The organism is uncultured Campylobacter sp., assembly GCF_937981295.1.
GTDB lineage: Bacteria > Campylobacterota > Campylobacteria > Campylobacterales > Campylobacteraceae > Campylobacter_B.
Genome location: NZ_CALJPC010000060.1, coordinates 1 through 40627, shown reverse-complemented (window position 1 = coordinate 40627; position 40627 = coordinate 1). Strand labels below are relative to the sequence as shown.

At 46.5% G+C, this 40627-nt stretch carries 35 protein-coding genes, 1 tRNA gene and 1 pseudogene; 20 read left to right on the top strand and 17 right to left on the bottom strand.

The window, feature by feature from the left end; genetic code table 11:
- Positions 1-389, top strand: a pseudogene (locus Q0135_RS05050) (thiol peroxidase); the annotation flags it as partial.
- 267 nt (positions 390-656) lie between these two features.
- Here Q0135_RS05050 and Q0135_RS05045 read toward each other — a convergent pair.
- Positions 657-1466 carry a DUF234 domain-containing protein gene (locus Q0135_RS05045; RefSeq protein WP_297988816.1) on the bottom strand — a complete coding sequence of 270 codons (810 nt, stop codon included), beginning with the start codon at positions 1464-1466 and terminating at the stop codon, positions 657-659.
- 125 nt (positions 1467-1591) lie between these two features.
- On the opposite strand from Q0135_RS05045, the gene Q0135_RS05040 reads away from it, so the two are divergent.
- Entirely contained in the window at positions 1592-2908 is a 1317-nt protein-coding gene (locus Q0135_RS05040; RefSeq protein WP_297988812.1) for an aminotransferase class V-fold PLP-dependent enzyme, read from the top strand.
- Positions 2909-3392: 484 nt separating this feature from the next.
- On the opposite strand, the gene Q0135_RS05035 is transcribed toward Q0135_RS05040, so the two are convergent.
- Genes Q0135_RS05035 through Q0135_RS05005 form a run of 7 tightly spaced genes read right to left on the bottom strand, consistent with a single transcriptional unit; the run spans position 3393 to position 9386 of the window.
- Positions 3393-5216, bottom strand: a complete 1824-nt coding sequence (locus Q0135_RS05035) for a sulfatase-like hydrolase/transferase (protein ID WP_297988809.1) — start codon at positions 5214-5216, stop codon at positions 3393-3395.
- Positions 5217-5238: 22 nt separating this feature from the next.
- On the bottom strand, positions 5239-6015 hold the full coding sequence (locus Q0135_RS05030) for an undecaprenyl-diphosphate phosphatase (RefSeq protein WP_297988807.1): 777 nt from the start codon (positions 6013-6015) through the stop codon (positions 5239-5241).
- Positions 6002-6616 carry a thiamine phosphate synthase gene (thiE, locus tag Q0135_RS05025; protein ID WP_297988805.1) on the bottom strand — a complete coding sequence of 205 codons (615 nt, stop codon included), beginning with the start codon at positions 6614-6616 and terminating at the stop codon, positions 6002-6004. The genes Q0135_RS05030 and thiE overlap by 14 nt, the downstream gene beginning before the upstream one ends.
- Positions 6613-7146, bottom strand: coding sequence for a hypothetical protein (locus Q0135_RS05020; protein WP_297988801.1), 534 nt, complete (start codon positions 7144-7146; stop codon positions 6613-6615). Before Q0135_RS05020 ends, thiE begins: the two co-directional genes overlap by 4 nt.
- A 59-nt stretch (positions 7147-7205) precedes the next feature.
- Positions 7206-7946, bottom strand: a complete 741-nt coding sequence (locus tag Q0135_RS05015; RefSeq protein WP_297988798.1) for a basic amino acid ABC transporter substrate-binding protein — start codon at positions 7944-7946, stop codon at positions 7206-7208.
- Between the two features lie 11 nt (positions 7947-7957).
- Positions 7958-8686 (bottom strand): amino acid ABC transporter ATP-binding protein, encoded by a 729-nt coding sequence (locus Q0135_RS05010; protein WP_297988795.1) that lies wholly within the window; start codon positions 8684-8686, stop codon positions 7958-7960.
- Complete coding sequence (locus Q0135_RS05005; RefSeq protein WP_297988792.1) at positions 8679-9386, bottom strand: amino acid ABC transporter permease; 708 nt, start codon at positions 9384-9386, stop codon at positions 8679-8681. The genes Q0135_RS05010 and Q0135_RS05005 overlap by 8 nt, the downstream gene beginning before the upstream one ends.
- Before the next feature lie 126 nt (positions 9387-9512).
- Between Q0135_RS05005 and putP the strand changes: the two genes are divergently transcribed.
- The 7 genes from putP (at position 9513) to dnaE (ending at position 20892) form a co-directional block, all read left to right on the top strand.
- Positions 9513-11021 carry a sodium/proline symporter PutP gene (gene putP / locus Q0135_RS05000; protein ID WP_297988789.1) on the top strand — a complete coding sequence of 503 codons (1509 nt, stop codon included), beginning with the start codon at positions 9513-9515 and terminating at the stop codon, positions 11019-11021.
- Complete coding sequence (locus tag Q0135_RS04995; protein ID WP_297988786.1) at positions 11014-12357, top strand: DUF2130 domain-containing protein; 1344 nt, start codon at positions 11014-11016, stop codon at positions 12355-12357. The genes putP and Q0135_RS04995 overlap by 8 nt, the downstream gene beginning before the upstream one ends.
- Positions 12358-13159: 802 nt before the next feature.
- Positions 13160-13819 (top strand): YccF domain-containing protein, encoded by a 660-nt coding sequence (locus tag Q0135_RS04990; protein ID WP_297988783.1) that lies wholly within the window; start codon positions 13160-13162, stop codon positions 13817-13819.
- A 257-nt stretch (positions 13820-14076) separates the two neighbouring features.
- Positions 14077-14153, top strand: a tRNA-Ile gene (locus Q0135_RS04985).
- A 250-nt stretch (positions 14154-14403) separates the two neighbouring features.
- Positions 14404-15714, top strand: a complete 1311-nt coding sequence (locus Q0135_RS04980) for a dicarboxylate/amino acid:cation symporter (protein WP_297901296.1) — start codon at positions 14404-14406, stop codon at positions 15712-15714.
- A 28-nt stretch (positions 15715-15742) separates the two neighbouring features.
- Positions 15743-16423 carry an aspartate/glutamate racemase family protein gene (locus tag Q0135_RS04975; protein ID WP_297924247.1) on the top strand — a complete coding sequence of 227 codons (681 nt, stop codon included), beginning with the start codon at positions 15743-15745 and terminating at the stop codon, positions 16421-16423.
- Between the two features lie 323 nt (positions 16424-16746).
- Positions 16747-20892, top strand: a complete 4146-nt coding sequence (dnaE, locus tag Q0135_RS04970) for a DNA polymerase III subunit alpha (RefSeq protein ID WP_297988780.1) — start codon at positions 16747-16749, stop codon at positions 20890-20892.
- A 907-nt stretch (positions 20893-21799) separates the two neighbouring features.
- Here dnaE and Q0135_RS04965 read toward each other — a convergent pair.
- The 7 genes from Q0135_RS04965 to Q0135_RS04935 all read right to left on the bottom strand — a co-directional run bounded on the left by Q0135_RS04965 (position 21800) and on the right by Q0135_RS04935 (position 25973).
- Positions 21800-22345, bottom strand: coding sequence for a hypothetical protein (locus Q0135_RS04965; RefSeq protein WP_297988778.1), 546 nt, complete (start codon positions 22343-22345; stop codon positions 21800-21802).
- 106 nt (positions 22346-22451) lie between these two features.
- Entirely contained in the window at positions 22452-22790 is a 339-nt protein-coding gene (locus Q0135_RS04960) for a hypothetical protein (RefSeq protein WP_297988777.1), read from the bottom strand.
- An 84-nt stretch (positions 22791-22874) separates the two neighbouring features.
- Complete coding sequence (gene hisG / locus Q0135_RS04955; protein WP_297988773.1) at positions 22875-23483, bottom strand: ATP phosphoribosyltransferase; 609 nt, start codon at positions 23481-23483, stop codon at positions 22875-22877.
- Positions 23480-24100 carry a type III pantothenate kinase gene (locus Q0135_RS04950; protein WP_297988771.1) on the bottom strand — a complete coding sequence of 207 codons (621 nt, stop codon included), beginning with the start codon at positions 24098-24100 and terminating at the stop codon, positions 23480-23482. The genes hisG and Q0135_RS04950 overlap by 4 nt, the downstream gene beginning before the upstream one ends.
- A complete protein-coding gene (locus Q0135_RS04945; protein ID WP_297988768.1) occupies positions 24087-24422 on the bottom strand; it encodes a hypothetical protein in 336 nt (111 codons plus the stop codon). Before Q0135_RS04945 ends, Q0135_RS04950 begins: the two co-directional genes overlap by 14 nt.
- A complete protein-coding gene (locus Q0135_RS04940) occupies positions 24409-25422 on the bottom strand; it encodes an L-seryl-tRNA selenium transferase (protein WP_297988766.1) in 1014 nt (337 codons plus the stop codon). The genes Q0135_RS04945 and Q0135_RS04940 overlap by 14 nt, the downstream gene beginning before the upstream one ends.
- Entirely contained in the window at positions 25422-25973 is a 552-nt protein-coding gene (locus Q0135_RS04935) for a hypothetical protein (protein WP_297963491.1), read from the bottom strand. Before Q0135_RS04935 ends, Q0135_RS04940 begins: the two co-directional genes overlap by 1 nt.
- A gap of 116 nt (positions 25974-26089) precedes the next feature.
- Between Q0135_RS04935 and gatC the strand changes: the two genes are divergently transcribed.
- From gatC to Q0135_RS04880, 11 genes are all read left to right on the top strand, one after another.
- A complete protein-coding gene (gatC, locus tag Q0135_RS04930) occupies positions 26090-26377 on the top strand; it encodes an Asp-tRNA(Asn)/Glu-tRNA(Gln) amidotransferase subunit GatC (protein ID WP_291939991.1) in 288 nt (95 codons plus the stop codon).
- Positions 26378-26387: 10 nt separating this feature from the next.
- The gene (locus tag Q0135_RS04925) at positions 26388-27470 is read left to right on the top strand and encodes a type IV pilus twitching motility protein PilT (protein WP_005871218.1); all 1083 of its coding nucleotides are present in this window, start codon (positions 26388-26390) and stop codon (positions 27468-27470) included.
- A complete protein-coding gene (locus tag Q0135_RS04920; RefSeq protein WP_100067315.1) occupies positions 27470-28147 on the top strand; it encodes a CvpA family protein in 678 nt (225 codons plus the stop codon). The genes Q0135_RS04925 and Q0135_RS04920 overlap by 1 nt, the downstream gene beginning before the upstream one ends.
- Positions 28144-28611: a Fur family transcriptional regulator gene (locus Q0135_RS04915; RefSeq protein WP_005871221.1), complete on the top strand. Its 468-nt coding sequence runs from the start codon at positions 28144-28146 to the stop codon at positions 28609-28611. Before Q0135_RS04920 ends, Q0135_RS04915 begins: the two co-directional genes overlap by 4 nt.
- Position 28612: 1 nt before the next feature.
- Complete coding sequence (gene lysS / locus Q0135_RS04910) at positions 28613-30109, top strand: lysine--tRNA ligase (protein ID WP_297988764.1); 1497 nt, start codon at positions 28613-28615, stop codon at positions 30107-30109.
- The gene (locus tag Q0135_RS04905; RefSeq protein ID WP_297988762.1) at positions 30109-31356 is read left to right on the top strand and encodes a serine hydroxymethyltransferase; all 1248 of its coding nucleotides are present in this window, start codon (positions 30109-30111) and stop codon (positions 31354-31356) included. The genes lysS and Q0135_RS04905 overlap by 1 nt, the downstream gene beginning before the upstream one ends.
- A gap of 94 nt (positions 31357-31450) precedes the next feature.
- Positions 31451-32482 (top strand): hypothetical protein, encoded by a 1032-nt coding sequence (locus tag Q0135_RS04900; protein ID WP_297988760.1) that lies wholly within the window; start codon positions 31451-31453, stop codon positions 32480-32482.
- A complete protein-coding gene (locus tag Q0135_RS04895; RefSeq protein ID WP_297988757.1) occupies positions 32482-33267 on the top strand; it encodes a shikimate dehydrogenase in 786 nt (261 codons plus the stop codon). The genes Q0135_RS04900 and Q0135_RS04895 overlap by 1 nt, the downstream gene beginning before the upstream one ends.
- 323 nt (positions 33268-33590) lie before the next feature.
- A complete protein-coding gene (locus tag Q0135_RS04890) occupies positions 33591-33797 on the top strand; it encodes a DUF4492 domain-containing protein (protein WP_005871229.1) in 207 nt (68 codons plus the stop codon).
- 2 nt (positions 33798-33799) lie between these two features.
- Positions 33800-35323: a cytochrome ubiquinol oxidase subunit I gene (locus tag Q0135_RS04885; protein ID WP_297988754.1), complete on the top strand. Its 1524-nt coding sequence runs from the start codon at positions 33800-33802 to the stop codon at positions 35321-35323.
- A 1-nt stretch (position 35324) separates the two neighbouring features.
- On the top strand, positions 35325-36431 hold the full coding sequence (locus Q0135_RS04880; protein ID WP_297988751.1) for a cytochrome d ubiquinol oxidase subunit II: 1107 nt from the start codon (positions 35325-35327) through the stop codon (positions 36429-36431).
- Between the two features lie 346 nt (positions 36432-36777).
- Here Q0135_RS04880 and Q0135_RS04875 read toward each other — a convergent pair whose 3' ends face one another.
- Positions 36778-37746, bottom strand: coding sequence for a putative transporter (locus Q0135_RS04875; protein ID WP_297988748.1), 969 nt, complete (start codon positions 37744-37746; stop codon positions 36778-36780).
- Positions 37746-40478: a pitrilysin family protein gene (locus Q0135_RS04870; protein WP_297988746.1), complete on the bottom strand. Its 2733-nt coding sequence runs from the start codon at positions 40476-40478 to the stop codon at positions 37746-37748. The genes Q0135_RS04875 and Q0135_RS04870 overlap by 1 nt, the downstream gene beginning before the upstream one ends.
- Positions 40479-40627: the final 149 nt, after the last annotated feature.

Here is a 40627-nt window from a genome sequence, read left to right as displayed (position 1 = left end):
CGAGATTTGCCTATATCGAGTCGTTTGATAAAAACAATCCCTTCGTGACCTATATCGTGGGCGATCCGGAGTGTCCGTATTGCGTCGAGGAGATGAAAAGGATCACGAAGCATCTTCGCAACAGCAACGTAAAATTGATCTTTGCGCCGGTGCACGGCAAAAGCGCGTTTATCAAATCGGCGCTGGTTTTAAAGCATCTAAAAGCCCTCTCGCCGAGCGATCAAAAGGGTGCGATCGACGTGATCGAGAAATACTATAACAAGGACGCACAGGTAAGCGATGCGGACATCTCAAAGGCCGAGCTTGACGCCGTGTATGCGGACACCAAGACGCTCTTTTCTAAAGGTGTGATCAAATCGGTGCCATACGTGATCAAGGTGAAAAAATAGTCTAAATTTGAGGAATTTAGGGCGCGAGGTTTGTGCGAGCAGCGCGAGCTTGCTCGCAGCAGTGCAAGTCGCGCGCAGCACAGCCACCCGCGCGAGCTGAAATTTAACAAAATTCCGTCGCTTTAAAATTTCAAGCGGCGGAATTTTATATTGATTGTAGCCCGGCAATTCTAAATTTAAAGCGATACATCTTCTAAAAGCGCGCCCAAGTGATTTGCTTGGGCTTGTAATTATATGCGCTACCATCGGGCTTTTTTAGCGCGCAATTCAAAGCAAAATTTTAAAATCCTCGAGTGAGAAGAGTAAAATTTTATCGCTTTTTAGGCTTGCTAGCTCGCCGCTAAAGCCGCTTTTGGAAAACAGCGCGAGCAGATCGGGCGCGAGGTGCGCTTTTTCGCATTTGAGTATGAGCTCGTTTAGCACGTTTTTTGAAATTTTTCGCTCCTTGTATTTGCACTCGCCCGCGACGCAAAAGCTCTCAAATTTCGCGTAGATGTCGATCTCGACCTCCTTGTTCCAAAAGCTCGAAATTTGCGAAATCTCTAAATTTAAATACTTCGCGAGTAGCTCTTTGCTTAAAATTTCAAACCCGAGCCCCGCGTAGGCGTTGAAATCTGCTTTGATTAGACTTAGCACGCGTCCTATTTCGCCGCGTCGCAGCGCGGGCAGGTTCGGCTCGATAAATCTAAACCAAAACCTCGCAAAGTTGCTGCTGAAATGGACTTTGTCCGTGATATGGTAGCGGCGCAGCGCGCGCGGGAGGCGGTCGTTTTTGCGCTCTTTTTGCGCCCTTTGCTCGCTTGATTTTTCGGTGATTAAAAACTTCGCGTTTATGAGGTCTGCAGTGATTTTTTGCGCCGTAAATCGCGGCAAGATTTTTGAAATTCCTATTTTTTTGCGGTCGCTTCTAGCGAATTTCATCAGCGCTTTTTTGATCTGCTCTTCGCACTCGCCGCCGAATTTAAAGCGCTCGCCGAGACGTTCAAAGCAGAGCAAAATTTCATTTTCGATCGCTTCGAAAACGTCCGCGTAGCCGCTTATGCAACCTATCTCGTCAAATACGAAATGAAACTGCAAAATCGCGTCGATACCAACATCGCCTAAATTTCGCGCAGTGTCTTTTAACTCGTAAATTTCGCCCTCCTTGCGGGCGTAATTTTAGCGAGTTTGGATATAATTTGCAAAAATTTTGGAGCCGCGCTTTGGATTTTGAAATGATCAAAGAAAATATTATCTTAAAAGAGGGGGTCAAATACTTCGATTGCGCCGCCTCGGGCCTTGCGTATCGTCCTATAGAAGCGGAGATCGAGCGCGTGCTTGCAACATATGCCAACGTCCACTCCGCAGGCGGAGCCAACGCCGAGATTACAAGCGATTACTACGAAAATGCAAGAGCCAAAATCAAAGAGCTTCTGGGCTGCGAGGAGCGCTACTACCTGATCTCCTGCGGTTTCGGCGCGACTGCGGCGATAAAGAAGCTCTGGGAAATTCTAGGCATCTACCTGCCGCCTGCTACGCGAGACAGGTTCGGCTTGCGGCGCGAGAGCATAAAAGAGCTGCCGCTTTTCATCATCTCGCCTTTTGAGCATCATTCCGTGGAGATCAGCCTACGGCAGGGGCTTTGCGAGATCGTGCGCGTGCCGCTGGATCCAAGCGGGCTGATGGATTTTGCGCGCTTGGGCGAAATTTTATCCGCAAACAAAGGGCGCGAAATTTACGGCGTGCTTACCGCGGCATCGAACGTGACGGGGCTTAAGCTAGATTACAAACGCGCTTATTTGATGCTTAAGGCGCACGGCGGGCGGCTGTTTGTGGACGCTAGCGCGCTCATCGCGCACGAAAACGTAGATCTCGGCTTTTGCGACGGCGTGTTTTTCGGCGCGCACAAGCTTTTGGGCGGCGTGGGCGCTAGCGGAATTTTAGCAGTGCGAAAGGAGTTTTTGCGCGGCGAGGAGCCGACATTCGCGGGAGGCGGCACGATCAAATACGCGGACGCCCTAACGCAGCGCTTTATAATCGACAAGGAGCGCTTGGAGGAAGCGGGCACGCCGGGCATCATCGCGCTGGTGCGGGCATACCTCGCTCTAAAGCTTCGCAAAAGCGCGGGGCTAGAGGCGATCAAGTCGCGCGAAGAGGCTATTTGCAGGCGCTTCATAAGTGAAATTTCAAAAATCCCCGAGATTGAAATTTACGGCAATCTCACCGCGCCGCGCGTGCCGATCTTTGCTTTTAATATGAAAGGGCTCGGTGCAGACGCGCTAGCCGGAGTGCTCGGGCAGAAATTTGAGATCCAGACCCGCGCAGGATGCGACTGTGCAGCACCTTACGGCTTTGATCTGCTCGGCTTGCAACCCGATACCGAAATGTCGCGCAAACCCGCTTGGGTACGGGCTAGCTTCTCGTTCATCCACGACGAAAGCGACGTGGATTTCTTAGCAGAGGCGCTAAGACAGATCGCTCAGATCCGCGATAAAATCACCTTCGTAGCGGGCAAATATCGCTGCGGCAGCGTAAATTGAGCTCGCGAAATTTTATAGCAATAACTGCTTTTAAATTTTAAGGTGTGGGATTTTGTGACATAAAATTTAAAAGCTTGGAATTTTAAAATTTTAAATTTGCCGACGGAATTTTATCCGTAAAATTTTGTTTTATGGAATTTTACGCTGTGAAATTTGAGCGCTAGAATTCCGTGCTGCGCGGATAAATCTCGGCGCAGCTAAATTTCAAAATTTAGCTATTCAAATAAGCTTCGCAAATTTTGTATTTCGTGAACACATGGAAAATTCTGCGCCGTGGAATTTTAGCCGCAAAATTTAAAATTCCGCAAAACCTAATTTTACTCTGTAGAATTTCACGGCGAGAAATTTTACCGCAGAGCCCGCGGCGGCGAAAATTGATGCGCTCGTCTGAAAGCTAAATTAGGGCGCAAGCCGCTTGCGATAAGGGCGCAGATTTTAAGATGCGAAATTCTGCGCCGCTAAAAGGCGCAAAATTTCACTAAATTTACTCGCCGAATTCCTTTTGCAGCCTATAAACCTTATCATAATCGACCCCCTCGATGATGCGCGGGCGCGAGGCATTGAAATCGGCATTGATCACCGAGCGAGCGGGGTCAAACTCGGGCAGCTCGGTCATCTCTAAAATTTCCGTGATCGCGTGGATGAGATCGTCGTTTAAAAACGGTCTGTCTTTGGCTGCTGCGATGCGCGCCCAAAGATCAGCGTTTTGCTCTTTGAACTTATCCGACGCCATGAAAATCAGTGGGATTTCGAGCGTGAAGCGGTTTATGCCGCCGTGGATCAGCTTGCCGCGGTATTGATAAAGGCTCTGGGCGTGGTCGCTGAAATAGACTATCAGCGTGTTGTCGCTCGCAAAAATTTTATAAATTTCGCTCACGATAAAATCGTTATAAGCCACGGTGTTTAGGTAGTGCGCGAGCTCTTTTTTCTGCCCCTCATCAAGCGGCTCGCGCGAGATATCCGCGGCGCTAAATTTAGCAAAGCTTTTTGGATAGCGAAACTCGTAGCTCGGGTGCGAGCCCATCAGATGAAGGATGAAAAATTTATCCTTTTTCTGCGTGCCATTTACCTCTGCGGCGGAGCTTGCGTCCTTGTGCGCAAGAGGTGATCTTTTCGCACCCGATTTGAAATTTTTTATACTCGGAAGCATAACTTCGTCGAGCGAGTAGGCGTATTTGTAAACCGGGATTTGATTCGTAAAGTCCGAGTGATCCGTCATTTGCGCGCTCGCGCCGCTTGCGACCGCCCACTGCCCGTAGCGCTCCTGATTGCTGATCCAAAAGGTCTCGTAGTTTGCCAGCCGCGCGAGATTTACGATGTCGAGGTTGGCGCTCCACGGGCGGTGCTTTTCGCTCTCGTAATTTCCAAAATTTAGCACGTATTTTAACACGTCGTTGGTCTTAGCTCCAGGCGATACGACATCGCTAAAGGCGATTAAATTTCCGCTTTGCTCAAGCGCTTGCAGATTCGGTGTGGTGGGCAGATAGTAGCCGTATAGGCTCATGAAATTTCGCTGCAGGCTCTCTCCGATGATGAAAACGACGTTTGAGATGCGGTTTGGCGCGGTTTTATGCGAATGTGAGGCGTAAATGCTTTGGTATCCAGCTTGCAGCTCGCGCACGCTTTTAAAATCGGCGCCGAAATAATCCTTCGTAACGAAAGCAAAGTTATAAATCGGAATTTTATTTAGCGCGATTATGACGCTAGCGCGCATTTTCGAGCTTTTGGCTACGTAGCTTTTAAACGCCGCATGCGCGATAAAAACAAGCAAGCTAAGCAAAAAGGCTAGCTTTATCGCGCGACATAGCTTCATCCGCACTCGCTCGCTCACTCTAAGCCTAAGCACAGCGATGACGAATATTAAAAGCGCTAAAAAAGCCGCGATCAGCTTGAAATTTAAAAACGCATGCGCGAACTCAAAGGCCTCCTTGGGCGTCGTTTGCACCAGCGCATCCAGCGTGCCGTGCGAGTAGATAAGCTCCAAGCTAAAGATCAAAAAAATCTGAGCGATCGCAAAGATTACGTTTATCGCCAGAAGCGCAAAGGCTAGAATTTTATATAGCCTGGCGCTGTAAAAGCTAAGCGCGTAAAGCGCGAAAAAAAGTATCGTCACGCCGCAGATCGCAGATGCCGCAAAAAACAGCGCCTGCGCAGAGAGCAGCTCGCCGCTGCGCGCGATAAGAAGCAACCCGAGCGCTAAATTTAATACCAAGACTAGCGTGTATGCGTTTAGCACCGCGCCGCCGAATACCGATAGGAGGCTGAATCTGTCTTTTAAAAATGCGCCGATATTTTTTACGAGGCTCATGAAATTCCTTTGATGATTGCGTTTAAAAAACGAAGATGAAAAATATGACGCCGATTAGAATTCTATAAATTCCAAACGGGATGAAATCGAACTTCGAGACGAAGCTTAGAAATAGCTTGATCGCCGCAAGCGCCACGACGAACGCCACTACGCCGCCTACGAGAAAGGTCGTGATATTGTCGGAGTTTTGCGCGAAGGTGTCTAAATTTTTATAGGTGTCGTAAAAAGTCGCCGCAAACATCGTAGGGATCGCGAGCAGGAAGCTAAAGCGCGCGGCTAGGTTCCTGCTTAGCCCGCACAAAAGCCCTGCGATGATGGTAGCGCCGCTGCGCGAAGTGCCCGGCACCATCGCAAAACATTGCGAAAGTCCGATGATAAAGGCCTGAACGTATGAAATTTGATCCAGATGCTCTAGCTCGCTTTCTCTCGGGCGCGCCTTGCGAAAGAGCTCGACCGCGATAAAAATAATACCCCAGCCGATCAGCGCGTAGGCGACGGTCTGCGGCGCGAATAGAGATTTGATACTTTTATAGAGCAAAAATCCGATCGCAGCGGTGGGGATGAAGCCCACGATGAGCTTGCACCAGAGCTTAAAATCGACTAAAAGCCGCTTGTAAAACATCGCGACGACCGCTAAGATCGAGCCTAGCTGTATAACGACCTCGAAGCATTTAAGGGTGTCAGTTTGCTGCAGGCCCATCAGTTTTGCAGCCAGGATCATGTGTCCGGTCGAGCTTACGGGCAGAAACTCAGTCAGCCCCTCGACGATGCCTAAAATCACGGCGTCAAATATATTCATCCATTTTTTCCTTTAAATTTGCTAAATTCTGCGTTATCGAGGCGGGTTTGTAGATCGCCTCTACCATCGCGATATAATCGGGCTTGAGGGCTAAAATTTCATTTAAATTTTCTAAATTTATACCGCCGATTACGGCGATTGGAAGGTTTAAAGATTTTCGCGCCTCTTGCACGAGCTCATCGGGGCAAAGCGGCGCATCAGGCTTTGTCTTGCCGCGTCTTAGCGAGCCGAAGGCTACGTAGCTAGCGCCCTGCGCCTCGGCCTTTTGCGCGCGAGCAAGATCAGCGTAGCAGCTAACGCCGATGAGCTTATCTACGCCTAAAAACTCACGCACCTGCGCCGTCTCGCCGTCATCCTTTCCGATATGCACACCGTGCGCGTCAAACTTTTTGGCAAGCGCCGCATCGTCGTTGATAATGAGTTTGGCGCCGTAATCTTCGCAAAGGCCGATGAGAGAGCGGATTAAGGCTTCATCCCTCACGGCGAGCTTGCTGCGATACTGCACGAGTTTTACGCCGCAGTGCAAAATTTCATCTATCTGCGAAAAGATAGTTTGCGGCGGCGTTAAGACATCGTCACTAAGCGCATAAATTTCGCTCATCTATCTTTTTTCGGCATTGGCACGCCGTTTAGAATGCAGTTGGTAACGTCCCAAAATTTTGCGCTATACATTCCGCGCTTAGCCTCTTTGGCTTCCTCGGCGGCTTTTAAAAGAAGTTCGCTATCGTCGGTTGTCGGCACGGCAAATCCCGCCGCCACTAGGTCCAATCGCAGATTGCTTTTAGGATCGCTTGCGTCGCAGACATAGGCGTCATTGCCGCGATCGATTAAATTTACGTAGTAGCGCTTGCCGGGTTTTATCACAGACTCGAGAGCTTTTTTATATTCTTTGTCGAATTTCTTCAGCTCCTTAGCATCCGTTATGCACCTAGAAGCACCCGCGGCGATTATATTTAAATTTTTTAAGTCGCAGGGGAAGAAACGATCTTTTTGAGCCTTTCTGAAGGTAAAAACTAAGCTTCTGCCGTCATTGCCAAGACCTGCAAACGCAGCGATGCCGTATCTGTCTTTTTGCTCCGCAAAGCTCTGCGTGCAGAGCAAAATCGCAAGTGCTGGAAATATCTTTTTCATAGGATTCCTCTTAGGCGGCGCAAATTCCTATTGCAGAATTTGCGCCTAAATTTTGCGGATTATTTTAAATTATACTTTTCCAAAAGCTTTTCGTAACTTCCGTCCTTTTTCATCTCTTCAAGCGCCGCGTTAAATTTAGCGAGTAGCTCGGGATACTTACCCTTATCGAATGCGATCGAAAAGCCCTCGCTGCCGTCGGATTCTTTAAAAAACGCTACGAGATCGTCATTTTTCTTAAGATACTCATAGCCCACGGATGAATCCACGCAAAGCGCGTCGATCTTTTTGTTTTTAAGCGACATGACGGCTACAAAAACGTTCTCCGTAGCGCTAACTTCGGCGCCTTTGATATCTCTGATCGCAAGCTCTTGAATGGTGCCTAGCTGCGCGGCAAGGCGCTTGCCCTGCAGATCCGCCTTAGAATTTAACGAGCTATCGTCCTTACGTTTGACATATAAATTTTCGACCTTGTAGTAAGGATTAGTAAAATCGATCGCCTTTTTACGAGCAGGCGTCGCGCTCATACCCGAGGCGATCATATCGATCTTGCCGCTTTTAATCGCAGGGATTAGCCCGTCAAAGCTCATATTTAAAATTTCGTATTTCACGCCCGCGCGTTTGGCAAGCTCGGCTACCAGATCCATATCAAAGCCGGTGACTTTGGAGTTTTCATCCACGAACTCAAACGGCGGATACTCGGCGTTCGTGCCCACGATGAGCGTATCTTTGGTGATGTCCTTAGCGACCAGCGAGCCGCAAAGCAAAGCGCCCGCAACTAGAAATCTAATAAATTTTTTCATTTCCCTCTCCTTTAGTGGTTTAAAATTTTATTTAAAAATTCTTTCAATCTCGGATTTTGCGGATTTTCAAATACGTTTTTAGGTGTATCATCCACAGCGATCTTGCCGCCCTCCATAAAAAAAATCCTATTTGCGACATTGCGTGCAAAGCCCATTTCGTGCGTTACCACAAGCATCGTGATCCCCTCTTTGGCGACCTCTTTCATGAGGCTCAAAACCTCGCCGATCATCTCGGGATCCAGCGCTGAGGTGGGCTCGTCAAACAAAATAACATCCGGGCTCATCGCCAGGCTTCTGGCGATCGCGATGCGCTGTTTCTGCCCGCCGCTAAGCTTGTGCGGATAGGCGTAAGCTTTGTCGCTAAGACCTACTTTAGCTAGCAGCTCCTCGGCTTTTTGTACCGCTTCGCTTTCGGTATAGATCCCCGCCTTTATCGGCGCTAGGGTTAAATTTTGCAATACGTTTTTATTCGCAAAAAGATTGAAATGCTGAAACACCATGCTTACCTTGCGGCGAATTTCATTGATATTCGTGCCTTTGTCGGTAATATCCTTGCCGTCTATTTTGATCGTGCCGCTAGTCGGGGTTTCGAGCAAATTTAAGCAGCGCAAAAATGTCGATTTCCCTCCGCCGCTAGGGCCGATTATCGCTACGATATCGCCTTTATTTATCGTCTTGCTGATGCCGTCTAAAACGAGCAGCTCGCCGTAGTATTTCGTTAAATTTGAGATCTCAATCATTTCTATTTAACCTTCTCTCCAGCATTTTTGCCAGAAGCGAGAAAAATTTCACGCTCGCATAGTAGATCACCGCGGCAAAAAGTATCGGTTGGACGGTATAAAGCGCCGCCTGCATACTTTTTGAAAAAAACGTAAGGTCGGTGATTGCGACCAAACCTACGACCGAGGTTTCTTTAAAAAGGCTTATAAACTCATTTGCAAGCGCGGGCAAGATGTTTTTTATCGCCTGCGGAAAGACGATCTCTTTCATCGCCGTGCCGTAGCCTAGACCCATCGCGCGCGCGGCTTCCATCTGGCCGCGATCGACGCTGTTTATACCGCTGCGCACGATCTCTGCGACGTAGGCGGAGCTGTTAAGCCCCAGCGCGAAGATCGCCGAGAGGATATTATTCGACCAGGTAGCGAATATTATAAATACGAACACCATCAGCTGGATTACGATCGGCGTGCCGCGGATGATGTCTACGTACTCGTCGATGATGAGCCTTATCGGTTTAATATCTAAAAATCTCAAAAATGCCAAAATAAAGCCCAAAACTATACCGATGGCGATACCGCCGGAGGTTAAAATGAGCGTGATGCCGTAACTTCTGAGATATGAAATTTTTTGCGCCTGAGTTAGTTCGACAGGGTAGGTGAAATAGAGCCCTGCGCAAACTACTACCAAAAAAAACGCGATTTTAAAAATTTTCTCGTTCAACACAGACGCCTTTTGGTTAAATTTAAAAGCGAAGAATACTAAAATTTCGTTAAAATCTGGCTAAATTTCAAAAGCGAAATTTTATTTGAAGTAGGGTAGAATTAGCCTTTTTAAAAGGATGACAGGATGAGCTTTTGGACCTATTGCGCAATCGCGATATATTTCGGCGCGCTTATTTTTATAGGCAGGTATTATTATGACAAGAATGCGAGCTTAAGCGAGTATCTGCTGGATAATCGCCGCCTAGGGCCATTCGTAACGGCGCTTAGCGCGGGCGCTAGCGATATGAGCGGCTGGATGCTTTTGGGAGTGCCGGGAGCGATGTTCGCGACAGGGATTTGCAATATCTGGATAGCCCTAGGGCTTTGCGTGGGCGCGTGGTGCAACTATAAATTCCTTGCCAAAAGGCTTAGAATTTACACCGAGGTAGCAAGCGACAGCGTCACGATCCCGGATTTTTTAGAAAACCGCTTCAAAGACCATACCAAGACGCTTCGCATTATCTCGGGGCTTTTGATCATCATATTTTTTACGCTCTATGTTAGCAGCGGCATCATCGCAGGCGGCAAGACCTTTGAGAGCTTTTTCGGGCTAAATTTCACCTACGGCGCGGTCGCTACGATCTTAATCGTCGTGTTTTATACCTTTTTCGGCGGATTTAAGGCCGTCGCGATCACGGACGCATTTCAGGGTGCGCTGATGTTTGCGGTGCTTATTTTGATCCCTCTGTTTTCTTACCGCGCGCTGCAGATCCCTGCGGACAGCTCCTTTTTGGCGCAGGTGCGGCTCTACGGCGCAAGCCACCTCGATCTATTTTACAATCAAAGCTTCTTGGGCGTTTTGGGCCTACTTGCTTGGGGGCTCGGATACTTCGGACAGCCGCATATTATCGTGCGCTTTATGGCGATTAGAAGCTCGCGCGAGCTTGATAGTGCGCGCCGCATCGGAATTTCGTGGATGGTGCTAGGACTAGTAGGCGCGATGCTTAGCGGCCTGATAGGCTTTGTGTATTTTTCGCAAAAAGGTCTTAGCATAGACGATCCCGAAAAAATTTTCCTAGAGCTCGGTAAAATTTTCTTTCATCCGTTCATCCTAGGTGTCATAATCTCTGCGGTGCTGGCGGCGATTATGAGCACCATCTCAAGTCAGCTTTTGGTAAGCGCGAGCGCGGTTACGAAGGATTTTATTTTCGCGTTTTATAAAAAAGAGGTAAGCGAGCGTACGCAGACGCTAAGCAGCCGTATCGCCGTCGTGATCATCGCCGCGGTCGCCGCGATCTTGGCGTTTGGCTCAAACGATACGGTGCTAAACGTCGTGGGTAACGCTTGGGCGGGATTTGGCGCGAGCTTTGGAGCGGTGCTGCTTTTCAGCCTGTATTCTAAAAAAATGAGCGCGCTCTCGGCTCTAGTGGGTATGCTAGTAGGCGGCATCACGGTCATTTGCTGGATCTTATCGGGGCTTTCGGCCCTCGTTTACGAGCTGCTGCCGGGCTTTTGCTTTTCGGCGCTTGCGATACTGCTCGTAAATCGCTACAACTCCGTGCTCGATAAGATGGCAGATGAGCCTAATGCCGCGCAAATTTCGCAGGAATTTGAAAAGATGAAAGAGCAGAGTTTAGGAAGCAAAAATGGCTAACGTAAAGTGCCCGCACTGCGGCTCGCAGATTGATATAGACGAAGCGCTGCAGCGCGATATCAAAGCTAAATTTGAAGATGAAATTTTGCAGCAGAAGCGAAAGTGGCAGCAGCAACAAAACGAAGCCACGCTTAAATTTGAAGCCGAAATCGCCGCTAAGCGCGAGGAGTACGCGAAGCATCTGGCGCAGCTGCAAGCGAAGGAAAACGCATTCGAGCAGCGCGTAAAAGCGGCGACCGATTCCGCGCTAAACAGCGAGCGGGAGAAAATTTTAGCGCTCGCAAAATCTCAGATCGAGAGCGAAAACGCGGCGAAATTTGAAATTTTACAAAAGGAGCTGCAAGAAAAATCGCAAAGAATTTCCGAGCTAAATTTAATAAAGGCCGAAATGGAAGCGCAGAAGCGTAAATTTAGCGAGCTTGAAGCCGAGAATAAAGCTAAATCCGAGATCGAGCTAACCAACCGCGTAAACCAAGAGCGCGAGCGGCTTTCGAAGCAAATTTCGCAGGAAAACGAGCTGAAATTCCGCCAAAAAGATGAGCAGATCCAAAGCCTGATCGGTCAAATAAACGAGCTCAAGCGCCGCTCTGAGGTGGGCTCGCAGCAGCTTCAGGGCGAGGTACAGGAGCTCGCGCTGCAGGAGTATCTGCGGCTAAACTTTCCTTTGGACGAGATAGATGAGGTCAAAAAGGGCGCGCGCGGCGCGGACTGCGTGCAGATGGTGCATACGAGGGAGTTTGCGGGCTGCGGTAAAATTTTATACGAGAGCAAGCGCACGAAAAGCTTCGAGCCCAAATGGATCGACAAACTCAAAGACGATATGATAGGCGAGGGCGCGCAGATCGGCGTTATCGTCACCGAGCAGATGCCGCCTCACAGCCCTAGGCTGCACCAAGCACCGAGCGATGCTAGCATCTGGATCTGTTCGTTTGAGGAATTTAAGGGGCTTTGCGCCGTCTTGCGCGAGCACGTCGTGGCGCTTGCGTTTGCCAAAAGATCGGGTCAAAATCAAGACAGCAAAACGGCGATGCTCTACGACTATCTGACCTCGCCCGAGTTTGCCAACCAGATAAAGACGATCGTCTCGGCATTCGTCGGCATGCAAGAGAGCCTAAATAAGGAGCGCAACGCGATGGAGCGCATCTGGAAACAGCGCGAAAAACAGATAGCGCGTGCGCGAGATGGAGCGATCGCGATGCACGCAAGCATCAGAAGCATCGCAGGAAGCGGCGTAGCGCAGCTGGAGGATGTCGATGAAATTTTAAGCCTCGAGGCGATCGCGGCGGAGAGCGAAGCGGACGCGCTTCAAAACCAAGACGGCGACGAGACGCCATAGCGGCGTGCGGACGGGTCGCCGTCTGAACGAAATGCGAGGCGGCCTTGCGTCATGAGGCTCAAATTTTGTAAAGTAACACGATATTTGTCCGCGGACAAGTGGTGCTAAAATTTCAAGAAATAATTGTTGTATGCTTTTGGGTTTGCGAGGTTGGAATTTTACTTGCGAATTTTATCTCGGCAGAAATATGCCGCACTGTGTAGAGTGGAAATTTCACATGTAAAATTTTAAATTCATAATTTAAGGAAGCGCTTCACGTCGAGAAAATTTGATTTGGAATTTCTATCTTGTATCCCAATTAGGAAGATTTTGCACTAAAAGCTATAGCAAAATTTTAAGAATTCACTTTGTTGTACCGTAAAAATTTTAAAATTTTGATCCGCAAATTTAATTAAATTTATGAAATTTTTTAAAATTCGGCGTCGAAATCTTAGAATTTCTAATATTTTTTAAAACAAATTTAAATTTTTTAAACACTCTTGCCGCAGTTATTTGCATACTAAAATTTTATCGATGAAAAGCGTTTGTTGCCAATCGTTAACCCCCCCCTATCATTCCGCAGTTGTTTTACATACGGGGGTTTGCACGCACAAGGCTCGTTTTGTACGCCGTAGCCGCAGGTGCAGTTGCGCCGCGTGCAGTGTGCACCTTAGCATCTCTTGGCGCTTTGCTGCGCCATAGTATTTCGGCGCATCCTTCCGCGCGAGTTGCGAAAATACTCTACAAAACGGGTGAGAGAGGCTGTGTGAGCTGTCTGAGGTAGACGGCTCGCTTGATTTGCATAATTTAAAAGAGGTAAAATATGCGTATTTTAGGCAACATTATTTGGTTTTTTCTAGGCGGTTGGATCTTGGCTATTTTAACTTATTTGTCGGGTTTAATCCTTAACTGTTTTAGTCGGACTGCTCCCGCGGGATTAGGTCTTATGGAATACGGCAAATTTCTATCTTTGCCCTTCGCCAACGATATAGTGCGCAAAAATAAAAGCTCGCTTGCCGTCGCCGCAGTGCCGCTACAAAACTGCGAATATGACGTAACGCCCCAAAAAGTATCCGTAGCGACGATAATAGCTGCGGTTTGTATCGTAGCGATTGCTTTGCCTGCAGTAGCGATTGCGGAACCGGGGCTGACTACTAGAGATGATGCGGAGATTTCTAGATTAGCGACAAATTTAAGTACCGTTAAATACGATCTAGACGCTTACTATATCTCTCAAGGCAAATTCGCATCCGATTTTTCGGTTATGACGAATGTTCCGCTAGAGCCTAACGGAGCGAATTCCGCATATCTTAAAAGCTTAAAAGGGGATAAATGCTTTCTAATCAGCGTAGACGGCGAAAAGAAAACTATCTCTATAGCAAAAGGTCCCGATGCCGAAAATAACATCTGCCGGGGAACGTATGAGCTACCCGGCGTCCCTAAAATGCTATCGGAGCCTATTAGCGTGAAAAAAAGCTATTAATTCACACGATTTAAGGGCGAATTAGATTATGGCGGCGGATTTAAGAGCCCTGAAATTTTATATAAAATTTCGTCTTAAATTTACGTCGCCTTGTGCGCGCGACTTTATCTGATTTCCGATCAGATAAAGTCGCGCGCTCTGGCGTGAAATTTAGCCACGATTTGGGCGGGTCTAAGTTCCATAAAATTACGCGGTTAGAATTTTAACGCCGTTTTAAGATTATTTTTGTAAAATCACATCTCTTTTTCACCGCTGGCGGGCTCATAGCTCAGTTGGTTAGAGCATCCGGCTCATAACCGGATGGTCCTAGGTTCAAGTCCTAGTGAGCCCACCACCACAAAATTTTAGCTTTTTACCGCATCGAAATTCGCAAAATTCTATAAAATTTTATGCGTCGTTTTTCCTTTGAAATTCCGCTTCATAACTTCAAAAGACAAAGCTTGCCGCATAATTTCAGCTTTAAAATTTGGTTAAGCTCGCGATTGAATTTTCAAATTTAACTTTCATTTGGCGACCGATTAAATTTTATTTTATGGCAAGTTGCAGTAGAATTCCGTTAAAATTCTTAGTGCAGGGAGATGTCCATGTCAGAAAATCAAACGAAAAAAGGCGGAATTTTAGCCTTTTATTTTAACTCAAGCTTGCTTTGGCGCATCATTATCGCTTTAGTGTTGGGCTCTGCGATTGGTATGTTACTACCTAAAAATATGCCGGTGGGTGATACCACGTGGGTGGCGATTTTAACGCCTTTGGGAGATCTTTTCGTGAGACTTTTAAAGATGATTATGGTGCCTATCATCATCTGCTCGCTCATCGTGGGCACGAGCAGCATCTCGCCAGCGCACCTGGGCAAAGTAGGCGTTAAGGCGATCATATTTTACGCTATAACGACGCTTTTTGCGATCGTCATCGGCCTAGCGTGTGCGTTTGTATTTTCTCCAGGTAGCGGGCTTGATCTAAGCGATGCGTCCAAGGCTGTCGAAAAGGCAGCGAACGCGCCTAGTATGAGTAAAATTTTGCTTAATATAATTCCTACGAATCCTTTTGATTCCATAGCCAAGGGCGAAATTTTGCCGATCATCGCGTTTTGCTTATTTCTTGGCGTAGGGCTTGCGTTTTGCCGCGATAGTAGTGATGCTCGTATTAAAAATTCCGCTGATACGGTTTATAATTTTTTCGACGGAATGAGCGAGATTATGTTTAAGGTCGTGCACTGGGTGATGCAATACGCACCAATTGGCGTTTTTGCGCTAATGTTTGTAGTGTTTAATAAAAGCGGTATCGAGGCTTTCAGCTCGCTATTAAATGTCACGATTACCCTATACGTAGGACTTGCGATTCAAGTATTTGCAGTTTATTGCGTTATTTGTATGCTTATCGGAGTCAGCCCGATTAAATTTCTTAAAAAAGTGCGCCCGCCGATGCTTACGGCTTTTGTTACCCGCAGCTCCAACGGCACGCTTCCGATTACGATGCAAACCGCCGAAGATATGGGCATTCCAAAGGCGATCTACGGCTTTGTTTTACCTGTGGGTGCTACGGTGAATATGAACGGCACGACCGTGTATTTGGGCGTGTGCACGCTCTTTATCGCTAATGCTTGCGGTATCGATCTAAACAGCAGCCACTACCTCACGATCATCATCACTTCGATGCTTGCGGCGATTGGAACTGCTGGAGTTCCGGGAGCCGGTGCGCTAATGCTGCTTTTAGTGCTCGAATCTATCGGCGTCAAGGTAAGTGGTAACGTAGCGATCGCTTACGGAATGATTTTGGGCATTGATGCGATTTTGGATATGGGGCGAACCTCGATGAACGTAACGGGCGATGTTGTCGCGTCGATCTACGTCGCAAAGAGCGAAAACGAAATGGATATGAGTAAGTGGGAGAATTAACCCAAGTAAAATTTAGAAAGGACGAGCTATGAAAAGAGTTGGAATTATCGGCGGAATGGGGCCTTTGGCGAGTGCGGATCTGTATATGAAGATCATAGAAGAGACTGCGGCGAGCAGCGATCAAGAAAATATTCCGCTTGTAATCGATAGCTATCCGCAGATCGAAGATCGCACGGCGTTTATCTTAGGCAAAGGTGAAAATCCGCTTCCGCGCCTAAGCGAGAGCGCTGTTAGGCTCAAAAATGCAGGCTGCAAGGCGTTTGCGATGGCGTGCAACACGGCGCATTTTTTCGCAGACGATGTAGAAGCTGCGGCGGAAATCCCGCTAATTCATATCGCTGAGGTCACCGTAAAAGCGATCCGCAAAAATTATCCAAACGCCCATAAAATCGCTGTGCTAGCCACTATCGGTACAAAAAAAGCTAAAATTTACGACGATCCGCTCAAAGAAGCGGGGCTAATCAGCGTGGAGCTTGGTGAAGAAAATCAAGCGGTTTTGATGGATTGCATCTACAAAGGCGTTAAGGCGGGCAAGACTGCCGAATACGTGGGGGCTTTTGAGAATTTGCTAGGCAAAATCGATGCTGATATTTACGTCGTTGCCTGCACCGAGCTGCCGCTATTTTTGCCGTTAATCAAAAGCGATAAAATTTTCGTTGATCCTACTAGAGAGCTTGCCAAAGCGATCGTGGAATTCTCAAGATCGTAGAGCCGCAAGGCTTTGCAAGCGGAATTCTAAACCGCAAAATTTTACGATGATTTAAGTCATAGAATTTTGCGGAATTGCGTTGGCTCAAAATTCCAGGTAAGCGGAATTTATATGATAGCAAAATTTCATCACAGCATTTTAAACTTAAAATTTTATCAAAATTTAATCCGCAAAACCCAGAATGTAAAACCTCCGAAGTAAAATTCCGTAACAAAATTTGCTCGTAAAATTTCGTGCTGAAATTTAAGCTAAAATTCCATTAAATTTGACCGTTTCTAAAGCCCGAATTTACTATAATCGCTCCAACCGAAAAAAGGATCAAAATGAGTGACTACACCCACCTGCACCTTCACACCGAGTATTCGCTGCTAGACGGCGCGAATAAAGTAAGCGAGCTCGCCGAGCTTTTGCAGAGCCGCGGCACCAAGGCATGCGCGATCACCGATCACGGCAATATGTTCGGTGCGATAGACTTTTATCAGACGATGAAAAAGCACGGCATCAAGCCGATCATCGGCATCGAGACCTACCTGCACAACCACGATGACATCGGCGATAAAAGCGACCGCCAGCGCTATCACTTGATACTGCTTGCCAAAAACGAGACGGGCTATAAAAATTTAATGTATCTTAGCTCGCGCGCGTTTTTGGACGGCTTCTACTACTACCCGAGGATCAACAAAAAAATTTTAAAAGAGCACAGCGAGGGGCTCATCTGCTCCTCGGCATGCCTAGCGGGCGAGGTGGAATTTCATCTAAACAGAAGCGAGCGAAATTTAAAGCGCGGCGCGGGCGGCTACGAAGCGGCGAAAAAAGCGGCGCTTGAGTATAAGGAAATTTTCGGCGAGGATTTTTATCTAGAGATCATGCGCCACGGCATCGGCGAGCAGTTAAACGTAGATAAGGAGCTTATCCGCCTTTCGCGCGAAATCGGCGTCAAGATCATCGCCACCAACGACGCTCACTACTCGCGCAAGGATCGCGCTAAAGCCCACGACGTCTATCAGTGCATCTCGATGGGCAAGACGATCAACGACGGCGACCGCCTAAAACACGTCGTTTCGGAATTTTACGTAAAAAGCGACGAGGAGATGAGGCGGCTTTTTGCGGACATCCCCGAAGTGATCGAAAATACCGCCGAGATCGTGCAAAAGTGCAATCTCAAATTTGCTTTCGACGAGAAGGACTACGCGCCGACGCCGCCGAATTTTAAATTTACGATCGAATACGCCGCTAGGCTCGGGCTTTCGCTGCCGCAGCCCTCGGAGCGCTATAGCTTTGCAAATGACGATTTTTTATTTGATCATCTGTGCCGCGAGGGGCTTAAAGAGCGCCTTAAATTTATCAATCCACAGAAACACGAAATTTATCGCGAGCGCCTGGAAAAGGAGCTTGCCATCATCAAAAACATGCATTTTTCGGGCTATATGGTCATCGTGCAGGATTTCATCAACTGGGCGAAGGATCACGATATCCCGGTTGGCCCAGGTCGCGGCTCTGCGGCGGGGAGCATCTGCGCGTATGCGCTTCGCATTACCGACCTCGATCCGATCCCGTATAATCTGCTTTTTGAGCGATTTTTAAATCCGTCGCGTATCTCGATGCCCGACATCGATGTGGACTTTTGCCAGGCGCGTAGGGGCGAGGTGATCGACTACGTCATCGATCAGTACGGCAAATACAACGTCGCGCAGGTTGCGACCTTCGGTAAGCTACTTGCGCGCGGCGTCATCCGCGACGTGGCTCGCGTCTGCGATATGCCGCTTTCGCAAGCCGATAAGATGGCGAAGCTGATCCCCGACAAGCTCGGCATCACGCTCAAGCAGGCTTACGACGCCGAGCCGAAGCTGAAAGAATTTATCGACGCAGATCCGATCGCACAGCAGGTTTGGGAGTTTGCGCTGGGCCTTGAAGGGCTAAATCGCAACGCGGGCATGCACGCCGCGGGAGTGGTGATCTCAAACGAGCCGCTGTGGAACAAAGCGCCGCTATTTAAGCAGGATAAGGGCGAGGATGCGCGCCTGGTCACGCAATACACCAAAAACTATCTCGAGGACGTCGATCTGATAAAATTTGACTTCCTTGGCCTTAAAAACCTCGATGTGATCGATAACGCCATCAAGCTCGTCAAGCGCCGCTATAATCGCGACATAGTTTGGGAGGAGATAGACTTTAACGATCCGCAAACTTACAAAACGATTCAAAGCGGCAACACGCTAGGGATTTTCCAAATCGAGGGCGCGGGCATGCAGGATCTGGCGATGAACCTGCGCCCCGACCGCTTCGAGGATATCATCGCGATGATCTCACTCTACCGCCCGGGACCGATGGATCTAATCCCTGATTTTATCAGGATCAAGCACGGCGAGCTAAAAGCAAGCTATATTTTTCCGCAGATAAAAGAAATTTTAGAGCCAACATATGGCATCATCGTCTATCAAGAGCAGGTCATGCAGATCGTGCAGAAGGTAGGCGGCTTTAGCTTGGGCGATGCCGATCTGGTGCGCCGCGCGATGGGTAAAAAGGATGAGAAGAAGCTTGCCCACATGCGCGAGCAGTATCTAAGTGGCGCTAAAGAGCTGGGCTTTGACGTAGCAAAAGCAGATGAGCTATTTGATCTGATTATGAAATTTGCCTCCTACGGCTTTAACAAATCCCATGCCGCGGCGTATTCGATGATCACCTTTCAAACAGCCTATCTTAAGACCTACTATCCGGCGGAGTTTATGGCGGCGCTGCTTACTTCGGAAGAGGGCAACACCGATAAAATTTCAAAATATATCGACGAGGCAAGCCGTCTAGGCATCGGGCTTTTGCCGCCGTCGATCAATCAAAGCTTAAGAGGCTTTAGCGTCGTGGACGACGAAAACTCCAAATCGGGCACCTCGATCATCTACGGCCTAGGAGCAATTAAGGGCGTGGGCGGTGCCGCGATCGAGAATATCTTAGAGCTTCAAAGCGAGGCTGAATTTCAAAGCATCAACGATTTTGCTTCGCGCGTGGATAATTTCCGCGTCAATAAAAAGGTCATCGAGTCGCTGATCTACGCAGGCGCGATGGATTGCCTGGGCAAGAGTCGCCTGGCGATGATTCAAAATATGGAAAATATCCTTGAGGTAATGAAAAAGATCACCGAGATTAAAAAGGACGCCGCAAGCTCGCTTTTTGGCGAGGATGAGGATATGACGAGCGGCATGAGCGTGAGCTTCGTCGATACCGACAAGGAATTTCCGCAGGGCGAAATTTTAAAATTTGAGCAGCAGACCGTGGGCGTGTATCTTTCGGGACATCCGCTAGATGATTATAAAGAGGAGATGGAAGGTATCGACTACACGCTATCCTCGGCGTTTAGCGAGATCGAGGGCGATAGCGCCGAGGTGCTTAGCGTGGGGCGGATCGAGGATCTATCCACGCGCATGACGAAAACGGGCAAAAAAATGGGGATTTTAAACGTGCTTGATCTGCACGGCAGCTTCGAGCTCGCGGTGTTCGATAACGCGCTAAAGGCGATCGAAAATTTAAGCCCGCAGGAGAGGGAGCGCCCGTACGCCTTTATGATTAAAATTTCAAAAAGCGCGGTCGGCGGCGCGGCGTATCAGCTGTCGTTTCTTTCGATGATGAGCCTGCAAAACGCTCGAGATGTGAGCTTCCGTCCGCACGCGGGAGTATTTTTGAGCGAGAATCCACTCAAAGCCTACGCCGCGCAGCTTGGCGCGATCGCGCATACTAAATCGAACGAATTCGACGAACTGGTGGGCGAAGAGGACGCGAGCGTTAAAATTTTGTGCGTCGGCAAGATCGAAAACGTCCACACCCGCACGACCAAATCGGGTAAGCAGATGGCAAATCTTACGGTGCTCGATCTTGCGGGCAGCTTCGAGATGAGCGCATTCGGCGATATTTGCGATGCGGTCACTGCGCTAGGGGACGTGGAGCTAGAGCGCCCGATGGCGTTTTGGGCGCGGCTTAGCAAAAACACTAGCCCTTACGGCGGGAAATTTCAAATTTATCTGGATGAAATTTTAACTCTAGATGCCGCGCAAAATATCGACGGCTACGCACCTAGCAAGGTGCGAGGCTTTGGCGGTAGGGAGCGCGGAGGCTTTAACGGCGGTAATTCCGGCTCCAGCAGAAACTTTGGTGGCGAACGAGGTGGCAGCTACGACGGCGGGAATTTTGCTGAGCGAAGGGGCGGGTTTGCTGCGGAGGATCCTGCTCTTAAGGCGCGCAAAGAGCGCGAGACGCAGCGCAAAAACGCGCAGGATTTCGAGTTTGAGCTAAATTTGGGCGAGCTTAGCCGCGAGAAAATTTATAAAATTTACCACCTCGCATTTTGCGACACGGCGCTAAAAAATACCAAGCGGCTGATCCTGCGGATCCGCAACGGCAGCGAGGTGCTCGTTTATCCGACCGAATACATCGTGAGCGATAATTTCAGCGAAAAGGTGCGCGAAATCATCGCGGCGTAGGCGCGGTGCGGCTCTCTCGCCGCGCTGGATCGGTTAATTTTATTTTTGTCTGCGCTGCACGCAAGCATTTTATGAAGCGACAGCCAGTCTCAACTGCCGATTAAATTTCATTCTAGCTAGCGCTGCATGCAAGCCACCTTAGCGCGCAGAGAGCTATAAACTTTATCGCGGTCGCGGTTATTTGGCTAGAAATTTGCCGCGTGCAAAATTTGCGGCGCGGCGCGCAAAAACCAAAACCGCACGGATCGCTCCCGATATCTAAATTTATTGCATTTATCGCGGCGAAATTTTATGTGCTATAAATTTACAAAAATACAGATCGCCTCTGCTTTATTGTGGCAAGGCTTGCAGCGTGCCGTTTATACTGCCGCAATAATCGCTCGCCGTACCTCGACTCTCCGTCGTGGTTTGCTTACGGTACAGCAGATGGTATGCGCGCTTTTAAATTAAAGCTAAAATTTTGCGAAGTTTTACTTTGGCAGAGCTCTGCGCGTAGCGTAAAATTTTACCGCACGAAATACAGAGCGGGGTTTTGGAATTTTAAACTCTGCGCCGCGGAGGTTTGTGCTTTGAAATTTTGCGAGCTGTAAATTTAGGGCTAAATTTTAAAATTTATAGCGATAGAATTTTAAAATTTTACGCTGTGCGGCTTGGCAAAATATTCCGTTTCTTGATAAATCAAATTCGCAGGATTTCTAAATTAAGCGGTGCGGTTGCTGCCAAAAAATTCTATCTGCAACGGCAGTTTTTAAACGACAGCGGCAAGGCGAACAATAATGATTTACGGAAGTGCGCTGCGCCGGTCGCAAGCACTGTGCGGCAGGCAAGCGAGCATTAAGCGATAGCGCCAGTCTTTCTTATGCTTTATCCAACTCGTTTGTTGCCTTGCCAATTCTACTTGAATTACTCATTTTTTATCCTTTTTATTAAAATTTTTTATATTTAAATATGCTAAGTTTTTTCTTATTTCGTTTTCTTGTTCAGAAGTTAAACTAAGAATTAATATTGTTGGGGAAATTTTAAATCTTCTTTTTCTAAAAATGGCCATTAATTCTGTAACTCCACAATATCCATACGAAAAAAATCTATCAATTTGTTTCGCATGTAATATAATTTTAAAACCAAAAATATCCTTATAAACCATTTTATCTTCATAAATTTCAAAATAATCAAAAAAGATTATCGAATATAAAATTTGTAAAACTATAAACGAAATATAGGCACAAAACGTATTTAAAATCAGACTAAATATGCCAATATCAAAAACAAAATTTGATATAGCAAATATTATCGGTATCCAAGCTATCAACAAATAAACAATTAAATCAAAAACCATATAAAACGGATTTCTTTTATCAAGTCTATAAAGTAGTTTTGGTTCGTTTTGATTTTCCAAATTCGTATTTTTATCTAAATTTTGATTATTTTCCGAATTTTCTTTTAGTTTTTCCAAATTTTATCCTTTTTATAAAATTTCCTAGCAAATTCAATCTCGGTCAGTATCGTTTGATACTGAATTTTATGAATTTACAAATTTAAACTCGCTATTGCTTTTAAATTCAAGCAACAAGTAAATTTAAATTTGCAAATTCTTTTAGGGCCTCAAAGCCGTTATTAGCCAAGCTTCCATCTCTTAGTAAAGTATGATTTCCAAATAGTTCGCTTCCGCTTGTTATGCTATTTGCGATTAAGGTTTTGTTGATTAAAATCCCGTCATTTTTATCTATCCAAGAGGTATTTTCTGCGAATTCGTTATTATCTAGGTCGAAGTATGTTTTACCGTTTTTTCTTGATATTGTTTTTACACCGTCACCGTTTAAATCAATCACAATGGGTGAAGTTTTGGTTGAAGCCGGAGTCATATCCAGGGAAAGTATCGTTTGGACTGTCGAGGTCATCGTCTATGATTTTTTGTAAATTCTTAGTTATCTCACTACTTTTTAGCAAATCAGACAATTAATTTACCAACTCATCAGTTAAACTCAAAGAATGCGAGCTAGTTTATCTCGCAGGTTTAAAATTTCATCGCGTTTTAACACGAAGCTGTTTTTGTTGGCGATGAGGTGCGCGGAGCTTTGCATTACGGTTTCTGCGGGCTGCAGCCCGTTTTGCTTCATCGTAGCGCCGGTCTCCACGACATCGACGATAGCGTCGGCAAGCCCTATGAGCGGGGCTAGCTCGATCGAGCCGTAGAGTTTGATGATATTTACGGCGACGGCCTTGGAGGCGAAGTATTCGCGAGTGATGTTGGGCATTTTCGTAGCGATCTTAAGGCTCGGAGCGCCGTAGTTTAGCTGAGTGCCCGCATGTACGCCCACGCAGACGCGGCATTTTCCGATTTTAAGATCAAGCAGCGTAAGCACGTCCGGGCGATGCTCCTCAAGCACGTCAAGTCCCACTACGCCGATATCCGCCGCACCTCCCATAACGTAAGTAGGGATATCTTGGTTGCGGACGTAGAGGAATTTAAAATCGCCCTCTTGCATTATGAGTTTGCGATCCTCGAAAGCAAAATCAAGCCCGAAGATGGTTTTGAAAATTTTAAGCGTATCGTCGGCTATGCGGCCTTTGGGAAGCGCTATGGTTATCATGCTAGCCCCTTTTTTGCGATTAAGCTCACCATCGATTTAAAGATCAGATCCTTTTCGTAGATCGAGTTGCGAAAATACCGCATCAGATAGGCTCCGTCGCCGCCAGTGAAGTAAATTTTATTATTTCCCGCGATATTTTCGATCGCAAGCACTATCGGCTTTAAAATCCCGTAGTTTACGGCGTTTACGGTCTTTTGCGGTAGCGGGTCCAGATCGATATTGGTTGAAAGCGTGACGTCTAGCACGGGTGCGATGCTCGCGAACGACTTTAAAAGCGTGCCGATACCAGGCATTATAAATCCGCCTAGGTGCGAGCTTTTAAACATCAAATCCACGGTGATTGCGCTGCCCGCATCGACGACGACGCCCGTCGTCACCGCCGAGCACGCCGCTATGCGGTCGATCCCAAGCCCGCGGTAGGCGGTTTTTAGCTCAAAGTGCGGCGCCAGATCGACAAACAGAGGGTTTTTCAGCTTTTTTTTCACGCTATCATTGACGCTAATGAAAAAAATTCGCTCCTTCGGCTCGTACCGCATAAACTCCGCTACGGGCATACTTTGCGTTACGCCGCCTTTATAAAATTTAACCCTGGAATTTCCTACGTCACACAAAAGCATAGAGGCTAAATCCGTTTTCTTTTAAAAATTTCGCGCTTTTAGAGCACATCTGCGAGTTGTAAAACAGCACGCGCTTTTTTACGACCTTGCCTAGGCTTGCGCTAATGTCGCTTGCGAGTGAGAGCAGAAATTCCGCGTCGCGCATTACAAAGCGAGATTTTGCGTCGCGCATAAATAAAAGGACGTTGTAGCTTTTTAGATCCACGCCGAAATACGCGCCGTATGATCGCGAGTGCGTGAAGCTAGCAATATCTAGCGTTTGGAATTTTTGAAGCAAAAGGCCTTCGCGAACGCAGAGTTTTGAAATTTTATCTAGCATCAAAATTTAAAATTTTATCGTCGTAGTAAAACGAGCTACCCGCGATAAAGGACTTATCATCGAACTCGCCATTTAGCTCGTAGATCGCTTGTCCCTCTAAATTTTCGTCCACGCGAATGACGTAGCCGTTGCGCTCGATGATATACAAATAGCCGCCGCTAAGCAGCGCGCCACTAAATTGTGCGAATGTGAATTTGCGCGATTTGATCAAATTTAGCCCGCGATCCAGTAGCTCAACTCTGCCGTCTTTTAAGAAAAGATAAATTCTATCGCCGCTAAAAATCACGTCTTTGATGTCTACGTTATGGTTTTTATTGCCCGCAGGACTTACCAGCATTAGCCTAGTGGCGGTCACAGCATAAAGGTTATCGCCCTTGTTTTCCAAGGCGATAATGTTGTTAAAAAACGGCTGGTTACTCACGACAAAATCGCGTGCCGAGCGCCCACCTACGTTTTCTGCGATGCTGACTAGTCCGTCTAGCGCAGGATAAGCGATAAGTTGGTTGATAAATAGCGGTGACGCTACGCGCGAATCGATTGCGAATGCATCGCCTACTTTATGATCGAGTACCACTGCGCCAGAGCTTAGCTTGATAAGCATGATCGAGTCATCACTCATTACTAAAGCCAAATCATCGCCGCGTATATTTGCACTGAGCGCTTGTCTGCCGAGGGCTTTTTCAAATTTTACGGCGCCTGTGCCACTAACTACTTTAAGCGTGCCATTGATATCGGTTACGACGAAATTTCCGTCATATTCGCCTAAAAATTTCTCACTTTTTAGGACTTTGAAATTTTTCACCAATCCGTTTTTAGAGATGACTTCGCCGTTTTTTAGCGTAGCGCCATCTTTACTAACCGCTACGATTTCCGACGGCAGTGAACCGTTAAATTTCATATCGCCTGTGATGTTTTCGTCGCTGGGGTCAAAATACTGGCGCTTCGTCGAGCAGCCTAAAAATAAAAACGATAGTAAAAGCGTAAATATTAGTGTTTTTTTCATTATTTATTGCCTCCATAGTGTTTCAAAGCAAGTGCGATTTGACGAACGGGTGAGTTGAGTGGAATTTTATCTAGCTCTGCGTGAGCTTGCTCGATTTTGCCCTCTTTTAGTAGGTCGTAGCCTTTGAGCAAAGAATCGTAATCGGCGAGTAGCACTCCGCCTTGTTTGCCGTTTTGTAGATTTATTATCTCTTTTAGCATAACATCGATGCCTTGGGTATTTTCTAGCGCCGCTCGCTCGTCTGCAGAGCCGTTTTGCAAAATATAAAGAGCGTATAGATTTATATCTTTTTGCTTAAGCTCGGCTAGCTTAGTGTCGTCGCGCTTGTTAAGCAGTTCGTCATAGATCGCATTAGCACTTGCTATGCGGCGATCGCTTAGAAATTCATTTGCGTAATATCCGATAAATGCTACGATCAAAACCGCAGCCAAAAATATCAGCGGCTTTTTGTATTTTTTTACGAAAATTTCACTTTTTATGACGCTTTCTAGAAACTGCTCTTCTGTGCCAATCTCTTTTTTCACGCCTTCGATGTCGTCTTTTAAAGCCAAAATTCAGTCCTTTGTTTGAGAAAATCGGCGTAATTGTAGCATAAAAAATTTTAAATACCGCCTAAGATAAAGAATTTTTATGATATAATGTCGCATTTATCAGAAAAAGGAAAGTTATGATAATAGATGACGCCTTGCTAAGTAAGCTGGAAAGGCTATCTGCTCTTAAAATTCCAGATGCTAAGCGAGAAGAATTTAAAGGTCAATTAAATAATATTGTAGATTTTGTAGAAATTCTAAATGAACTGGATTTACAAAGCGGCGAGGCGGCTATCACTACGCTAAAAGGTGGTACTCCGTTTCGCAAAGATATTCCACGCAAAAGCGACGTCGCAGAAAGCGTCTTAAAGCATGCTCCGCAGTCCGAAGGCGGCTACTTCGTAGTACCGAAAATCATAGATTGAAAGGAATTTTATGGAAGAAGTTCAAAGAAATTTAGTAGATATCGAAACCCTACTAAAAACCGTCGTTTTTAACAAAGCGAGCGACCTTCACTTAGTTTCGCGCTCGGCGCCTCAAATACGTATCGACGGAACATTGCGCCCGCTTGCCATGGATCCGCTTAAGGGCACGGATATAGAGTATATTTGCTACGCGCTCATTACCGATGCTCAAAAAAGTGCGCTCGAGGAAAATAAAGAGCTCGACTTTGCGATCGAGCTTCCTAATATAGGACGCTTCCGTGGCAACTACTACTACACTATGAACGGCGATTTGGCTGCCGCATTTCGTATTATTCCTATCGATATTCCTAGCCTGGACGATTTAAAAGCCCCTACGATTTTTAAAGAGGTAGTTAAGCACGAAAAAGGCATGATTTTGGTTACCGGACCTACGGGTAGCGGTAAATCAACTACTCTTGCCGCGATGCTAAACGAGATCAACGAAAAAGAGCGCAAGCACATCATCACCGTTGAAGATCCGGTCGAGTTCGTCCATACCAATAAAAAAGCGCTTTTCTCTCACAGAAATATTGGCACCGATACCCATTCCTACGCTAATGCGTTAAAATTTGCCTTGCGTGAGGACCCGGACATTATCCTTGTGGGCGAGATGCGTGATAGAGAGACTATCTCGATTGCTATTACCGCGGCTGAAACCGGTCACTTGGTATTTGGTACCCTACACACCAACTCCGCGATGCAGACGATCAACCGTATTATAGATAGCTTTGATGGCGGCGAGCAGCTCCAAGTGCGAAATATGCTCTCCGTGTCACTTACCGCGGTCATTTCGCAATCGCTTTTGCCAAAGCTTGGCGGCGGACGTATCGCGATCCATGAAATTTTGCTAAATAACAATGCCGTAGCGAATCTAATCCGCGAAAACAAGGTGCATCAAATTTACTCTCAAATGCAGCTAAATCAGCAATCTACCGGTATGATAACTCAAACTCAAGCGATGGTTAAAGCGATCCGTGCAAATCAAATTTCAAAAGATACGGCGTTTAGGTACTCGACTAACCTGCAAGAGTTAATAGGCGTGGTGGGTGCTTGATGGAAGGTATTAATTGGTTCGACGTCGGCTGTTTGGTACTCGTAGTGCTCTTCGGATTGCGCGGCATCACTAATGGCATTGTAAAAGAAATTTTTGGAATTTTGGGTCTCATCGGCGGTCTTTTTGCCGCGATGCGTTATAAAACTATGGCAGGCGAGTGGATTGCAGCAAAAATTCCAGCTTTGCAGAATGCAAACGGCGTGCTTTCGGGCGACACGACGCAGGTTCTCATCGGCTTTATCGCTGTGCTTTTTGGCGTATGGATCTCGTGTCTAATTATAGGCGAAATCATTTCAAAATTCTTTAAATGGAGTGGACTCGGATTTGTCGATAAGATCGGCGGTTTCGTGTTTAGCGTAAGTAAAATTTTCTTGATTTTTGCCGTTATTGTTACACTTGCAAGCGGTCCTATGTCGATGAATGAACAGACCAAAAAGTATTTTGAAAGCAGTAAAACTGCGCCGATTTTCTTAAAAATCGGAAACTGGATTTTAAATCTCAAAGACGATCCGAAGATCAAGCAAAGCTTGGATTCTATCGGTTCTAAGATGGATGATAAACTCTTAAAAGATCAAAATTCTACTGCTCGTATGAACTCGGATCAAAATCAAAGCACTGAACCTAGCGATTTTAACGCCAGTTCAGAAGTAAATTCTACAGAAAGGACAAAATTATGAATGCAAAAATCGAAAATTTAGAGTTTGACGCTCTAATTGTTGAGTTTAAAAAGGCACTTGCCGCTAGCGGTCTAAAATATACCAAGCAGCGCGAGGTTTTGCTCCGCACGCTTTATAACAATAACAAACACTTTACACCTGAGGCGCTTCACAACGAGATCAAAGCGAAATTCCCCGAACTAAACGTAGGCATAGCGACGGTGTATCGCACCTTAAATTTGCTTGAGGATTCGGGGATGGCTACGTCGATCTCATTCGGCGCGCAGGGTAAGAAATTTGAGCTTGCGAACAAGCCTCACCACGACCATTTAATCTGCAAAAGCTGCAATAAGATCATAGAATTTCAAGACGCCACTATTGAGCGAAAACAGCTTGCCGTCGCCAAAGAGCACGGTTTTACGCTTACGGGGCACATGATGCAGCTGTATGGAATTTGCCCTGAATGCGCGGCAAAAAGGAAGTAGATTGTTTGATAGCCAGTTAGAAATCCAAAGGATAGACAAGGCGTCGGAACTTCGGAATTTGGGGGCTAATCCCTATCCGCACTTTCTAAAAAAAGATATGAGCATAGCCGAGTTCAAAGAAAAATTCGGCTTCATAAAAGATACCGAGGATAAAAAAGCGAGCGAGGAGGTAAGCCTCGCCGGGAGGCTAAAGCTAAAGCGCGTCGCGGGCAAATCCACCTTTGCAAACATAGAAGATCAAAGCGGCAATATTCAAATTTATTACTCGCGCGACAGCATCGGCGAGGAGGATTACGCTAAATTTAAGAAAAATCTCGAAGTGGGCGATATAATTTTGGTGTGCGGATACGCCTTCGTCACCCAAACGGGCGAGTTTTCGATCCATGCTGGCAAAATAACGCTTGCGTCCAAAGCAATCTCGCCGCTTCCGGAGAAATTTCACGGACTAACCGACATCGAGATGCGCTACCGCCAAAGATACCTCGATATGATAATGAACCCCGAGATCCGCGCGGATTTCATCAAGCGCTCGATCATCGTTAGCGAGATCCGCAGCTTTTTTGAAAAGCATGGATTTTTAGAGGTCGAAACGCCGATGATGCACCCAATCGCGGGCGGCGCGAATGCTAAGCCTTTCATCACGCACCACAATGCTCTCGATGTCGATCGCTACCTACGTATCGCGCCGGAGCTGTATCTCAAGCGCCTCGTCGTAGGCGGCATGGAGGCGGTCTTTGAGATCAACCGAAACTTCCGCAACGAGGGTATGGATCTGACGCACAATCCGGAATTTACAAGCATAGAATTCTACTGGGCGTGGCATGATTATAACGACGCGATGAACCTAACCGAGGAGCTATTTAAAGCACTATTTAAGAGGCTTGGGCTGGGCGAAATTTTAACCTACGATGAGCGCGAGATCGATTTTTCAAAGCCTTTTGCGCGCATAAAGTATCTCGACGCGCTTACTCAGATAGGCGGCATCGAGCCACGTATCGTAAATGATCGCGAAAAGATCATCGCCAAACTCAAAGCCGATAAATTTGAAGTCAATGAAAAGCTCGATCTAGGCCACCTGCAGAGCGAACTTTTTGATAATTACGTAGAAGCTAAGCTCATAAATCCGACCTTCATCGTGGATTTTCCGATCTCGATCAGCCCGCTTTCGCGCAGAAGCGACGAAAATCCGCAGATAGCCGAGAGATTTGAGCTCTACATCGCAGGCAAGGAGCTAGCCAACGCCTTTAACGAGCTGAACGATCCGCTCGATCAATACGCCAGATTTAAGGCTCAAATCGACGCTAAAAACGCTGGCGACGACGAAGCTCACGAGATGGACGAGGATTACGTCCGCGCGCTTAGCTACGCGATGCCGCCGACTACCGGCTGGGGGCTTGGAATCGACCGCTTGGCGATGATTTTGCTGAATAAAAAATCGATCCGCGATGTGATTTTGTTCCCCGCGATGAGGCCGCTAAATTCTGAAAAGGAGCAGTAATGTCAAATTTAGAAAAATTCGATAATGAAATTTTTAGTCTAACCAACAAAGAGCTTGCCCGCCAGTGCGATTATTTAGAGATGATCGCGAGCGAAAATTTTACCTATCCCGAGGTAATGGAGGCGATGGGCTCGGTGCTAACGAACAAATACGCCGAGGGCTATCCCGGCAAGCGCTACTACGGCGGCTGCGAGTTCGTAGATGAGATTGAGCAGATCGCGATCGATCGCTGCAAAAAGCTCTTCGGCTGTGAGTTTGCAAACGTCCAGCCAAACAGCGGCAGTCAAGCCAATCAAGGCGTTTACGCCGCGTTTTTGAAACCGGGCGAGAAAATTTTGGGCATGGCGCTCAGCCACGGCGGGCATTTGACGCACGGCGCAAAGGTTTCAAGCAGCGGAAAGATGTATGAGAGCTTCGAATACGGCGTGGAGCTCGACGGCCGCATAAACTACGATAAGGTGCTTGAGATCGCTCAGATCGTAAAGCCGAAGATGATCGTTTGCGGTGCGAGCGCCTATACGCGCGAGATAGATTTTGCTAAATTTAGACAGATCGCAGATAGCGTGGGCGCGTTTCTTTTCGCCGACGTAGCGCATGTCGCAGGGCTCGTCGTCGCGGGCGAACACGCTAATCCGTTCCCGCACTGCCACGTCGTAAGCTCGACCACGCACAAGACGCTTCGCGGTCCGCGCGGCGGCATTATAATGACCAACGACGAGGAATTTGCTAAAAAGATCAACTCGGCGATCTTCCCTGGCATCCAGGGCGGCCCGCTAATGCACGTCATCGCTGCTAAGGCGGTCGGCTTTAAACACAATCTAAGCCCCGAGTGGAAGCTCTATGCTAAGCAGGTCAAAGCAAACGTTAGAGTTTTGGGCGAGACGCTGGTTAAGCGCGGCTTTGATCTCGTTAGCGGCGGCACCGATAACCATCTGATTTTGATGAGCTTTTTAAATAGAGATTTTAGCGGCAAGGACGCTAGCGCCGCGCTTGAAAACGCAGGTATTACGACGAATAAAAATACCGTGCCGGGCGAGACGCGCAGCCCGTTCGTCACTAGCGGCATTCGCGTCGGCAGCCCCGCACTTACCGCGCGCGGCATGAAGGAGAAAGAATTTGAGTTTATCGGAAATAAAATCGCCGACGTACTAAGCGACATCTCAAATTCCAAGCTTCAGGCGCAGGTTAAAGAGGAAGTGCGGGATTTGGCGCATCGCTTTATCATCTACGACCGCGCGATGTATTAAATTTAATAAATTCGGGTAAGCTTACCCGAATTATTTATTTCGTAAATTTTGCGTGGTAGAATTTACAAAGTAAATAATAATCTTAGGAGAGAGTATGAACGACAAAAATTTCGATATGAGCAGCATAGACGACATAGTGATCAATAGCGGCAATGTCGATAAGAACACGAATTTGAAAAAGGGTCTTACCGTCGCAGCCAGCGTCGTAGTTTTATTCTTAATCATTTTAATCATAATGAAGGCTATTAATAAAGACGATATTGATACTAACGCAGGTCTTACTATGCCTAGTGAAGAAGAGCTTGCCAAAGCGGAGCAAAAGCCTGCCGTACAAGTTCAAAAACCTGAGCCTTCGCAGCCTGAGCCTGTAGAGGTGAAATCAGAACCCAATACAGCATCTGCAGCTCCAACCAAAGTAGAGATAAAAACCCAGGAGCCTAATTCCGAAAGTAAGGTTGTTGCAAGCGCTCAGCCTGAAGCACAGAAAGTAGAAATCCAAAAGCCCGAAATCAAAGAAGAGCTAAAAAAATCCGAAGTTAAAATAGAAAGTAAAAAGATTGAGCCTAAAGACGAAGCTAAAAAGTCTGAAAAAACGGACGTAAAAAAGTCCGAGCCTAAAAAAGAGTCTGCAAAAGACGAGATCAAAAAAGAACCTTCTAAAACCGAAATTAGAAAAGTCGAGCAAAAAGTAGAGCCTAAAAAAGAACCTGAAAAACAAGCAAAAGCAGAAGTTAAAAAAGAGCCTTCAAAAACGGAAGCTAAAAAGGAACATGCGAAAGCTGAGACCAAGAAAGAGCCAGCAAAACCTGAGTCTAAAAAAGAAGCTAGCAAACCAGAGTCTAAAAGCGAGAACGTAAAGGCTGGCGTTGCAGCAAAGAGCACCAGCACTAGCGTGGCAAACGGCAGTTATGTGCAGGTTTTCGCATCCAATGCCTACGATCCAAATGGGTCTGATACCAAAAAAATCACCAAAAAAGGCTACAGCCCAATTGCGCTGCAAACTCACGTCGGAAGCAAGAGCGTGACTAAAATTTTAGTCGGACCTTTCGAGGGTGAGGCGCTACAAAAGGCGCTTAGCGATATGCGCTCAATCAACAGCGGCGCGTATATCTACCGAGTGAAATAGTGGACAGATTTGCGGTTTTCGGCAACCCGATCGCCCACTCACTCTCGCCGCTACTTCATAATTACGCTATAAAATTTTTGGAGCTGGACGCCTACTACGGGCGGGTTTTGCTGCAGCGCGGCGAGGAACTGCGAGCTAAATTTGAAGCTTTAAGGCTTACGGGCGCGAACGCGACCGTGCCTTTTAAGCTTGACGCGCTCAAAGCCTGCGATGTCCTAAGCGAGGCGGCGCAAAGGATCGGCTCGGTAAATACGCTGGTGCTAAAAGGCAGTGCGCTGCACGGCTTTAACACCGACGCCCAGGGGTTTTTCTGCGCGATCTTGGATTTTGGCGAGATTCGCAACGCGCTTATTTTAGGCGCGGGCGGCACGACGCGGGCGATCGGCTACGCGCTAAGCAAAAACGGCGTGAAATTCGACATTCTAAACCGCAGCGCAAAAGATTTTGACTTCGGCTGCGAGGAATTTTTTACCTATGAAAATTTCAAATTTAAAGATTACGATCTGATCGTCAATGCCACTGGCGCAGGTCTCAAAGATGACGCGCTACCAGCGCCCGAGGGGGTAATAGATGAAATTTTATCCCGCGCAAAATTCGCCTTTGATGCGATCTACGGCAAACAGACTCCGTTTTTACAAGCCGCGCGCACAAAAAATCTGCCCGTAAAAGACGGCAAGGAGATGCTGATAAATCAGGGCGCGCTTGCTTTCAATCTCTTTTTCAGCGGCAAATTTGATCTCCAAGAGATAGTTAAACTTATGAGTTATGCCGCAAATCTTCGCTAAATTTAGAGTTGAATACGACGCTAAATTCTATATTGCTCAAACGATTAAAATTTTGTCCTGCTTTAAATTTACCGCGTTAAACGAGATAATCCGCTAGCTTTATCTTTCGCGCCGCCCGGAGCGAAGTGAAATTTTAATCTAAAAAGCGGCGATACCGCACGATTTTTTTGAAAACGCGCGCTACGGCGCACCGCGATAGAGTTTGGAATTTTTTCCGAAATAGGATAAAATCAGCGTGAATTTTTCAAAATTTAAAGCTAAATTTTAATTAATTGTTATACAATAAAAAATATAAACTAATAATTGCTAAAGGTTAAAATTTGATGTTTTTCGGCAAAATTTTAAAATTTTATGCGCACGGATTTGCTTCGATGAAGCTTGGCAAAACGCTATGGGCGGTGATTTTGATCAAGCTATTTATAATTTTTGTGCTACTTAAATTTTTCATTTTCGACGAAAATTTAGATTCTAAATTTAAAACCGATCAAGAAAAAATCGATTTCATCTATAAAAATTTGACTAAGGAGTAGGAATGCAAGAGCTTGCTAGCGTGGATTGGTCGAGGGCGCAGTTTGCGCTCACGGCGCTTTATCACTTTCTTTTCGTGCCCCTAACGCTGGGGCTTAGCTTTATCGTGGCATTTATGGAGAGTCTATATGTCGCGACCGGCAAACAGGAGTGGCTCAAGATCACTAAATTTTGGCTGCGCCTTTTCGGTATAAATTTTGCCATCGGCGTCGCGACCGGCATCATAATGGAGTTTGAGTTCGGCACCAACTGGGCGAATTATAGCTGGTTCGTGGGCGACATCTTCGGCGCGCCGCTTGCGATCGAGGGCTTGCTCGCGTTTTTCTTGGAGGCCACCTTCTTTGCGGTAATGTTCTTCGGCTGGGACCGCGTGAGCAAGAAATTTCATCTTCTCTCGACCTGGCTCGTGGCGATCGGATCAAATTTAAGCGCGTATTGGATACTAATCGCGAATGCCTGGATGCAAAATCCGGTGGGTACGAGTTTTAATCCAGATACGATGCGCAACGAGATGAGCAATTTTTTAGATATCGCGCTATCTCACTTCGGAGTGGCTAAATTTTTACATACTGTCGGCGGCGGCTATATTACCGCGGCGCTTTTCGTGCTTGGAATTTCGGCGTTTTATATGCTAAAAAACAAAGACTTCGCGATTGCTAAAAAAAGCTTCATCGTAGCGGCAAGCTTCGGTATGTTAAGCTCGCTTTTCGTGCTATTTAGCGGCGACGAGAGCGCCTATCAGGTCGCGCAAAAGCAGCCGATGAAGCTTGCGGCGATGGAGGGGCTATATAAAGGCGAAGTAAACGCGGGCATCGTCGCGGCGGGAGTTTTAAATCCGAGCAAAACCGCGGGAGACGATAAGGAGCCGTTTTTATTTGAGATCAAGGCGCCTTACGCGCTAGGACTAATGGCTACGAGAGGACTTGATAATTTCACTCCGGGCATCGATGATTTGGTATTTGGAAACGAAAAATTCGGCATCGAAGGCGCGGATAAAAAGATCGAAAAAGGCAAAATCGCCCTGCAAGCGCTGAAGGATTATAAGATCGCCAAAGACGCCAATGATACCGCAGCGATGCAGCAGGCGCGCGAAATTTTATTCGGCAACCAAAATATGCAAAATTTAGGCTACGGCTACCTTGACGACGCGAAGCAGGTCGTCCCTCCCGTGGCGCTTACCTTTTATAGCTTTCACGTGATGGTGGCTTTGGGAAGCTATTTTATCTTGCTATTTTTTGTGACGCTATTTTTAGCGATGCGAAAGAACCTCGCCGAATACAAGAAAATTTTATGGCTTTGCGTATTTAGCATTCCTTTGGGATACGTAGCGTGCGAGGCGGGCTGGATCGTAGCCGAAGTAGGGCGCCAGCCGTGGGCTATACAGGATCTCATGCCGGTGGGCGTCGCGGCTACGAGCCTAGCGGGGACGAACATAATGATCTCGTTTGCGCTCTTTGCGGTTTTATTTACGATTTTATTCATAGCCGAGATAAAGATCATGCTAAAACAGATAAAGATAGGATTTTAAGATGCACGAAATTTTTCAAATTTATTGGTGGTGCGTGGTTTCGCTCCTGGGCGGAATTTTAGTTTTTATGCTCTTCGTGCAGGGCGGTCAGACGCTGCTTTTTACGCTGGCGAAAAATGAGACCGAGAAGGATTTTATAATAAATTCCATCGGCAAGAAATGGGAGCTTACATTTACTACGCTCGTGATGTTCGGCGGGGCGTGCTTTGCGGCGTTTCCGCTATTTTATGCGACCAGCTTCGGCGGGGCGTATTGGGCGTGGATGGCTCTGCTTTTTTGCTTCATAATCCAAGCCGTCGCTTACGAATACAGAAAAAAGCCCGATAATTTCTTGGGCGCTAAAACTTATGAAGCCTTTCTTTTCATAAACGGCTCATTGGGCACTATCCTGCTTGGCATCATCGTCTCGACGCTTTTTAGCGGCAGCGAGTTCGCGCTGGGCGATAATAATTTCGTGCAGTGGAAAAATCCCGCTCGCGGGCTTGAAGCGCTGGTAAATCCGTTTAATTACATCTTGGGAGTTGCGTTATTTTTCTGCGCTAGGACGGGAGCGAGCTTATATTTGATGAATAATATAGCCGAGCCCGAAATGATCGCTAAGCTCAAAGCTTCGCTTAAATTTAACGCTAGCGCGTTTTTGGTTTTTTTCATCGCGTTTTTGGCGTGGATCTTGCTAAAGCAGGGCTATGCAGTAGGCGCCGGCGGCGTCGTAAGCCTCGAGAGCTTTAAGTATTTACATAACTACCTAAGCCTGCCTGCGGCGCTAATCTTGCTGCTGCTGGGTGTAGTGCTGGTGCTAGCGGGGATATTCAAAGGCGCATTTACAAGCAGCGTACGCGGAATATTTTTCTATGGCGTGGGCGTCGTATGCGCGGTAACGAGCGTATTTTTGATCCTAGGGTTAAACAACACGGCGTTTTATCCGTCAAATTTCGACCTGCAAAGCTCGCTTTCGATAAGCAACGCAAGCTCGAGCCTCTATACGCTTAAGATGATGTTTTACGTGTCGTTTCTAGTGCCTTTCGTGCTGGGCTATATTAGCTACGTTTGGTGGCTGATGGATGCTAAAAAACTCGATAAAGAGGGGCTTTCAAACGAGCATTATTAGGCGCGCCCGCTCTAGCGCGGCTTTTGCACGTCGTGCGGCGACGAGGAGTTGCTCTAGTGCGAGGCATTGCGTGCTTTTGCGCTTGGTTAAATTTCATATCGGCGGCGCTTTTTACGCGCCGCATTTATAAAAAATTTTAAGGATTAAAAATGGTCAAATCTTTAGTTTTCATCGCGATTTGGATGATCTTGCTCGTAGGAAGCTATAAATTTATAAAGCTAAACATTACTCATCACGAAAAAAGAGAGCAGTAAAAGGATAGAAATTTTAAAAGCTTGCGGCCTGGGATTTCACTTTAAATTTAGAAAGTGAAATTTTGGGCCGCAAGATACGGGCGAAATTTTATCTAGCCCTTGTAATCGATATTTTTTTCAAACTCTTTAAGTCGCATATGGATTGAGCGAAGCTCCGTGATCGTCGTCCAGTTATTCATAAAAATACTAAAACTACCGCGCACCTGATTAAAAGCATTGCTTACCTGAACCATAACTCCAAGCGTAATTACCTTAGTAAATAACCCAGGACCCATTATCAAGTAAGGCACGATCATTAGAAACTGCGAAAATGAGTTGAACCACATATCAAAATAGCAGTAATGCAGATACAGTTTAAAATAGTTATATTTGATCTTATCAAATAATGAAAGAATTTTTTCCTCGCTTGCGTAATTTATCTTATCCTCCTCCGCAAAAACAAGTTCTTTTCTAAAGGCCGCCTCGACCTTTTGATTGTTGTATTCCAGCCTCGGTAGATACCAGCCAACCAGCCAAGAAATTATTAGCCCACCGATGCTGATTGCAAGTGCAATCCAAACAAGTGAGCCCGGGATTTTTTTTAGAAATTCAAAAGGAACGTTGCTACTAAGCCCCCATAGCACAGGTATGAATGCAAACAGTGTCATAGCTGCCGAAAGCACTCTCGTACCCATTTCCTCGATAGTTCTTGAGAAGCGAAAGATATCTTCTTGGATACGTTGCGAGCTTCCCTCGATATCTTTACTTACCTTTTTCCAGTATGAAAAATAAGAAAAGGTCATCGCTTCCCGCCATTTAAATGTCCAAATACGAGCTGCATATCGTTCTGAAATCGCAGAGACTACGTAGGGCATCGCTATCCATAAAAAAACTTTCATCTGCGTATAGAAATCATTTAGTGTATGACGATCTATGTTTTGGCACATATCATAAAACGCGCGGTACCATTCGTTTATTCTCACATTTAAGGTAGTTTGATACCAATTAATCGCAATTAGAAAAAATATTCCAGAATATGCCCAAAATGCCCATTTTTTGTTTTTAAAAAATGAAGCAAACATCAATGCTCCTTTGGATTCAAAATCGCTGTAAATAGCCTATCGCTTAGCATTTGCGCCGCTTCCTGCACATCCGCGCTTTTTACTGCGTTTATGCTTGCCGCATAACTTTTTTCATCATAGAGCGGATAGCCGTAAAGCTCGTGCGCAGTGATATTAGCAAGCCAAAAATCGTTCGTCTGCGCAGCTCTTTTGGTCGATAAAATTTGCGCTTTTTTAAAATTTGAAAGCTCGCTATCTTTCGCACCGGAGCTTTCGATCTGTTTTAAAATTTCACTCACGCTTGCTGCAACGGCACGGGCATCTTTCGGCTCGGTAGAAAACGATACGTTCAAGCTCGCTGCGATTTGTGGCTCACGCACATAGGTGCTATGCACCATCGCCGAGTAAATTTGTCCGCGCGCCTCGCGGATCTGTTTGACGATGCGATTGCTTAGCACGCTTTTTAAAGCTTGAAATTTATAAGTGTCTGAAAAGTCAAAATTTTGCAGCTCATAGTTTGAAAAAATCATCCGAACTTCGCTTTTATCACTATCGCCGTAGTCTTGCACAATCTCGCCGCTAGAAGTATTTAGCATCAAAGTTTTAGGCGTAGCGCTGCTTGTGCCGGGCTTTAGATTGCCGATATATTTGGCTAGAATTTGTTTTGCGCGCGCAGGCTCAAAATCGCCGCTAAGCACAAAGATAAAATCTCCAGCACCTGAAAAAATTTCATCCGCATCGCGCTGTAAATCGGCAAGATTTGCGCTCTTTACGTCATCTACGCTAAGCGGCTGCTTACGAGCTATATCTCCTGAATATAGAGATTTTAAAATTTGCTCGCCGAATTTAAATTCCGCCGTCTCGTCTCGTAGCGCAATCGCCGAAAGCGCGTCGGTTTTATATTTTGTAAGCGAGCTTGCATGAATTAGCGGCTCGCTAAATCTCGCGTAAAGCTCGTGTGCCATCGCTTCCAGATCCGCTCCTGCGCCTCTAAAACCGCAGTCTGCGTCATCCATCCTAAATCTTAGCTTATAATCAAATTTTGAGGTCAAGCGTCCCGCCTCGTATTCGTTTAGCTCGCCTATGGTGCCTGAGTTTAGCAGCGCGGTTAGAATTTCGCCACGAGCCTTGCCGAAATGCGCGTAGCCACCTTTTTTAACGGCTGCGAGGACGATTTTATTTTTCTCGCTTTTAAGGGGTTTTAAAATTACGCGAGCGCCGTTTTTAAACTCCAAAATTTCAGTGCCGCTAGCGCCTTTTTGCGTTTTAAATTCCGTCTCTTTTAAATCTGCTCCCGCAAGCTGCTTGGAAGCAAGCTTCGAAGCAGCGAAATTAAACGGCAGCGCTTTTTCGTAGAGCAGCTTCGCGTCTTTTTGGCTAATGCCTAAATCCTTTGCCGAGATAATCTCTGTAAATCTCGCTCCATCCGTTATCTTTGAGAAAAATTTATTAACATCTGCTAGCGTTATTTCTTCTAAGGCCTTGAGGCTTAGATCGTGCTCGTCTTGCTTACTAAGCTTTACATTGCCGTTTTGTACGAAATCAAGTAATGCTCCTATTTGCGCACTTTGCGTATCGTTTTTAAGTAGATCGGCTTGCACTTGATGTTTAAATTCCGCCTTAACGCTATCAAAATCGTCATTGTTAAATCCGTGTTCGCGCACCCCTTTGATCGCGCTAAAAAGACTACTTAATGTGGCGTTGACGTCGAAATTAAAAATATTCGCGCTTATGCTGTATAGTCTGCGGTTTTTAAACAGATCGTCCGAGCCGAAATAGGCTTTAAGCGGAATTTTGGCATTTACATTCATCGCGTCGTATCCAAGCTCCATCAGCCTCGATACGTAGGCTTGCAGCCACTCATTTTTAAGCGCACCGTAGCTTCTTAGCGGCTCATATTTGCCTGCGTAAAGCACGCTAGCGACATTGGCGCCGAGCTCGGGCTCTACGGTGCTTGCTAGCCCGCCTTCAAATGGGCGTAGGCTAAGATCGCGCGGGATTTTTTCGCCGTGCGCGGAAAGAGAGCTAAAATTTTGCTTGATTAGGTTTTTAATCTGCTCAACGTTTACGTCGCCCACGACTATGATGCTAACGGCGCTAGGAAGGTAGTTGCGCGCGTAGAATTTTTTTAGTTGCTCGCTGGTGGCGCCTTTGATGATTTCATTTTGTCCGATCGGAAAGCGTCTGGAAAATATGGAATTAGGGTATAAATATGTGGCACGCTTTTCATAAAATCGCCTCTCAAAGCCTTTTTTTGCTTCCTCTAAGATGACGCCTTTTTCCTTTTGTGTTTCGTTCTCGTCAAATTTTACGCCGCCTGCATAATCTCGCAGTACCAAAAATATATCCTTTAGCGTCTCGTCGCTCACTTGGGCTTGGATGTTGTAGGTGGTGTTTTCAAAGCCAGTCTGTGCATTGAGATCGGCGCCGAATTTCACCCCTAGGCGCTGCAGAGTGTGGACTAGTTCATTTTTATCAAAATGTTCGCTGCCGTTGAACGCCATATGCTCGACGAAATGCGCAAGACCCTGTTCGTCATCATTTTCATCAACACTACCTGCGGCTACGTTGAGGTAAAAAAGCGCGCTATTTTTCGGCACATCGTTTTTGAGGATATAAAATTTCACGCCATTTGCCAGCTCGCCGTATACTACGCTAGGATCGAGCTTAAGCGGCATATTCGGGTTGGTATCTGCGGAGTAAAGGCTCAAAGAGCAAAGCAGGGTGGCGATAAAAAATATAAGCTTTTTCATAATTGTCCTTGGATTTAAAAACTTGCGATTGTAACAAAAGCTAGTTTAAAGTATGATTTTGCTAGCTTCGTTATAGGTGAAATTTTGCCAAAGATTTGGAATTTTTGGAATTTTTGGAATTTTTGGAATTTTTGGAATTTTTGGAATTT

What these genes read in the sequence shown, in the direction of transcription:
- Q0135_RS04870 (WP_297988746.1), bottom strand. Translation starts at nt 40,478, where the DNA reads ATGAAAAAGCTTATATTTTTTATCGCCACCCTGCTTTGCTCTTTGAGC.
- Q0135_RS04940 (WP_297988766.1), bottom strand. Translation starts at nt 25,422, where the DNA reads ATGAAAAAAACACTAATATTTACGCTTTTACTATCGTTTTTATTTTTA.
- Q0135_RS04900 (WP_297988760.1), top strand. Translation starts at nt 31,451, where the DNA reads ATGAACGACAAAAATTTCGATATGAGCAGCATAGACGACATAGTGATC.
- Q0135_RS04995 (WP_297988786.1), top strand. Translation starts at nt 11,014, where the DNA reads ATGGCTAACGTAAAGTGCCCGCACTGCGGCTCGCAGATTGATATAGAC.
- Q0135_RS04980 (WP_297901296.1), top strand. Translation starts at nt 14,404, where the DNA reads ATGTCAGAAAATCAAACGAAAAAAGGCGGAATTTTAGCCTTTTATTTT.
- gatC (WP_291939991.1), top strand. Translation starts at nt 26,090, where the DNA reads ATGATAATAGATGACGCCTTGCTAAGTAAGCTGGAAAGGCTATCTGCT.
- dnaE (WP_297988780.1), top strand. Translation starts at nt 16,747, where the DNA reads ATGAGTGACTACACCCACCTGCACCTTCACACCGAGTATTCGCTGCTA.
- Q0135_RS05010 (WP_297988795.1), bottom strand. Translation starts at nt 8,686, where the DNA reads ATGATTGAGATCTCAAATTTAACGAAATACTACGGCGAGCTGCTCGTT.
- Q0135_RS04915 (WP_005871221.1), top strand. Translation starts at nt 28,144, where the DNA reads ATGAATGCAAAAATCGAAAATTTAGAGTTTGACGCTCTAATTGTTGAG.
- Q0135_RS04880 (WP_297988751.1), top strand. Translation starts at nt 35,325, where the DNA reads ATGCACGAAATTTTTCAAATTTATTGGTGGTGCGTGGTTTCGCTCCTG.
- Q0135_RS05020 (WP_297988801.1), bottom strand. Translation starts at nt 7,146, where the DNA reads ATGAAAAAGATATTTCCAGCACTTGCGATTTTGCTCTGCACGCAGAGC.
- thiE (WP_297988805.1), bottom strand. Translation starts at nt 6,616, where the DNA reads ATGAGCGAAATTTATGCGCTTAGTGACGATGTCTTAACGCCGCCGCAA.
- Q0135_RS04960 (WP_297988777.1), bottom strand. Translation starts at nt 22,790, where the DNA reads ATGACCTCGACAGTCCAAACGATACTTTCCCTGGATATGACTCCGGCT.
- Q0135_RS04875 (WP_297988748.1), bottom strand. Translation starts at nt 37,746, where the DNA reads ATGTTTGCTTCATTTTTTAAAAACAAAAAATGGGCATTTTGGGCATAT.
- Q0135_RS04990 (WP_297988783.1), top strand. Translation starts at nt 13,160, where the DNA reads ATGCGTATTTTAGGCAACATTATTTGGTTTTTTCTAGGCGGTTGGATC.
- Q0135_RS05015 (WP_297988798.1), bottom strand. Translation starts at nt 7,946, where the DNA reads ATGAAAAAATTTATTAGATTTCTAGTTGCGGGCGCTTTGCTTTGCGGC.
- Q0135_RS04950 (WP_297988771.1), bottom strand. Translation starts at nt 24,100, where the DNA reads ATGCTTTTGTGTGACGTAGGAAATTCCAGGGTTAAATTTTATAAAGGC.
- putP (WP_297988789.1), top strand. Translation starts at nt 9,513, where the DNA reads ATGAGCTTTTGGACCTATTGCGCAATCGCGATATATTTCGGCGCGCTT.
- Q0135_RS05035 (WP_297988809.1), bottom strand. Translation starts at nt 5,216, where the DNA reads ATGAGCCTCGTAAAAAATATCGGCGCATTTTTAAAAGACAGATTCAGC.
- hisG (WP_297988773.1), bottom strand. Translation starts at nt 23,483, where the DNA reads ATGATAACCATAGCGCTTCCCAAAGGCCGCATAGCCGACGATACGCTT.
- Q0135_RS04925 (WP_005871218.1), top strand. Translation starts at nt 26,388, where the DNA reads ATGGAAGAAGTTCAAAGAAATTTAGTAGATATCGAAACCCTACTAAAA.
- Q0135_RS05030 (WP_297988807.1), bottom strand. Translation starts at nt 6,015, where the DNA reads ATGAATATATTTGACGCCGTGATTTTAGGCATCGTCGAGGGGCTGACT.
- Q0135_RS04890 (WP_005871229.1), top strand. Translation starts at nt 33,591, where the DNA reads ATGTTTTTCGGCAAAATTTTAAAATTTTATGCGCACGGATTTGCTTCG.
- Q0135_RS04975 (WP_297924247.1), top strand. Translation starts at nt 15,743, where the DNA reads ATGAAAAGAGTTGGAATTATCGGCGGAATGGGGCCTTTGGCGAGTGCG.
- Q0135_RS04905 (WP_297988762.1), top strand. Translation starts at nt 30,109, where the DNA reads ATGTCAAATTTAGAAAAATTCGATAATGAAATTTTTAGTCTAACCAAC.
- Q0135_RS04885 (WP_297988754.1), top strand. Translation starts at nt 33,800, where the DNA reads ATGCAAGAGCTTGCTAGCGTGGATTGGTCGAGGGCGCAGTTTGCGCTC.
- Q0135_RS04920 (WP_100067315.1), top strand. Translation starts at nt 27,470, where the DNA reads ATGGAAGGTATTAATTGGTTCGACGTCGGCTGTTTGGTACTCGTAGTG.